The organism is Gloeocapsopsis crepidinum LEGE 06123 (assembly GCF_015207655.1).
In the GTDB taxonomy this organism is placed as follows: domain Bacteria; phylum Cyanobacteriota; class Cyanobacteriia; order Cyanobacteriales; family Chroococcidiopsidaceae; genus Gloeocapsopsis; species Gloeocapsopsis crepidinum.
The window spans coordinates 1-57,671 of the sequence record NZ_JADEWN010000023.1 but is presented as its reverse complement, the minus strand read 5'-3'; the positions used below and the strand labels follow the sequence as shown (position 1 = coordinate 57,671).

Here is a 57,671-nt window from a genome sequence, read left to right as displayed (position 1 = left end):
TATCAATATTCTTCTTTTTTTGTACTCCTCATTAACTTCTTGAATTCGTGAACCTCCAGTGGCAACAGAAATCATCAAAGCTTTTTGATTATCTATTTCCTGTATAAGTTCTTTTACTTCACACTGAGGAAGAATTTTTTTGCTGATATTATTTATTGGAGTTATTTCAAGATGATGTGCCAAGTCTAATAAGGATTGGTCATCAGCTCCTTGAATCATTTCGACAATATAGTTAGTTGTACTTCCAGACCAATTATCTCTCCAAGGAAGTCCAAATTGCCGAAGAGTAAGGTCTATCAACGACCAATCATCAGGTGCTAACCTATTTGCAATCTCTGAAATGATCTTTATTCTGTCTGAAGGCTTCATGGCAAATCACATTGTTGATAGTGCTTCTCAGCGCCCAATAGTTTAGCTCACGACGGCAAATGATCCTTCACATCATAATCAAAGGATCGCTCTTCTACTTCCTCAAGCGATCGCCAGCGTGAAGATAACGACTGATGCTTTGCGCGATCGCCTATACAGGAAAACCATCCACGATTAATGGAGCGATCGCCCTCTTACCCCCTAACCGCGATCGCGCCTTGCTAGAAATTTGCATTTACAAATGCACTGAGATCATGCCAGCCATTTTGGAATCAGAAAGCACTAATTGCTGGAGAAAGCCAGTATCAAGTACGAACAGCTTCTAGAATACGAGAAAAGTAAAAGCGAGTGCGTGTCATTGCTTGGCGTTGAATTGTCAACCCTTGGCTATTGAGAATTTTGACAACATCAGCTTCTTTGTGTAGATAAGCACGAGTAGCTTTACTAGGTCCTGGAAAGAAACTACCAATCTTTTTTAGTAAACTTAAAGCAGGAGTCTTAGGGGCAAAGCTGAGAATCAAGCGCGATTCGGCTAATGAACACAAATGCGAAATCATCTCTGCAGCTTGCTCTTGCGGATAGTGAATTAGCACATCTAAACAAACTACTGTATGGTATTTACCACTAAGGTGTTCCAGGTCTTGTACAGCAAAGGTAAGATTATCTGTGTTAGCTAATTCTGCCACAGCGCGTTTAGCTTCGCCTATCATCTTTTCTGAAATGTCACTTGCGTAAACTCTTGCACCAGCTTGCGCTAAGGGAATACTCAGACTTCCCACACCACAACCTGCATCACAAACTGACATTCCGGCTAAATCGTCGTCTTGTAGCCAGTTAAGAACTGTTTCGACGGTTTGTTGATGTCCGTTACGGATATCGAGTTGTACTTTATTGACTTCACCACCGCAATAGATTCGTCGCCAGCGATCAAACCCCGTAGAGTTAAAGTAATCCTTGACTATTGTTTTATCGTCTGCTGCGTTCATAAAACCAAATTTATCATGAGTTCCCAACGCTTTAACTTACCACGGGTTAGGGGAGAAGAGAGCAGGAAACCTAGGGGAGACTAGAAGTTATGAGTATTAAGCTTAAGAGAGTCGTGAAGTGTTGAGTGTTGAGTGTTAAGTTAAGAATGCCATCAAGGTCTTCTCATAACTCATAATTCAAAATTCAAAACTTAAAATAAATGCCTCCAGCACCTTTCTTTGCTTTCCAAAACTCAAAATTCAAAACTAGCCACTAGTCACTAATATACTTTCTAATCTGCGCCAAGTCAGTTCTCTTGTTGTACCATCAAATCGCCAGCGTAATAGTTGGGCTGCATTGCTATCAATGAATTCTGGCAAGTGAATTGCTTTACGGGGTGCTATTGTGGCAAGTGCGATCGCACTTCCGACATCACAAATACCCCAATGTACTAAATTTTGGACTCCTACGAGTAAAGGTAATGTTGTTCCTGCTAGTGTACCGTCAACTAATTTTGCTGTACCATTCTTGAGTGTAATTTGGCGCGTATCCCAGGGGTAAGTGCCATCAGGTAATCCTAGAGGTGCTAAGGCGTCGCTAACAAGAAAGATTTTTTGTTCGTAACCGCTTGCTTGCAGCAAAATTTTGAGCATTGTAGGACAAACGTGCTGTCCATCAGCAATTAAACCACACCAAACACCAGGATGGACGATCGCCGCACCTAACAATCCTGGTTCGCGATGATGAAGTCCTGGCATCGCGTTAAAGGCATGAGTGACCATTGTCGCACCCCTATCAAACGCACGTTGGGCTTCATCTGCAGTTGCTTGCGAGTGACTAAGACTGATTGTGATACCAAGTGAATGTAAATAAGCGATCGCTTCACCAGTGGTATCTAATTCGGGCGCTAAAGTGATAACTTTAACGATTGATGTATAGTCACCAATGACACGCTGGATGTTTTCGATAGTCAGCGGTAGTAAATATTCTGCTGAATGCGCACCGCGCTTATGGTAATTCAAAAATGGTCCTTCTAAATGCACTCCTAGAATTTTGGCTTGTTGTGGTTCATGCCTTTGCATAAATTCGGCAATCACAGCAAGCGATCGCTGAAAATTCTTGACAGAAGTTGTCACTAAAGTTGGTAAAAAACCATCAATTCCTTGTCGCCACAAGAACTCGCAGATTCCTTCTAATTTAGGAAAATCCCCTGCTTCAATTTCGGGAAAAGCAAGCCCCAACGCACCATTAATCTGTAAATCAACGCCTCCTAAAGAAATCCAATCTCCAGCAACGTCTAAAACCTGTGCTGGTGTCATTTCACTCATCGGTAAGATCTGAGTTATCCTACCGCGATCGATGCATATTTGTTGCAAGTCTGAATAACCTGGTAGCCGTGCATTGATAATATTCAAGGCGATCTTTTTTGTACCTGCCATTGATTCTTGCATCACCCTTGTTAGAAAATAACTAAACCTAAATGCAATCCCAGTTTACAGCTAGCTCCTAATCTCTAGCCCCTCCTATGACTCAACCGCTCATTGGTATTATTATGGGCAGCGATTCCGATTTGCCCACCATGAAAGAAGCGATCGCAGTTTGTACCGAATTTGACGTCGGTTGTGAAGTGGCGATCATCTCAGCTCATCGTACGCCTGAGCGCATGGTGGAATATGCCAAAACTGCCCATCAACGAGGCATTAAAGTCATCATTGCTGGCGCGGGTGGGGCGGCACATTTGCCAGGAATGGTTGCTGCTTTGACTCCTTTACCTGTAATCGGAGTTCCTGTACCTAGCCGTCATTTACAAGGAGTTGATTCGCTCTATTCGATTGTGCAGATGCCTGCAGGTATTCCTGTTGCTACAGTGGCGATCGGCAATGCAAAGAATGCTGGGTTACTAGCAGTGCAAATTCTTGCAACCTATAATTCTGAGTTACTTCAACAAGTGCAAGCATATCGTGCTGCTTTGAAAGCAACTGTAATGGAAAAACAAGCTCAGCTTGATGAATTAGGCTATCAAAAATACTTATCTAATTTGTAATAAAACGTATCAGTTAAAAACGATGCATTTTCTGCATAATTTTGACATAAAGAACACAAACAATTGTTTTTTCCTAGTTTCTTTATGCTTTTCTGCTGTTGGCGGGCATTTACTAACCTTTGGTTTTTGTTCCAAGCTAGCAAAAGTAAACTACGAGCAACTGTAATTAATTATACAGATTGCTAGCTTAAAAAAATACAAGATCATAGTCTCAAAACTATCAATAATTCTTCATGAGAACTCATCTCATGGCCTGATCGGTTTTGGAATTATTGGCTCTGTGTAAGTACTTCGGCTGCTAGTAGATGATACCTATTGTTGCAGTTTGTACGGCTAGCTCAGCATAAAGCATAAATAGCTATTTCATTAAAGCAATGACAATGTGTTTTCGCAGTTAAGGATCGGTTCAAGGAATGAAGCTAAAACTAAAGCACAAAAAGAAATGGAGAAATGATAGAAAGCGACCGTATGCAAGTCGGTACGCTAGTTCCTCTGAGAGGACAAGCACATTTTTTACGCAGTTGCAGAAGGCAATCAAGCGGCTGTCTCCTACTTGGCGAGCCTGCATTCCGCTGTCAATTTTTATTGTATTAGCCTGGGGTTATGCTGCTGTTGCCCAAGATGCTCCTACAGCTAGTCCCGATCGCACAACACAAGACTTACTAGATCTCAGAGTAGGCTTAGACACTTTATGGGTGTGTGTTGCTGCTTTTTTGGTGTTCTTTATGAACGCTGGTTTTGGAATGCTAGAAACTGGCTTCTGTCGTCAGAAAAACGCGGTCAATATTCTAGCCAAAAACTTGATTGTCTTTGCGTTATCTACAGTTGCTTTCTGGGCGATCGGCTTTGCCCTGATGTTCGGTGATGGCAACGCTTTCTTTGGCACCAATGGCTGGTTTTTGACAGGCGCAGATAATAGCCCATCAACAGGAGATGCCTATCAAGGTGTTTTTAGTGCTTTAAACTGGACAGGCGTTCCTTTGGGAGCAAAGTTTTTGTTTCAGTTGGTATTCGCTGGAACTGCTGCAACAATCGTTTCTGGAGCCGTTGCTGAGCGTATTAAGTTTATTGACTTTTTGATTTTTAGTCTTTTACTGGTAGGAATCGCTTATCCAATTACAGGTCACTGGATTTGGGGTGGCGGTTGGTTGGCTGATGCTGGCTTTTGGGACTTTGCAGGTTCAACCGTCGTTCACTCTGTCGGTGGTTGGGCAGCGTTAATGGGAGCAGCAATCTTAGGTCCTCGCTTGGGTAAATACCAAGATGGTGTTTCAGTTGCCATGCCAGGACACAACATGAGTATTGCAATGTTGGGTTGTCTTATTTTGTGGTTAGGTTGGTTTGGGTTTAATCCTGGCTCTACAATGGCAGTCAGTCCCAGCATTATTGCGCATATTGCTCTGACAACAAATATTGCTGCTTCAACAGGTGGTATTGCAGCGACACTCGTTGCTTGGACATACCTTGGCAAGCCTGACTTATCCATGATTATTAATGGTATTCTGGCAGGTTTAGTGGCAATTACTGCACCTTGTGCATTTGTGAGCTTGCCTTGGGCAGCCGTAATTGGGTTTATTGCTGGTGTTATTGTTGTCTTCTCCGTTACTTGGTTCGACAAAATCCACATTGACGATCCTGTGGGTGCTACCTCGGTTCACCTTGTTTGCGGTATTTGGGGAACTCTTGCAGTTGGTCTATTTGCCGAAGGTCCTGGCGGTGCTTTGAACATTTATGAAGAAGGTGCAGGTCCAATCCGTGGCTTGTTGCTTGGTGGCGGGTTTGGAGGATTATTGCCACAAATCATTGGTATTCTCTCGGTTGGTGGTTTTACTGTTTTAATTACAACTATCTTTTGGTACATCCTAAAAGCGACTTTAGGTATCCGAGTTACACCTCAAGAAGAAGTTGAAGGTCTGGATATTGCTGAACATGGCATGGAAGCCTATAGTGGATTCCTCAAAGAAGCAGACGCAAGTGGAATGGCTGACCCCAGTATTTACGGTGGAACGCGACGTCCAGGCGATGTTTCTAGTACTTACTAAGGCTTGTTAGCGTACTACTTGTAATTTCTCCATAAGTTGATAACCGTCGCACTGCGGCGGTTTTTTATTGAACAGGTAGATGGCTTACTCTAGTACTCAATAACCCAAAATCTAAAATCCAAAATCCAAAATGGTGTAAGCATTTGTATGATCGATCTGTGAGATGCTCCAGAAAACGAGAGGCAACACCTGCATGGATACAAAAGCTTTTAAGCGATCGCTCCAACATTCGGAAAATTACCACCGCAAAGGATTTGGACATCAAGTAGAAGTCGCCACGCAGCTACAATCTGAATATCAAAGCAATTTAGTGCAAAAAATTCGCGAGAATAACTATACACTGCAACAGGGTGATGTCACAATTTATTTAGCTAAAGCCTTTGGTTTTTGCTGGGGTGTAGAACGTGCTGTCGCTATGGCTTACGAAACTCGCCAGCACTTTCCGCAAGAAAGAATTTGGATTACCAACGAAATTATTCACAATCCTTCAGTCAATCAACGTTTGCGGGAAATGCAAGTTGGCTTTATTCCTGTAGAGGATGGCAAGAAAGACTTTTCGATTGTTGCATCAGGAGATGTTGTGATTCTCCCTGCTTTTGGTGCAAGTGTTCAAGAAATGCAATTGTTGAATGACAAAGGTTGCACAATTGTCGATACCACTTGCCCTTGGGTTTCCAAAGTTTGGAACACGGTAGAAAAGCACAAAAAAGGCGAACACACCTCAATTATTCACGGTAAATACAACCACGAAGAAACTCTGGCAACAAGTTCTTTTGCAGGTAAATATTTGATCGTGTTGAACTTGGCACAGGCTGAGTATGTTGCTGATTACATTCTCAATGGCGGTGATAAAAACGAATTTTTAGCAAAATTTAGTCGTGCTTGTTCTGCCGGATTTGACCCTGATCGCGACTTAGAACGAGTTGGAATTGCTAACCAAACGACCATGTTGAAAAGTGAAACTGAGCAAATTGGTAAACTTTTCGAGCATACAATGTTGAAAAAATACGGTCCTATCGAGTTAAACGACCATTTTCAAAGCTTCAACACGATTTGCGATGCAACTCAAGAACGTCAAGATGCCATGTTTGAGCTTGTAGAAGAGAAACTAGACTTGATGGTTGTGATTGGCGGTTTCAACTCTTCTAACACGACACACTTGCAAGAAATTGCCGTTGAACGCCAGATTCCTTCATATCACATTGATAGTGTCGATCGCATTGGTCCAGGAAATCGTGTAGAACACAGACAACTTAGCGGCGATCTAGCACTGACTGAAAATTGGCTGCCAGCAGGTGCGATCGCAATTGGCGTGACTTCTGGAGCCTCTACTCCTGATAAAGTTGTGGCAGATATTATTCAAAATATCTTTGATATTAAACGCAGTTGAGCTTGATTTTGTACTCTAGGTGACACGATCGCTAGATAATAGTGATGCAGCGTAGAGGAGCAAGTGGCAGCATATGATTAGGTCTTGGATGGTAATTGGGGCTGTAGCTTTTCTTGTTGCGCTTGCTGCTAATTTTTTTACGAAAGGCGATCGCCGATGGTTCAAACGATTGCGTCGTCCTGGATGGTTGACGTTTGAACCATTAATTCCCGTTATTTGGACTATTATTTTTATCTGTGGTGCTTGGTCAGCATATCTTGTTTGGGAAGCCAATCCTGGTGCTAATTTTACTTGGCTATTAATGGGGTTTTATTTAGTACTAGAAGTTGTGACTGTTGCTTACACTCCAGTCATGTTTAGAACGCGCAGCCTCAAAGTGGGAACTATTATCGGTGGTACTGGTGCAATGATCGGTCTTTTATTAGCACTCACTGTCTTACCAATTTCTGGTTGGGCAGCACTGTTACTTGTACCGTATCTACTGTGGAGTCCAATTGGTACATATACTACTTGGGCTATGATGCACCTCAATCCTGCTGATATTTAGTATTCTTCTACTGCATACACGTAATTAATTTAAGTGTTATTCTTCTTTGCTAAATCTTTAATTTAGCTTACAATTTCTCATTCTCTTTATATAAAATTTTTATTCTAAAAGTCCCTTATAACTTAAGCTCAAAGCAACAACTTTGAGGAATATATTTTTTTAAGTTAACGTCAACTATCTCTATTTTTCCACAAAAAGTAGAGAATTTTTTGATCAAAATTTAACCGTATTTCTACTAATATTTAGGTCAGAAAACTTATGGCAACCGTTAAAGGTACACCTAGTAACGATACACTTACTGGCACTCGATTTGCAGATTCAATTTTTGGATTTGCCGGTAACGATAGACTTTTGGGATTGGCTGGTAATGACTTTCTCGATGGCGGAGTTGGTAATGACTACTTAGAGGGAGGTCATGGTAATGATACTTTATTTGGTGGAGTAAATAACAACCCTGATGTTTTTTTACCAGGTGCTAACGACACCCTCGATGGAGGTATAGGTAATGATGTTTTGAGTGGAGGTGATGGCAATGATGTTTTATCCGGAGGTGCGGGAAATGATGGTTTAGGTGGAGATGATGGTAGCGATATTTTGTATGGCGGTGATGGCAATGACACTCTCAACGCTGGCACTGTCTATGTAGAAAACAACTATTACCTTGGTGATTCTGCTACAGATTTTCTTTATGGTGGTGATGGCGACGATACATATATCGTAGGCGATCAATTTGATGACGAAATTATTGAAGCAGCCAACGCAGGGATAGATACTGTTTTTGCGTATACTAACTACCAATTAAGTGCAAACGTAGAAAATTTAATTTTACAAGGGCGAGCAATAACAGGAATAGGAAATAACCTGAACAACTCAATTACAGGTAATTTCAGCAACAATACCCTGATCGGTGGTGCTGGCAACGATATTATCAATTTTGGCTCTGGTTTAATATACCTTGGAGATGATATTCTCTATGGCGGTGATGGTAACGATACTCTCTACGCACACAGTTACAGTCGATTGTTCAATGGTTACAACTACTCTCAAGATGAAGACATTTTGTATGGAGGTAGCGGTGATGATGTTTTGTACGCTGATGTGAATTGCGTTTTGTACGGAGGTAGTGGTAACGATACACTATACGGTTACTCGTATGGTTCTCTTCAAGGAGGTGTTGGTGACGACACTTATTTTGTTAGTCGAGAGATTGTTACAGCCTACGATCCTTTTAACGGATTTCCGTACGAGGTTGTCCTTACCGCAAGTGTCGGAGAAACAGCAAACGCGGGAACAGATACTATTTATGCTTCCTACGATTACACGCTGTTCAACAACTTTGAAAACCTAGTTTTGTTGAATGATGCAACAACAGGCAATGGTAATAGTTTAAATAATGCGATCGCTGGTAACAGTCTTAATAATATCCTTGATGGCAAAGCAGGTAACGACACGCTCCAGGGACTAACAGGTAATGATACTTTGATTGGTGGTGATGGTGATGATATTCTCATTGGCGAACAAGGTAATGATAGGTTGATCGGAGGTAGGGGTGTTGATGAGCTTTATGGTGGCGCAGGCAATGATACTCTTAGCTTTGGTGCTATTGATAAACGCCTAGATGGAGGCGCTGGGACAGATGCTTTAGCTGTAGACGTGAGTGGTATTTTTGTTGACTTGACGACTTTGCCCAACGACAGAATTAAAGGAATTGAAATTATCGATTTAACGGGTACGGGAAATAATAGCCTAAAGCTAACGCGGTTCGATTTGTTGGATTTATCAAATACGACAAATCAACTCATCGTTAAAGGGAATGCAGGTGATGCTGTCACTTCCACAGGACAAGGATGGCTTGTTGATACAAGTACAGTTAATGGTATTGCGTACAATCGCTACACATCCGGTAGTGCAACACTATTAGTCGATACAGATATCACACAGACTATTTCTTGAATTGTTATTAATTCTATAACTGATAGGGTGGAGCTTGCTATACAATTTAGCTCCATCCAAGATCTGCGAGTAGGTGCAATATTTGCCCCTTGCTCAAGGAAAGCTGCATGCAATCGACAATGGTTAAATTAATTATTCAAATTCCTTGTTATAACGAAGAACGCACGCTTGGAATAACGCTTGCAGCCCTGCCCCGCAAGTTACCTGGGATTGATTGTATTGAGTGGTTGGTGATCGATGATGGCAGTCGCGATCGCACTCTTGAAGTAGCTAAAACTAATGGCGTCGATCATATTGTTCATTTTCCAACAAATCAAGGATTAGCCAAAGCTTTCATGGCAGGTTTAGAAACTAGTCTCAAAGCTGGGGCAGATATTATTGTCAATACTGATGCAGATAATCAATACTGTGCTACAGATATTCCTAGACTAATTCAGCCAATTTTGTTACATCAAGCAGAAATTGTTGTTGGTGCTAGACCAATTTGGCAAACTAAACAGTTTTCTTTATCTAAAAAACTGTTGCAAAAATTAGGTAGTTGGGTAGTTCAAATTGCCAGTAACACTAAAGTTCCTGATGCACCGAGTGGTTTTCGCGCATTTAGCCGAGAAGCTGCTTTACAACTTAATGTATTTAATAACTATACCTATACATTAGAAACAATTATTCAAGCTGGGCAAAAAGGTATTGCGATCGCGTCAGTACCAATTCACACTAACCCAGTCATGCGCCCCTCACGGTTGGTTAAAAGTACGCCGAGGTATGTTGTGCGATCGCTTTTTACTATTCTGCGGATTTTCATGATTTATCAACCACTGCGCTTTTTCCTCATTTTGGGTAGCCTGCCATTTAGTGTTGGAGTTTTGTTAGGAATTCGTTGGTTACTATTCTTTTTCTTTGAAACTTCTACACGTACGCGAGTACCAAGTTTAATTCTTGCAGCTATCTTAATTTTGATTGGTTTTCAGCTGTGGATGTTTGGTTTAGTTGCAGACTTAATGGCAGCAAATCGCAGACTAGTAGAAGAAGTTCAGTTACGGATGCGGCGGATTGATGCAGAGAAGAGGGGTGAGGGGTGAGTGGAGAATTATGATTTGCTGCAACTTTTAATTGGTATAAGTACAAATCTTTTTTCTAGTACTATAAATTGCAACTAATTATGTCTCACCGTGATTTATTTGCCCGTAGTGCTTTGGCTAATATTCCTAAAATTTTGACATTACTTGATCGCAATCCACATAGCCCAACTTATGGCTGCTTCGATCGTAACTTTTGGCACTACAAAATTATTGACTTTCCTAGCGGCATGGCACAGGAATTTGTGTTACCGCTTGCCTTAGCTTACAGTACAAATACACTAGAAAATCCTTTCTACCATCAGCAAGTTATTCGCGATTGGGTAAAAGCAGGAATTATTTATGCTGCACAAAGCGCGCACCGTGACGGTTCTTGCGACGATTACTTTCCTTACGAACGTGCGAGTGGGGCTGCCGCTTTTTCATTACTAGCTTGCATTGAGAGTTACACGCAACTAGGGTTAGAGAATCCTACACTATTGCATTTTTTTTCGCGGCGGGCAGATTGGTTAGCAAATTATCAAGAAAGTGGGCAATTAAGCAATCATCAAGCGTTAATTACACTATGTTTATTGCGACTTTCTGAGTTATTCCAAACATCTCGGTGGCGTCAGGCGATCGCTCAACGTTTAGAACTCGTATTATCGTGGCAAAGTTCTGAAGGATGGTTTCAAGAATACGAAGGCTGCGATCCTGGCTACCATACCATGACAATTTCCTGCTTAGCAAGAATTTATCAACTCCAGCCTGAGGTGCGGTTAAAAGAAGCACTGATCAAAGCTGTAAACTTAGCAGCACAGTTTGTTCATCCTGATGGTTCTTATGGTGGAGAATACACGAGTCGCAATACTTATAATTTCTTTCCCCACGGTTTTGAGGTTATTGGGCACTGGATGCCAGAAGCTTTACAAGTCAGCGATCGCTTTTTAGAAGGACTTGCCAAAGGACTAGCACCTTGTTATGCCGACGATCATATTATTGGACATCATACGTGGAATTATTTATTAGCATGGCGTGATTTTGTCCCACAGCGCCCCGCACCAATGGTACACCCTCAAGGACGAGTCTGGCTCAAAGAAGCAAAAATTTTAATTGAACGCCGCGAAAATACAGAGTTATATTTAGCCCTAAACAAAGGAGGGGTATTTAAACTATTTCGCAACAATCAATTAGTTGTATCAGATACGCAGATTTCATTCCAAGTTGAAGTCAAAGGTAAACTCAAAAACTGTGTTGCTCATCTCATTGATACTTATAACATTAATATCAACGACGAAGAGATAACAATCGCTGGTGCTATGGGTTGGGCAAAGCAAAAGCAGATGACACCGTTAAACTTACTGATTTTACGTATTGTCATGCTCACTTTTGGACGCTTTTTTCCTAACTTAATTCGTAAGTTACTACAAAATATGCTAATCACAGGCAAACAAAATGCTCCTTTTTACTTCATGCGAAAATTACGCTGGAGTCAAGGAAAATGGTGCGTGACTGATGAAGTGCATACTCAAACATGGCATAACGTCATTCATGCTGGCATTAGTGGAGATCAAACTTCAATTTATGTTGTTATGAGTCGTACATTTCAACTAAATCAATTACAACCGTGGATAAATTTAACACCAAAAGTTAGAACACTGTCTGTTGGAGAAGCATTAAAGATAGAGCGTTATTTTTGATTTAGATAAGTATATTTATTTCAATTTACTTTAATGAAAAGATTTTTTTCTATCTGTGTTAGCCTTTTCATCCTTGGAATTATTTATTGGAAAATTGACTTTCCTCAATTATTGCAAGTTTTACAAAATAGCAATGTTTGGTGGCTGGTAATTAGTTTGAGCATGGTTGTTCCCTTAACTCTCCTTACTTCATGGCGACTGCAACAGCTCATGCCTATAGACAAACGATTAGGATTTGGTGAAGCAATTCGTTTAATTCTAGCAGCAAGTGTCTTAAATATGGTTTTACCATCAAAAATGGGAGATATTGCTAAAGCTTTTTTTATGAAAGAACGAGGGCAAATAAGTAGTTCACTATCCTTATCTTTGGTAGTTTTTGAAAAAGCTTGCGATCTGCTTTCACTACTTTTATGGTGTGTATTTGGCTTGCTATTTTACTCACAACAAAATTGGTTATTTTGGGTAATGACAGCTAGTGTTAGCTTAGGATTATTTTTTGGTGTAATGTTACTTGCTTCGCAACAATTTGCACAAGTTTTTTTTGATGTTGGTAAATTTATTCTACCTAAACTTAGCTCAAAGCTAGCAAAACTACAGTCCTCTTGGGGGCAAATGCATAATTACTTTTGGCGCGATCGCACTCACTTGTTGCTAATAGTTACAACTTCTATATTTATTTGGTTTTTACATTTATTACAAATCTGGTTTTTTATTTTTGCTATCAACGCTTGGACACCTTTTTTGGCTAATCTAGCATTATCCCCTTTAGCAATTTTGGCAGGGCTATTACCTTTAACTTTTGCCGGAGTGGGAACCCGTGATGCTGCCCTGATTGTATTCTACCAACCTTATTTTAATGCACCGACAGCCGCAGCTTTAGGACTACTGTGTACTTCACGATATATTATACCAGCGATCGCTGGTTTACCTTTTCTAGGACAATATTTGACAATGCTACAAACTATCCGAAATGGAAAGCAATCTATCCGTTATTAACTCGTGATTTTTAATTGAGTAAAATGGGCAAAGAATCTTACTTAACCTTTTACAAATCTTTGTTTTCACCCCAAAGATTACCCTGGGTTATTATTGCTTTTGGGACTTTTGTTCGCTTAGTGCAATATCTCTACAATCGCTCTTTATGGAACGATGAAGCTGCACTTGCCTTAAATATTGTCAATCGTTCCTATGCTGAATTACTCCAGCCTTTAGATTACGATCAAGCCGCACCGATTGGTTTTTTATATGTAGAAAAACTCATAACTCAAGTGTTAGGCAATTCTGAATACTCTTTAAGGCTATTTCCTTTCTTATCAGCAATTATTTCTTTATTTGTTTTTTATCAACTAGCTAAACGATGCTTACAACCTTTGGCAACTACTATTGCTTTGGCACTGTTTGCTAGCTTACATATTATTGTTTACTACGCTACGGAAGTTAAACAGTATTCGAGTGATGTTGCGATCGCAATACTTTTGTGTTTACTTTTAGTTAACTTGAATCGCACTAATTTGAATCTAAAACGGATTGTAAGTTATGCCCTTTTAGGTGCTACTACAATTTGGTTTTCCCATCCAGTTATTTTTGTTTTAACAGGGATTGGCATCGCCCATATTTTAATTACACTAATAAACCAGCAAGTCACTCAGACTTTAAAACTTATACTAGTGTATCTATTTTGGGCAATTAGCTTTATTATATCGTATTTTGTTTCACTACAAGCTTTAACTAACCAAACAACTCTAATAAATTCTTGGGAAAGCCGCGGAACATTTCCAACATCTTTTTTAGACTTTTCGTGGTTGTTAAGAACATTTTGGGAGTTTTTTCACAAACCTTTAGGTTTTCCAGATATTTTTTTGGGAATTGCTATTTTTGCTTTCTTTGTAGGTCTTTCTACATTAATTAAAACAAAACAAAAAACTTTAATGCTATTGCTATTGCCAATCGTTGTTACTTTATCAGTAGCTTACTTAAAACTTTATCCTTTTGATGGCAGATTAGTATTATTTTTAACACCATTTTTCATTTTAATCATTAGCGAGGGAATAGCAAGAATTAAACAAAAAACTCGTTCGACAAAGTTAGCAATAATAGGCACATTAGTTTTAATATTACTACTCGTTCCTCCAATAGGTACTAGCATATACCTAGTTATTCAACCATATGAAAAGCAGGAAATTAGACCAGTTATTGCTTATATTAAAGAACATCAACAATTGCACGACACTATATATGTGTATCAAAGAGCAGAATTTCAGTTTAAATACTATGCTCCTAAATTTGGTTATCAAGTAAACGACTACATTATGGGTATAGATGATTTAGATAAACAAGATGGACAAGGTATTTCAGACTTAGAATGGCAAAGATACATTCAGGATTTAAACCAATTAAAAAACTATTCAAGAGTTTGGATTGTCTTTTCTCATGTACGTAGTTGGGCACAAGAAAGTGAAAGAATAACATCTTACCTCAATACTTTTGGTAAGCAAACTGACGCTTTTCAAGAAAAAGGCTCATTTGTGTATTTATATACTTTTACTAAATCTTAAATGATTAATTTTTTCTTATTATATTAACTTTTAGGTACAAGATACATTACATTATTGTTGATAACCTACCCTTATCAAACTAGTAAATAACTAAATACTTTCTATATTTTATTCACTGCAAGAGTAATTAAAAGACAATATTTTTTGCTGGTAGTATTTTCAGCTTTAAAACAAAAGTATCTACTACATGCGCTAGCTATAAACATACCATTTCTTAACTTTATTTACGATGATTAGTTTACGTAGGTCTATTTTTTTTGCTGCTCCTAAAATTAAACTTAATGCCAAGTTTATTTGGTTAATTCTGAGCTTAACCTTTGCAATCTTTTATGGGGTATTAGGTTTAAAAATTGCTTTCAGCAGTGATTACGTTGTTCAAGACGATGCTCGTCAGCATATATTTTGGATGAGGCGTTTTTTAGATCCCCAACTATTTCCTAACGATTTATTAGCTGATTATTTTCAATCAGTTGCTCCATTAGGCTATACCACTTTATATCAAATCTTTGCAATGATAGGCATTGATCCTATGTTGCTTAATAAATTTCTACCTATACTTTTGTGTACGATAACAACAGGCTTTTGTTTTAGTATTTGCTTGCAAATGTTTCCTGTTCCGTTCGCGGGCTTTCTGGCAACTTTACTACTCAATCAGTATTTATGGTTGCGAGATGATTTAGTATCTGGTACGGCAGTAGCGTTTGTATATCCACTATTTACAGCATTTATATATTATTTATTACGCCATAATTTATTCTTAGTTTGCCTAGCGATCGCACTTTTAGGTATGTTTTATCCTCAGGGTGTATTCATCTGCGCCGGTATTCTAGTTTTGCAGTTAGTCTATTGGCAATTCGGCTGTATTACATTTACTTCAAATCGACGCGATTACTTATTTTGTGCAATAGGTTTAGGAGTAGCCTTTCTCGCTTTATCAGTTTATGCATTAAAGTCTTCAGATTATGGTCCAGTTATTACAGCAACTGAGGCTAGAACCTTACCAGAGTTTCAAACAACAGGTTTGAGCCAATTTTTTGTCAATATTCCTCAGCATTTTTGGTTTACTGGGCAGCGTAGTGGAATTATGCCTAAATATGGAACGATATTACCAATTTTGGCGACCCTGTTTCTGTTTCCTATGCTGCTTTTCTCTCAAGTATTTCCTTTAGTCAAACAGTTAAATTCAAAAGGATGGCTTCTGGTACAAATTACCATAGCATCTTTACTCATGTTTTTTGTTGCCCATGCACTGTTATTTACCTTACATCTACCAACAAGATATACCGAGCATAGCTTGAGAATTGTAACGGCGATCGCTGGAGGAATTGCTATTGCAATCCTATTAGATGCTTTATTCTACTGGGTTATCAATACTAAGCTCAATTCACAGAAATGTCAGTGGTATGCTTTAGGAACAGCTACTTTATTATTTACCTTAATTACTATATCGCCCTTTGTAGAAAAGTTTCCTAAAACTGACTATGTTATAGGGAAATTTCCACCCCTATATGAGTTTTTTGCCCAACAACCTAAAGATATTCTCATTGCTTCTTTAACAGAAGAGGTTGCTAATATTCCTTCTTTTTCTCAACGTTCTATTTTAGTAGGAGGAGTTGGCTTTCCTATTCCTTATCATAAAGGTTATTACGCACAAATTAGACAACGAATGAATGATTTAATTGCAGCACAATACAGCCCTGATTTGCAACAAGTACAAAGTTTTATTCAAAAATATCATATAGATTATTGGTTGGTAGAGAATTCAGCTTGGGATACTGCATACATATCTGGCAGCCGATGGATTAGGCAATATAATGCTGCTCATCAAGCTGTCAACTTATTACAGCAGGGTAAAATACCAGCTTTAGCTAAAGAAATAAACCAATGTTTAGTTTTTCAAACAGGTGATTTTGTTGTTTTGCAAGCTACTTGTATTATGCGTAACAAAAAGAGCTTCTAGAGCACTTAATTGTATTCTAAAATTTATATACTTGTACGATTGGCACGAACATGACGTAAGGTAATAATGATGAGAGTCAGCAAGGTAATCGGAATAATAAAGGCTTGAAATACTAAGCTAAATATAGGCAAACCATCGTGCTGAGTAGAGTACAAAATTAGATATGCTGTATAAGCAACATAATAGCCAAGAAAGAGAATTCCTTCCCAACGCGAGATGACATTACCTGTAAAGAAAATTGGCAAGCAGGCGATCGCAGCTGCAATCATGACAGGAATATCAAACCGTAGGGCTGAAGCAGAAACGGCAATACCATCTGGGGAGAAAATACTCGCTAAGCCTAACACTGCCAAGATATTAAAAATATTACTGCCAACAACATTTCCTACAGCAATATCGCGTTCACCGCGCATACTTGCGACAACAGAGGTTGCGACTTCAGGTAAAGATGTGCCTGCTGCAACTATTGTTAATCCAATAATCAACTGACTAACACCAATAGCTTGGGCGATCGCGATCGCACCATTAACTAACCATCGCGAACCAATGACAAGCAATACCAAACCGCCAATAATCAATCCTAAGTTAACCAACCAAGTAGTTCTACCGTAGTTACCATACTCTTTGGCGTATTCTTCTTGCACCGCAGCATCTTTTTCTCTACGGCTTTGGTAAACCAAGAAAAGAGTATAAATAACGCCGCTAAGGAACAGCAAAATTCCATCAAGTCTGCCAATCCTACCGTCAGAACCTAGCAAGTGAGTCAAAAACGATACACCAATCATGATAGGGACATCAAACTTGACTAATTGCTGAGATACGAGTAAGGGGGCAACTAAGGAAGATACGCCCAAAATAAATAAGACATTAAAGATATTACTACCAACAACATTACCCACAGCAATATCTGCTTGTCCAGCAAAAGCAGATTGTACGCTGACAGCAAGTTCTGGTGAACTTGTGCCATAGGCAACTATGGTTAAACCAATAACTAAGGGTGATATACCTACACTAGCAGCAAGCCGCGATGCTCCACGCACTAATATTTCCGCGCCCGCAACTAGCAGTACCAACCCGATAATCAATAAAAAGATTGTTGTAATATCCATAAACGTTATAACATCACTGGGTCCAGTTGCCACTTGCCTTGACGCATAGCTAACAATAAATGTTACGCGATCGCCATTCAACGTGCGGAAACTAGACCCAGTTAATTAAACAATGAAGAACTCAAACTCCAGTTTAGGCTTTAGCGCTTACTACCCGCAGCATTCCGTACTGGAACCATTTTCATATAGTCAATGTTGTAAGCAGAGACACCTTGAGCATAGTTTTGCTTCGGTGCGATCGCAGCTGCCATATCGCGATATTTGCGGGGGTCGCCTTCGCGTAGCTGACGCTGTTCGTACTTGCGGCTGTAAAATTGCTCTAAAGCAAAACGCCAATCGGTTGTGACAGTTCCAGCTGTTTCGCGGAAATCTTCACCATAGCGGGGAGTCACTAAGTTGAAGGGACGACCTTCCATCCGCTTACGCTGATAGGGTACGGTATAGTCACCGAAATTATCAATGTACTCTTCGCTATCAAGCAAGGCATCAACAAAGCCGTGGAAGCCTAGCGTACCAATTTTGATTGACCAAGCGATTTGTTCATCTTTGTTGAAAGATGACCGACCAAGGAAGCGCTTTAAGCAGATGTCAACGAGACGATAGTTATTGTTGACAGCAACAACCATTTCGTAAAATCGTTCTGACTTTGCCAGCCCGCGAATAAAATCTCGTACGGTGATAGCACGATTTTTCAGTTGCGATTCTAGCTGTGACTGACGGTTTGCTTTGAGGATTTCATGTTCGCTGAAAACCTGGCGATAAGCTGCCCAGATCAAGTCTTGAATCTCTGCTGGCGAGTTAGCATCCTCCACACGGTAAATGTATGGAGTTTCATCGTCAAGGTCTGCAACGCCAAAGCTGCTGACGCGGTGATTTTGTGTTGTAGGTTTGTACTGAAGCAACGGCAATGCCATGCTGGTATCTCCGTTTCAAATAAGTTTAATTGTCAAAAATTGGGGAAATTCAATTTATCCAGCGGTTACAACCGGACAGGGAAGCTAGCTGAAGGATTGACTGAAACTGGTACCCCTTGTTTATTATCCCGTGTCATGTCCGGAATTTGGATGTTAGCAGTACTAACCGAGGTAAATCGTACTTGTCGAGTGTTAATCGAACTTGCCATTTCCATGAAGTTATTGATATCGCCCCATTTGTAGCGCTCTTTTTCTTCCTTGTCGCGCCAGTAATCACCATAACGTGGTGTAACCAAATTAAAGGGACGATCTTTAAAGCGACGGCGCTGATACGGTACTGTGGTATCGCCAAAATTGGTTTGGTATTCTTCACTATCAAGCAAAGCATCTACAAAGCCACTCCAGCCCATAGTCGCAATTTTAATCGACCAAGCAATTTCTTCGTCTCGATTGTAGGGCGCGCGACCAAGGAGTCGTTTTAAACCAACTTCTACAAGTCGGTAGTTAGAATTTGTCTCGACAACCAAGCGACGAAAGCTTTCTGATTTAGCTAATCCACGAATGAAGTCGCGTACGGTAATCGCACGATTTTTCAGTTGTGATTCTAATTGTGCTTGGCGATAAAACTTCAGCGTTTCATGTTCGCTGAATACCTGACGGTAGGCTGCCCAAATTAGTTCTTGAATTTCGCCATCAGAAGCGCAGTCTTCTAGACGGTAAATCCAAGGAGTATCCTCGTTGGGTACTTCATAACCCGACACCCGCTGGTTTTGGGAACTTGGTTGATATTCAAGTAAAGGAATTGGCATAGTTTAAGAAAGTTATGAGTGTTGAGTTGTGAGTGTTGAGTTTAAGAAAATTTAATTCAAAACTCTTTATGATTCAAAACTTTTCATTACTCCACTGTTGGATTAGCAGAAGGAATGTAACGATAAGGTAAAGCGGTTTCTTTAGGTTTAACCGCACGTTGTACTGAATTTTCGCTGCGAGTCATATCAGGAATATCCAGGTTTTTGATCTGTGAGGTAACACTAGCAACTGTACGTTGATAATTGCGCTCATTAGGTAAAAGACCTCCTGCCATAGCGAAAAAGGTATCTGGAATTGCTTGACGTGCAGCTTCTTGTTTGGGCATATTTTGTGTTCGTCGTACCTGATAATAAGAACGTCCTGATATGGATTGTAAGCTCTGGCGATCGCGCCAGTACTCTCCATAACGCGGATTAACTAAATTAAATGGACGTTCGTTAAAGCGACGGCGTTGGTATGGAACTACATCATCGCCAAAATTCTGCCGATACTCTTCGCCATCAACAACCGCATCAATAAATCCATTCAAGCCACGAGTTGCAATGACAATTGACCAAGAAATCTGTTCGTCTTTACCGTAAGATGCTCGTCCTAAAAATCGCTTAAAGGTAATATCGACTAAGCGATAGTTGGAGTTTGTTTCTCCTACCAATTCACGATAAACTTCCGATTTACCTAAACCACGAACAAAATCTCGTACTGTAATTGCTCGATTGCGTAGTTGCGATTCAAGAAAAAGTTGACGATGCTTTTCTAAAATCAAGTGTTCGCTAAAGATTTGTCGGTAAGCTGCCCAAATTAGTTCGTTAACGTCTGTATCCGAAGTGACATCAGTCATCCGATAAGCTCTCGGATCGTCTTCGTCCGGAACTTCGTAGCCAGCAACTCGTTGATTTTGTGTTGTCGGGGTAATTTCGAGTAGTGGTATTGACATTTTGGCAACCTTATTATAAAAAAACAGAAATTTGTAAAATTTTAGTCTGAAGTTATACTGAATAATTGCGCTTGAGCAAATTGCACCCGCGATCGCACTGCAGCATCTTTTTCTGTTGCTAAAAGTTGCGCAAACTTGCCCTGAATTTGAGACGTTAGTTCCGACGTAGTTGCTAGCCTTTGCAAGCCCACAATCGCAGCATAACGAATCGACCAATCAGCATCTTGGAGAATCAACTCCAAAGTTTCTAGCGCTTTTACTTGGGCAGTACTGCGTTCATTTGTTGGTAGTTCACTCCAACGCAAAGCACCCAAACCTTTAGCAGCCGCGCGGCGAACACTAGGAGCAAAGTCTGTCGCAGCCGATGCGAGTAATATATCTAAAGCTCGTGGATCGGCGATCGCTGCTAATGCTCGAATGGCATATGCTCGTGCGCCGTAGTTGTAATCATCCAGTTGTTCGATTAATGGTTGTACTGCTGGACTACCAATCTGAATCAATCCTTGTACAGCTGCCACTGCTGCAGTGGGATTGTTATATCCTAAGACCGCAATCAAGGTTGATATCCCTGCTTCGACTTCAGCAGATGCCAAATCCTGAACTGCTGCGACTAAGCGCGGGGCAGAGTCTGCTTGTTCGACGGCGCGAATGAGAGCTTGAGCTTCGGTCATTGAGGAGTCAGGGTTTATAAAAGTGAGTCCATTAGGGTCATGACTTGGATGGTGTCTTGAGTTGGTGCTTCGTGTAGTTTAGCTTGATGTTCTAGCAATCCTTTGAGCGCCAGCAGTTTGAAACTATTTTCTACAGCACATCGAGCGATCGCCTCTCTTGCTGGTAAATAGCCAATTGCGCCTAAATCGCTTAACGCAGTGCGACGTAGTTGTAAGTCATTACCTTCTAAGGCTTTTACTAAGCTTTGACCGTAGCTATCTTCCTGCGTCAGCTGATACATTGCTCGCGTAGCCGCATACTGTACTTTAGCTTGGGGATGTTCTAAAAAAGGTTGAATCAGTGATATTGCCTGTTTTGCTTGTAGTGCCCCTAAAGCTTCAATTACCGAGTCATACGGTTGAGTCAAGTGCGGACGTCCTGGAACTGGTACAGCTTCCTCTACACCACCTGTTAATAATTCCATCAATGGGAGAATTGCCGCTGGCGCGTCTAACATTCCTAGGGATTGAGCAGCTGCTTCGCGTACGTAATAATCCTCACACGCTAAACAGCGGATCAACCCAGGTACAGCTTGCGTGTCACCGAGTTTTCCCAAAGCTCTCGCCGCGTTTCGTCGCAGCGGGTATCCGCCTAATTCTGTGCGATCTGCTTCATCTTCTAAAGCTACAATTAAAGCCTCTACTGCTGCTGGCATGTTGACGCGAAATTTGCCTAACCACCAAGCAGCGTAGTAACGCAAGCTCAAATCAGGCGATTGCAAGTTGGCGATCGCCTGTTCTACAGTAAGTCCTTCTGTTTCCGCGGCGGATTGTGACCAATTGGACTGCATTAGTCAGAACTTTTAGCATCAATGCTTAACGGTTGAATACTGACAATTTTGCCACCCAGGCGGGTAATCCGCTGCATTTCCTCATTCATGCGGTTGTAGGGGACTGTAACGAATACACTGCCACTACGACGAATATCGTAGTTATTTTTGTCAGCTTCTTGATTCTGACGCAAGCCTACAACTTCATAACGAAATACACGACTAGCATTAGAGGATATTCCTCCATTACCAACAGTTGTTTGACCAAACATTGCTGCTTTGTATCTCCTTTCAAAAGTTTTGAGTCGTGAAGTGTTGAGTTTTGAGTTAACCTCATAGATAAATCAAGGAAACTAAATTCAAGTTTTGAATTTTGAATTAGAAGAATTTTCTTAACTCATAACTCATAACTGAGAACTCGTAACTCCGCGAAGCGGTAATTAAGGTGAGATGTAATTCTAGCTGACTCGTGGGTTGCTATCTAGTCTTTATCTGCACCTGCAGCTTTATTTTTACCTTCAGCTTTTAAGTTTTGTGTCACTGCTGTTGCTTCACTTTTAGCTTGCCCATCGCCTTCAATTGTCAGCGGTTCAATGCTCACGATTGTGCCGCCCATGCGGTGAATTCGCTGCATTTCTTCGTTCATCCGATTGTAGGGAACGCTAACAAAGAAACTACCGCTACTCCGAATCGGATAGCTCAGTTGATCGTTTTCATATGTCTGACGCATTCCTCTGACTTCGTAGCGAAACATCCGATTTTCGGCGTTGCTGAGTCTGCCACTGCCAAGTCCAGTTTGACCAAACATTTTTATTTGTATTTCCTTGTAGTATTTAAACTTTGAATTGGGGTACGAGCAAGAAGCACGAAGCCTAAGAAATTTCTTTAGCCCCTAGCTCCTAGCCCCTAGCCCCTATCTCTTATGCTGGGGTGACGCTGACTATTCTGCCACCTTTTTTGGTGATTTCCTGATACTTTTGTGAAAGACGCTCGTAAGGCACTAAAAACGCAGTGCTACTCCGGCGTACTTTCGGATATCCAGGCTGGAGAATTCCAGTAACTTCAATGCGGTACATCCGTCCGCTTTCTTCAGGTGTTCCACCAAGTGCTTTTCTTGGTGCAGCATCATTGGGAATTGAAGCGTGTTTCCAGCTAGAACCACTACTACCCGCAGGTTGCACAATATTGGAAGCTTGATTGCGTCCAAGTTCGCGGGTTAATCGAGGAGATTTACCGCCTACAGTTCCGCGATCGCTTGTTGCATATCCGCGATACAGCCGGAACATCCTTGTAAAACCAGTGGTTTGCACGCCTGGTTCTACCATAAAGCCCCGATAATACGGAACCACATTATTGCCAAAGCTGTTTTCGTATTCAATGCTATCGATATGCGAATCAATCTCAGCGTCGTATCCCTGTTCCTCACACAACTGCGTGTGATAGGCTAGTTCCTCTTCACTATATGGTGCCCGACCTAAGAGATGCTTGAAATTGAGTTCAACAAAGCGTTGATTTGAATTCGGATAGAAAAACTTGTTTTTGTATAAATCTGATTTAGCAACGGCACGGACAAAATCTCGAACTGTAATATTTCCTTGCCGTAATAGCGATTCAGCAGAGGTTAGACGTTCTGCTTGCATCACATAATCGTTGCCCAATACCTGACGATAAACAGCACGAATAACTGTTTGAATGTCATCTTCTGTCCAATCAGGTCGCAGCTCAACTCTTGATGAAGCATCAAATGCCGAAAGACCGAGTCGCCCTGCTGCTGCTAAATTGTTCACCATTAAAGCACTCATCAACGGTTCTCCCAACGCAATAAATTGTGATTGTGCAAAATTGGAAAAACAATGCCCGGAAAAATTAGCAACTGCTAGCTTTTTGTGCCAACACTCGCTTACTCTTCCGGGCACCGCACCTGAATACTAGCTCAGGGCGTTGATGGCGTAATCAAGGTAGGTGTTGGCTTCGTTAGCTGCCTGACCTTGCAAGCCGTGGTTGGACTTGATATGCTTTAATGCTTCGACATACCAGCTAGGAGATAGGTCGAAGGAGCGGTTGATTTCATCCAAACCAGCAATTAAGTACTCATCCATAGGACCTGTACCACCAGAAACTAGGCAATAAGTTACCATCCGGAGGTAGTGACCGATATCACGAGCACACTTAGACTTACCACGCGAATCAGCAGCGTACTGAGGTCCCTGCATTTGGGTGGTGTATGGGAACTTTTGATAAACTGCTTGAGCAGCTCCATCGATCAATTGCTGCGACTTTTGAGTCAAAGCTCTTGCAGCTTCCATGCTAGCTGCTGCGCGGTCAAAGCGACCATTGATAGCTTGTAGTTCAGTGTTGCTTAAAAAACGACCTTGGGTATCTGCAGCACCAATTGCTTCTGTAATTGGGGTTTTCATTGTTGCAATATCTCCTTTTTGTTTTCTCGTAGTTTACTTAGCTATATGAGCTTTGAAAATATTAGGCAACAGCAGAAGCAGCGCGATCAAAATAGCTAGCTACTTCAGACATTAATTGGCTACAATCACCTTGGGTAATACCGTTGGGGTCGTTAGCGATCTTGATAGCAGCATCTTTCATTTTTTGTACGCCAGCAGCAACTGAACCACCAGGTACGCCCAAAGCTTGATAAGTTTCACGCAGACCGTTCAAGCAGCGATCGTCGAGTACGCTAGCATCTCCAGCCATGACAGCATAAGTTACGTAGCGTAGGATGATTTCCATGTCGCGCAAGCAAGCTGCCATACGACGGTTGGTGTAAGCATTTCCACCTGGTTGAATCAACTGGGGCTGCTCTTCAAACAAAGCACGAGCTGCATCAGTCACAATGCTTGAAGCGTTGCTAGTGATGCGGTTCACTGTATCCAAGCGCTTGTTGCCATCTTTCACCATATTGGTGAGTGCATCTAATTGCTCGTTACTTAAGAACTCACCTCTTGAGTCTGCTTGGGATACTACTTTGGCGAATGCATCTAACATCGACTTTATTCTCCTAATGAGCGAAAAGTAGAGTGCTGTTTTTAAAAAATCAGGAATGTTGTTGTATGCAGTTGGAATTGACTGCAACAGACCTTAGCTTCAACACTGTATTCAAGTTTCAATTTTTCTTGGTCGCCGTGAATCGGGGATCAGACGGTAACAAGAGAGAAATCTGAGAAATTGCGTGACTTTTATGAGAAAGTCATTAACTTGATTACGAGTGTTTTTTGTTGCTTTTGCCTGTTACTTAACCCCTCCAGGTACTCTTTATACAATGCCCTCGTGTCATTATTTTTTACAAGTTGTTAAGTTTTTCCTGTGTTTGCTAAATAAAACGTCAAACCCCTATGGCACAAGGATTACCCTGCTAAATCGCCTCATTTCTCTGCAACAAAACTTCACGTATTTATACTTACTGAAGCTAAATATTTTTTCTTTATTTTTTCTTTATTTTTCCCTTAATTACACAATATTAGGGTTTTGGCTGCATATAACATAATTGTATTAAGATAAATTTTATTAAAAAATGTAAAGGAGTTGTGTCTAAATATTTCCATTAGTTGTTGCAATTCTTTAGCTAATAGATATGTGGCAAATAGCTAAGCAGAACATCATGATAGCGATCGCTATCCGGCGACGTAACACTTGTAAAAGCGTGGTAAGGCTAGCTGGCAAAGGCGCGATCGCCTCAATTGCTTCTCTAGTAACAGGATGCTGTAACCTAAGTTTCCAAGCATGGAGTGCTTGTCCAGGAAGATTGACACCAACTGAATGACCAGAATTATAAACAGGATCTCCGACGATTGGATGACCCATAGCAGCACAATGAACGCGAATTTGATGCGTACGTCCTGTTTCTAGCTGAAAGTGCATCAAGGTATAGTTACCTAATCTTTCTTGAACCTGCCAGTGAGTAACAGCAGAACGTCCTCCCTTTTCTATAGAAACAACAGCCATTTTTTTACGGTCTACTGGATGACGACCGATAGGAAGGTCAACTGTACCGCTTTCAGTTTTAGGAACGCCATAGACAACGCCTAGATATTCCCTACGGGCAGTTTTCGCTTTGAGTTGTGCCTGGAGATGTTGTTGCGCAAAATCCGTTTTAGCGACCGCGATCGCACCTGTTGTGTCTTTATCCAGGCGATGCACAATTCCAGGACGCTGTACGCCGCCAATACCAGGTAAGTTAGGGCAGTGTGCGAGTAAGGCATTGACTAATGTACCTTTAGCATGACCTGGTGCTGGATGAACGACTAAACCTACTGGTTTGTTAATAATTAATAGCGAGGCATCTTCATAAAGAATATCTAGCGGGATATTTTCCGGTTGTAAATCTAGCGGTTGCACATCAGGAATTTTAATTGTGATGCGCTCACCTGGTTTTACAGTAACTTTTTTGGACGTACAAACTTGATCGTTAACTTGTATTTGTCCTTGTTCAATGAGGTGTTGGATACGCGATCGCGATAAATCAGGTAATTCTTGTGCCAAATAACGGTCAAGGCGATCGCTTTGTGCTTGTACTTGAATGTCGATTATCAATTCAGAATCAACTCAACAAAAGTCATCAATTTCTATTGTGACTAATATAAATTCTGTTTTGAAAATGAACTGCATTCGGCTGGCAACTTGCTACATATTTTTTGAGAGTCTTACACTATTAAAAATCAAATTTAGTGATACAGGAAGTATTTCTTTTACTGCTACGTTTTGCCGTTAGACCCCAAGACACAACATCAACACTTTAGATAACATTGACGACTTCTACGATTTCAAAAACTTTGTAGTACGTTTTTAATACACTGTACTTTTGTAGTATATATACTACAAAAGTACAGTTCTTATATACTCTGGTAACGTGCCTTTCACAAAAGTAGACATCAACATATCACTTGTAGAGCAGTTGGTCGCCGTACAGTTTCCCCAATGGGCAGACCTTCCTATCAAGCCAGTTGCATTCGGTGGAGTGGACAATAGAACCTTTCATTTAGGTGAGAATATGTCCGTGAGACTGCCAAGCGCCCAAAGGTACTCCGCTCAAGTAGAAAAAGAACACCAATGGTTGCCGAAACTTGCGCCACTTCTACCGCTTCCAATCCCTATCCCTCTAGCGATGGCTATCCCTGGCACTGGTCTATCTACCGTTGGCTTGAAGGAGAGAACGCTGCACCTGAGCGCATAGCTGATCTCTATCAATTTGCGATCGCGCTTGCTCAGTTCCTTGCTGCCTTGCAGCGGATTGATCCAGCAGATGGTCCGCCGCCTGGGTCGCATAACTTTTTTCGTGGTGGGTCGCTAACAACTTACGATGCGGATACTCGACAATCAGTGGCAACGTTAGACAATGAGATTGATACCAACGCAGCGATCGCGGTGTGGGAAGCAGCCCTTGAGGCAACATGGCACGGTTCACCCGTTTGGGTTCATGGAGATGTCAGTGCAGCGAACTTGCTAGTGAAAAAAGGACAATTGAGTGCTGTCATTGACTTTGGGTGTTCAGGAGTCGGCGATCCTGCCTGCGACTTGACCATTGCGTGGACACTATTGAGCGGGGAAAGTCGGCAAGCGTTTCGTGCGTCTGTTCCAGTAGATAGCGCAACCTGGGCGCGAGGTAGAGGTTGGGCACTATGGAAGGCGCTGATTACACTTGTCGAACATATCAAGACCAACCCCTTAGAAGCGGAAAAAGCCCGACACGTAATCGATGAAGTGCTTACTGATGCTCAGCAAACCGATGATATATGACTCATCAATATGCTCAAGAAAACTATTTCAGAGATGACACCACATAATACCAATGCCGCATTCGCCGATGCCCTCCAACTACTGATGTCACTTTACGTAGGGAAAACTATTTTGAGGAAGAATTTTACTTAAAGCTGTGCGACCTTTAATTTATGACCTCTGTTACATGAGCCATATCTATCTTTCCCAGTGGGCGACAGCTAGATAAAATCTCATGCATCTTTACAACCTTACCAATTACAGCGATCGCTGGTGCACTGAATTCTTTTGCTTCCATCTGTGCTGCAATTGTGGCTAATGTGCCTGTTAGTTCTTCTTGTTCAGGGCGCGTACCCCAGCGAACTAAAGCTATGGGGGTTTCTAAACTTAATCCGGCTGCGTGTAATTGTTCGATAATATGGGGCAGATTGTGGATTCCCATGTAGATCACAATTGTTTCGGAACCATGAGCGATCGCCTGCCAGTTAACAACTGGGCTATACTTTCCTGCTGCTTCATGTCCTGTTACAAAAGTGACTGAAGAACTGTAGCTACGATGCGTTAATGGAATTCCAGCATAAGCCGGTGCAGCTATACCTGAAGTAATCCCAGGAACAACTTCAACAGGAACTCCAGCTTTCACTAAGTCCGCCATTTCTTCACCGCCGCGACCAAAAACAAACGGATCGCCACCTTTTAGCCTGACGACAATTGTGTTATCTCTTGCCTTTTCAATGAGGAGTTGCGTAATTTCTTCCTGAATTAACGAATGACGTCCCCGACGCTTTCCCGCATGGATTTTTTCTGCCTGTGGGTTAATCATCATTAATATTGCAGAACTGACTAATGCATCGTAGATGACAACATCGGCACACTCTAGCAATCCCTTACCCTTCAGCGTCATTAATCCTGGATCTCCAGGTCCTGCACCCACCAAATAAACCTTACCCAATTCCTCTCTCTCTGTGTGCATTGTGGCTTATTTCTCAACCAAATCCCAGATTAAACTAGCTAACTCAGCACTCGCGCCGATTGGTTCTGTTAAATGTAAATTTATACTTGGGAATCGCATTTGTAATTGCGCTACTGATTGGGAGATCTCATCAGTAATCCCTCCTGCAAAGAGAAAGTAAGGTGCAATGCCAATTTGCTGATAACCTGCATTTACTAGCGCTTGTACGCGTGATTCTAAACTTGGTGCTATTGCCCAATATGCATCTACGGCATTCAGTTGCTTTGCTATTGCTTTGACTGGCTCTTTTGCACCAGGGCGGCGACTGCCGTGAGACAACAAAATCCAAGTTTCAATGTCCTTCGTAGCCATCTTGGCTAACAATTGCACTAAACCTGGATGCGTACCAAGATGTGGTTGTAAATCAAGTATGACTTTTTCTCCTAAAGTTTGTTGAGCGATCGCAACTTGAGCAGGAATATCTTCTTTAACGTGCGTTCCTGGTAAGAGAAATACTGGTACGATCTGAACTTTGTTATAGCCTTGAGTAAGGGCGCGATCGCTAAATTCTACGATTTGCTGTACTAATGACAATGGACTTAGCTCTAAACACGCTTTATCAACCAGTAGCTGCTTAGTTGGACTGATGTCTACAGTAGGCAAGCGATGAAAACGATTGTTTCCAGAACGTTGCTGATTACTTACACTAATTTGTGCTGGCGAGTAAGAGATTAACCTAACCAACTGCTCCATAGCAACTTCTGGTCGCGGGTCGCGACTTCCATGTGATACCAGCAAATAAGCAGATGGCATTAACCAAGTAATATCAATATCGTTATCTTTTAGCTATTATAATTAAAACCTTGTTCATAATTTGTTCTGTATCATTTTTATCCATTTTGTACGACTGTAGCTAAAGTTAAAATCTTGGAGAACTTTGATTGTAACGCTTAAAAATTTAGGTTTTGTAAAAACCTAAAAGGTCAGTAGGTAAAACTCCTACTGACCTTCTAAAATTTATTTTCTACAATCGCTGACTAAGTACTTTAGTGCTTATCAGCAACAGGATCGGCAATGTAGCGGAAGGTAGGCTCAGAATTCCAAGGACCGCGCTCATCTTGCTTACCATTTGTAGATAGATTGTAATAAATATCTACTGTCTCATCTGGCTGAATTTCACCAAAGAACGGATCAGTAAGCTTACCTAGAGAATCTAGTGCCTTCATGAACATTTGGGTGTGCGAGATTTCTCTGGTAAGTAGATGGACTAAAGTCTTTTTAGTACCTTCATCAGGGGCTAGCTTAATGAGATCTTCATAGGTTTGACGCGCACCTGCTTCAGCGGCAATATTAGCCCGTAGGTCACGAACTACGTTGCCACCTTCATTAAGATAGGTAGCTGACCAAGCGTTACCTTGGCTATCTAAAAAGTGAGGTCCCATACCGCGTACGGCAAACAATGTGCTTTTATAAGCTTCTGTTTGATCTACGTTTTTGGTGTGCCCTTCAATCAGTTTGCCCACCATTTCTAAGTGACCAAATTCTTCAATCGCAATATCCTGAAGCATATCTTTGATACCAGGATGCTCGACGTGGAATGACTGTACCCAGTATTGTAAAGCAGCAGAAAGTTCACCTGTTGCTCCCCCAAACTGCTCTAGAAGCAACTGTGCAAAACGGGGGTTTGCCTCGTTGATGTTTACTACGTGGATTGGTTCTTTCTTGTGAAAAAACACGGCGTTCCTCTCTTTTACGGCAGTGATTTAGATTTAATTAGACAACTTATGGTAAAATAGCTGCAATCAACTGACTGGAATTAAATTCCAACAAGTTTGTAATCTTTTTACAATATTAGTCTTGATAACTAACTCATACTTACTCCGCAAGAAAGATTTCATAACTCTAATATCTCTATCCAAAGTAAGCATCAAGCGGTGCTTTTCTAGCTTTTTTACGGTTAAGCTAAAAGATTAATATAGTGTAGATCTCGCAACATATTTAAAGTTAATTATTATACATTAAATAACCGTAGCGAATTGAGATTAACTGCAATGCGGTGAGGAAACAAAAATAATCTAAGAAGGTCAATTCAAAATATTAAAAAATATTAGTTGTAAGGAATAAAGACTCGTGCTGTTCTCTAAACGCCGCCAGCGGTTAGCAATTCTATTATTTAGCATTTGCCTTTGCGGGGTTTTACTACTTAATAGTAGTTGGGCTGTAACACAACCAGCACCTACACAAAACGCTGATGTATCAGCAATCAAGCCGCTTTCAGTTACAGACAATGTTCGCAAAACCATATTAGAAAATGGGCTAACAGTCCTCACAAAAGAAGTTCCGACTGCACCAGTTGTGAGTGTACAAGTATGGTATCAGATTGGTTCGCGGGACGAAGCACCAGGAGTAAATGGGATTGCCCACCAATTAGAGCATATGCTATTTAAAGGCACTACTGAGCGCCCAATTCAGTTTGGACGTTTGTTTAGTGCTTTAGGAAGTGACTCTAATGCATTTACTAGCTATGACCAAACGGCATATTTTGGCACAGTTGAGCGTAGTAAGCTGCAAACATTGCTAACGCTAGAAGCAGACCGCATGCAAAACGCTTTGATAGATCCTCAGGAACTGGAAAACGAAAAACGAGTTGTTATTTCAGAGTTACAAGGATACGAAAACGAGCCAGGTTATCGCCTTAGTCGTGCTGTCATGCAAGCAGTGTTTCCCAATAGCCCTTACGGATTACCTGTAGGTGGTACAAAAGCAGATGTGCAAAAATTTACAGTCGAGCAAGTGCGTGAATACTACCGCAATTACTATAGTCCAGACAATGCAACGTTAGTCGTTGTGGGAGATTTTGATACAAATACAGCATTGGCAGCGATTAAAGAAACTTTTGGTAAAGTAGCCAATCGCAAGGTAGCAACGCCAAGCAGAACACAACAACTCAGAGCAATCTTAATTCAAAGTCAAAAGCCAACAAGTAGCCAAGATCGCCAAAACAATCAACCACAAACACCTGAAAGCCCAATTGTCCTGCAAGAACCAGGTGCAGCAGCTTTATTACAAACAGTTTATCCTTTACCAGACGTCAATCACCCTGATGTACCAACACTTGATGTCATGGACTATATCATCAGTGAAGGCAGAAATTCACGGTTGTATCAAGCTTTAATTGAAACAGGTTTAGCGAGTGATGCGATGGGTTCAGTTGCTAGCATGAAGTCATCTGGTTGGTATAGGCTAGCGGCAACTGCTGTTCCAGGTCAGGCGTTGCCAAAAATTGACAGTGTTATACAACAGGCGATCGCTCAACTCCAAACGAAAGGAGTAACACAAGAAGAAGTCAACCGCGCTAAAGCCTTAGTCAGAGCCACAATCATTTTAAGTAATCGCGATATTACCTCGCAAGCTATGCAATTAGGCTTCGACCAATCTACGGCAGGCAATTATCGATACAGCGATCGCTATTTGGCAGCAATTGAGCAAGTCACAGCAGCAGATGTCCAGCGCGTTGCTAAAACTTACCTTCAACCACAAAAGCGCACAGTCGGCTTTTTTGAACCAACCACACTTCAAGAAGGATCTGCTGGTACTGAGGAGGCAGTTCAAACACACGAAAGTCTCGCCGCAGGACCACCCGCTGACCCCGCAGAGGTGGCAAAGTACCTCCCACAAATTGAATCGGCAACACCAACAGTACGTCAGTTACCTGAGCAATTTAAACTAACCAACGGATTAGAAGTCTTACTCTTAGCTGATAAAAGTACGCCAACAGTGACACTAAGCGGCTACATCAAAGCAGGTTCAGAATATGATGCCAACGCGACAGCAGGACTTGCTACCCTGACAGCAGATAACTTGATGAATGGTACTAAAACTAAAAATGCCCAGATATTAGCAGCAGCATTAGAAAATCAGGGGGCTAGCTTGGAATTCGCCGCTTTTCGTGAAGGAGTTGATGTTACTGGCTACAGCTTAGCTACCGATTTACCAGTTTTAGTTCAGACATTTGCAGATGTTATGCAAAATGCGAACTTTCCTGCCAATGAATTGGAACTTGCCCGACAACGTGCTTTGACGAATTTAAAGCTAGAGTTGGATTCACCTGCACAAGTAGCGCGGCGTCAATTTCAACAAACTATTTATCCGCCAAACCATCCATACCATAGTTTTCCCACCGCAGAAAGCTTACAACAAATTAGCCGTGAAGATGTCATGCGGTTTTATCAGCAGCATTATCGTCCCGATCGAGTTATCTTGACTTTTGTGGGAGATTTTGAGCCACAACAAGTGCGATCGCTTCTCGAACAGCAACTCAAGGGCTGGCGTTTCCAAGGTGAAGCGCCTACTGTCAATTATCCGCACGTGTCACCACCAAAATCAGTGGTACAGCAAAATCCTGTTCTTCCTGGTAAAACCCAAGCAGTGACTTTTATGGGTTACAAGGGTATTGAACGACGAGATCCACGCTACTACAGTGCCTTAGTGTTAAATCAAATTTTGGGCGGGGATACGCTATCAAGTCGTCTGGGAACTGAAATTCGCGATCGCCTTGGTTTAACTTACGGCATCTATAGCTATTTTCAAGCAGGCAGACATGCAGGTCCATTTTTAATTCAAATGCAAACGTCACCTGAAGATGCAACACGGGCGATCGCCAGCACAATTCAATTGTTGCAGCAAGTTCATACTCAAGGAGTAAACCAAGATGAATTAGATACTGCAAAGCGATCGCTTACAAGCGGTTACACTGTTTCCTTGGCAAACCCAGATCATATTGCCAATCAAATTTTAATCAATGCTGTTAATGAACTGAGTGCTGAAGAACTACGGGCATTTTCGCAAAAACTACAGGCAGTAACTCTTAACCAAGTGAATCAAGCAGCAAAAGAGTTGCTCCAACCAAATAATATTGTGGTAGTGACTGCAGGACCAGGAATAAGTACCACTAACAGATAAAAATTGCGATCGCCTGCAGCGAGCAGTACGCTCAGGTAAAGATAAATTACTTTAAGATAGGAAGTAATACTTTATTAAAATGCTTTAACAGGCGATTCGCATATTGATATACCTTCTGTAGTCTATCTATCTAAAAACTGCTGTCATCGTCATTCCTAATCTATATATCCTCAGTCATCCCATCGGTATCTCATGAACATTCTTAGCAATTTACTATCTCAACCGACTCCAGCCCCGCGTCAAAAAAAGCAACGCAGAGGTATTGAAATTAAATCAGCACGCGAAATAGATATTATGCGGCAATCAGCAAAGATTGTTGCCACTGTGCTCAAAGAAATTTCTGAGATGGTACAACCAGGAATGACGACAGCTGATTTAGATGCTTATGCCGAAAAACGCATCCGTGAGATGGACGCAACTCCTAGCTTCAAAGGCTATCACGGCTTTCCTGGTTCAATTTGTGCAAGTATTAACAACGAAGTCGTGCACGGTATTCCCAATTCAAAGAAAGTTATTCGGACTGGGGATGTTTTAAAAGTAGATACAGGCGCTTATCATCAGGGCTTTCATGGTGACTCGTGTATTACTATTGCTGTTGGCGAAGTTACACCTGAAGCTGCAAAATTAATTCAGGTAGCTGAAGAGGCGTTATACAAAGGTATCGCACAAGTCAAGGCTGGAAACTACCTTATGGATATTGCCGGCGCAATTCAAGACCATGTAGAAACCAACGGTTTTGTTATTGTAGAAGACTTTACAGGTCATGGTGTCGGTCGCAATCTCCACGAAGAACCTTCAGTGTTTAACTTCCGTACGCGAGAAATGCCGAATGTCAAGTTAAGAGCAGGGATGACACTCGCAATCGAGCCAATCTTGAATGCTGGTTCTAAGTTAACTCGGACATTAAGCGATCGCTGGACAGCTGTAACTATAGATAACTCTCTTTCTGCTCAGTTTGAGCATACTGTGTTAGTAACTGATAGTGGGTATGAAATTCTGACAGATCGAACAAAACTTTAGATTATCCCTACAACTAAACTTGAGGCTTCGCATGAGTAAGTCCACAGAGGTGGACTTATTTATCTAGCGGTAAATGTAATTCGCCCTTCTTAAAATGCGATCGCTCAACTGCCTATTATTACGATCAACTAAATGAGTCTTCTGGCATTTCTAATCCAGTTGCCGCAGCTGCATCTTGAGCTATTGATTCTGGCTCGTCAGGGAAGTGTTCTTTGAGCCATTGAGAAAATTCCTGCGTAATTATCTTCCTATAACTTGCTTCATGACTTTCTAGCCAAGCTGCTACTTCTTCATGACCCGTAGCTTTCAGCTCATCAACTACACAAGAAAACTCTAGCATACCGCACTTACCACTATCGCGAATTTCTAATAGTGTTGGCATTAAACTATGAGGACGCTCGTTTTTAACTGATGTCATCTTATTTTCCCTATTAGCTAGGTTGCTCTATCTTCAATAATGCAGCATAAGTTTTCTCAATCAAAACCATTAAAATGCATAGCGAATATGGCAATAGGGCAAGTGTTTTGAACATAACTCGCAGAACTCCTGAACTAACGTCTTCTTCAAGCTCAGCTTATAGCGCACGTTCAACCCGCCAGTCTGAGAGTATTACGGTAAATCAATACTGGCAAATGCAGGATAAAAATATCATCAGTATAAGCAACAATTATAAAGCCCTAGCATAAAACCAGGGCTTGGGCTACAAATATGGGGTTCAGTATATAGAGTAGATTAGGCAAATTGCTCCGCCTATATATTTATCGGTCTGATAGCAGAGAATTATGCAGTTAGCGATCTCTAACTCAGACACTTTTTAGAAAAAATTGACAAGAGTGCGATGCTGTCGTTTCTTTTTACGTAAGATACCACCGCTGTGTAAGAATAATTTACAAATTTGTAGCATTGATTTAGGACATTCACTTATAGTTACTGCATTTAAAGCAGTTTAACCTCGATCGACGTAGGGTAAGAGATTTTTGAGAAAGTCCACAGAAGTGAAAAAACGATGTCTAGGTTATTATCATCTCCATCGACTTGGAATACCCAAGTGTTTTGCTTACGATGCAGTCACTTCAAATAATGCTATTGCCGTACTGCTAGCCAAATAATTAAATCTGCCAATTATTACTCATTGGCTTAATCAGTTTGTAGAATTTTGTACTTCTTATAGGGCAAAGCTAGGTTGTTTAAACCAGTATTAAGACTATATTGTGATAAACATCTATTACTCGTTTAATTGTTAATCAATCCTCACAACTCAAAAGTGAACTGACACGATCGCTTACCGTTACTCTTTTAAAATCCTAAATCTTAGCTGCTGTAACTAAAAACAAGCATCGATATAGCACTCACCAGTTGCATAGTAGCTGATCGCTTCTACTAAGAAACAGTGACGGTGGTACAAATGAGCTTTTTTACTTATGGAAGAAGTAATTCTAGGCTGAGCCTTCTTTTGGTAATCACAGTTGATTTAACAATACTGATGCAAATAGCTTACTAAGTAGGCAGAAGTAAGTCTCGGCAATCTGTTCGTAGGTCTAATTTTACCAAGCTTCCACTCTAGCACTTGTTCAAAATTCGTTACTTTTGTTACATCAAATACTGCAGTTAATTTGTAACCGAGATTTTCAGAGGTAGTAAGACCTCACTAATTTTTTAGAAATCTTGGTGTTTTGGCGTTTTTAATTTGTAGTAATATCACACTTCTCAACAACGAAACAGAGATCTATAGAGATTAACTCAGGTTTTTTCGAGCATTTAATAGGTGAGATGCAGAGATTTTCTGTAACGACAAATACAAATTTTCAAATTAGTTTTGTAAATGAAAGTTGGTCATGTACCAAAAGGTACAGACAAACTCCAAGCTTTCTTGAAGCACAACTGGAAATATAAAAAATAGGTAATTATGAACCCTACACAACTCTTAACACAGTCAAGAGTTCTCTTTGTACTCGCCATAACCTTAATGTCTACAGCAGGAATTTCTACTGCCGCCTTGGCTGGAGATGCTAAAGTCTACGTAGGTAGCATGTGCGATCCTGCACAGGGTACTGATGTTTCTAACGTCAACAGAAACGGTGGGATTTTCAACAACTCCAATAACCCAGTGCTCGTGCGCTGTCCTATCGTCCGAGATATTACTGGCAGCAGCGACAACAGTTTTAATGGTCCTTTTGCTACGATTCAATTGCAACGCTTCGGTACCCCTCCGAGTGCCACGACTCAGTGCCAGATGCGCACCTACCAGGCGAACGGAAATGTTTTCTCTGAGAGAATATCCTGCGTTACTACTAGTGCTGGAGATTTTACGATCAACATAGCTGCCGTGCCCCAATCCCCTGGAGGAGCTTACGAAATCTCTTGTTCTCTACCACCGCTTACTGGACTTGAGCGATACATCGTAACTGAGTGAGGAGTGAGTAGGAGTAGTAGGGGGATATAGAATATATATTCTTTGAATTTTCTCACCCCCTTCTATTTTTACCTATGCTATTTGCAGGTGGGACGAGTGAGTATTATGTACAGAGATTTTGTATTAGTGTAGCTGTGTTTCTTTGAGATTTAGATTAAATAAATTCTAGAGATTTTCTGTTAAGAAAAATATAAATTATTTTGCTTTAGTGTATTAAGTGAAATGAGCAAAGTTACGAAAGCTTGTTTCAAGTCTTATTACATTGATAAACTTACAGTATCCATTATGATAGAACTCGCTTATCGAAGTATAAATTACAACAAAGCCTCTCAAAAATTCTGAGGAAGAAGAAAAGGAAAAACGTTTATTCATGGTACTAGTGAAGCGGAATTGACTTAACTGTGTAAGTCCAGTGTCTATTAAATTTTGGTTTTCTATTCAATCATCTTGTTTTTTATATCTAAAAAAATTATCTGTTACAGCTGTTGCACTTGAAAGTCTGGTTACTACTGTTATAGGTGAAACTGTTTATAAATATACGACTATAACCACAGCGTGGACAAGAAATAATATTTTCTAGCATGGTTACTATTTAGAGATATCTACTCTATATCCTTAACTATTTAAATCTACTTAGATATTGTGATTATCTTTGTAGTCGTTTTGTTGTCAGTTGATATCCATACTTTAGAAAACTCACAGCTAAAACTCAGGGAGTTCTCAGATGAGCTGAGTATAATTTGAGTTGCTAAGGTTGAAATACTCTAGCATTTTCTAACACTGTCTAGAGAGACTAGTACAGCGTTGGTACTCTAACACAAACCAGAAAAGAAACTAATAAAGGAGAACCATTTCTATGAACTCGATTTTGAAAAACTCTGCTCTTGTGACCATTTTCTACCTAGCTATGGCAACCACTGTACAAGCTGCACAACTAGATAGCAACGTCGTCGCTAATGTCAAAACTGTCAAGTCTCAGAACCTTATTGCACAAATGCATCCACGTAGTCGCTTTGATGCCACTAGAACAAGACCATTCATTGATGAGATGATTTTGCTACATATGCAGATGGTTGATGCAGCTCAAAGAGCAATGCAATCTTCAGACACTGAAATTAAGAAGATGGCAGAGGAAACGATGAAATCTAGTAACGCTCGAATTAACAGCTTGATGGAGATGCGGAGAAGGTTTTTAGAAAATCCAGATAAGGGTTAATTTTGTAGTTTTTGTTGAGGCAATAGCTATGTAGTAGTAGTGTTGCAAATGTGTGGAAGCCTATTCCTAAATAGATAAACTCAACTCGATTGGCAAACAAGCCCAGTACGATATTGTGCATCTGAATGGCTGTGGAAAAACAGATTGCTAATCGTTATATTCGACACTGATTTTGTGCTAACAAAGAATTTGCTCACTGGTTCTGTTGGCTTTTCTCAAATCTCTGAGGTTGCATTGGTCTAGACCCCTCAGAAATTCTTCAGTCTTGGCTTAGAGAATATACCTATCGAGTTGGCAATACAGTCATTGACAAATTGCTTCAAAGTTGCAACAAATACAAGAATGAGACTCCTTGCTTGTAAATTAAGTTGGCAGGCAATAGCACGATCGCAGTATGTATTATCAAATCAACTTCACAATAATTGCAAATTCTTAGTATTTCTGTAAGCGCGATCGCTCATCAACCATTCTAACTGAGAAGCTTGTAAGTACCGCCTTGCTTTAGAGCACGTTGGTATGCTGGACGTGCATGAATACGATCTAGAAAGCTAATCAACTTTGGATGAGTTGCGTCTAAGCCTGCTCGTGCGGCTGCCACTTCGATAGGAAAGCTCATCTGAATATCAGCTGCAGTAAATTCCTCACCCGCAAACCACAAGCTTTTTCCAAGTTCTGCTTCTAGATAATTAAGATGTTGCGTAATTTGAGGTTCAATAAAAGAACTTTTAGTTCGACTCGCAATTAGTCGTGCGATCGGACGGATAAAAAAAGGCAGTGGCTGCTGTTCAATGCGATCAAACACTAACTTTAATAATAGTGGCGGCATTGCAGAGCCTTCAGCATAATGTAACCAATAGGTATACTGTAATCTTTCTGGTGTGCATGGTGGAGGTGCAAACTGTTCCTTACCATATTGCTTAATTAGGTACTCGATAATAGCCCCAGATTCTGCCAGCGTTAGCGCGTCATCGGTAATAATTGGAGACTTACCCAAAGGATGCACTTCGCGCAGTGACTCTGGCGCAAGCATTGTTTTTGGGTCGCGTTCGTAGCACTTGATTTCATAATTTAGTCCGAGTTCCTCTAGCAACCACAGTATACGTTGCGAGCGGGAGTTGTTGAGGTGGTGAATGACAAGCATAAGGTTATTTTTCAGTTATCTATTCTGCACAACATAACGAAAAATTGATAAGTCTTACATCATCAAACGGTATTAGAATGCAGATTCAGACTAGTTTTTTTTATTTATTGGCTCATGTTGTTTTTTAGTGCTGCTACACGATTTGTAGCTGTTATAAAAACTTTCTACAGGTAATTTTGTCAACATCATTTTGTTGTTTTAAACGATGTTAGTAAGCTTTCAGCTTTCAGTGGAGGTGTAAAGAGAATAGAGGCATTGGCTCAAAATATATGCTGATCGTCGCATTGTTCACAACTCAAGTTATACACTTGTTATAAAGGAGTTATGATAGAAGCATTAAAAGAAATACGTTCAGAATCAAACCAATATTCATTGGCAAACGGATTCTTACTATACTAGCTAAAGACCGAACATATTTATCTTTAATGGTTGCGATGACAGCATAATAGTAATTCTCGACAAGTCTTTCTTCTGTAAACAGTTTTTCACTTCCAATGGTACTACTTCCACAACGCCTACTTCAATTTACTAATTGGTTTTCACCAAAGCAAAACGTTATCTTATTCGACACACCAACTGCGGCTAATGAAATTGCTTTTATGTTGGGCGGCGAGTGGGATGGATGCAACGGTATCGTCATGAATAAATGTGATGAGGTTGCTGTCAATACTGCTGCTAGCTTAATTCAAGCACAATGGTGCTATTCTGGGGCAGAAGTAACTTATCTCACTCGATTGACTGCTAACGAGTTGCTACGACGCTATCAAGCCGGTGAAAAAAACTTTACTAATGCGAACTTAAGGGGTGTAACCATCACTTCTAACAAATTGGTTGCAATCAATCTAAGTTGGGCAAAGTTGAGTGGTTCTAATCTTTGGGAAACCAACCTGAGCTATGCTGATTTAACTGCAGCAGATTTCACAAATACTGATTTAAGTTTGACAAACTTGAGTAAAACAACTTTGTCAATGTGCAACTTAACAAGAGCAAACCTATCGCAAGCAAATCTCAAAGAGTCTAATTTATATCGTGCTTGCCTGAAAGATGCTGACCTCACACAAGCAGATCTTACAGGCGCAAATTTAACCTTAGCAGATCTTACAGGTGCAAACTTGAGTCAAGCTAAGCTAACTTTTGCAAATTTGGAAGGTGCTAAGGTTGTTGAAACTGAACTAGCAAAAGCTGAATTGTTGTGATGAGTTAGTTGTAAAGTCAACTAGTGAACACCAGCAAGTACTTTTCCTGTAGCAAAGTCTATACCTAGGACAGCACACGGAAAATTAGAACCAAGTTGCTGAACGATTAAATGATTTGCTGAGTTGCAACCTAAAAACAGCAAAGATGCATTTTCTGACTCTACAACTGCTTTGAGTTCTGAAGCAACGTTACCAAACCGCAGATGAGCAACAAGAGAACCCCGCCATTCTGCTGCAAGGCTCTTGGCTTGCCATAAAATTAAGTCAGCTTGTTCAAACAAATCTGGTGATGTGATGCGTGGCTGTAATAGCAGCATTTCTGAATGTTGCGTCGCATTCGACCGAGAACCTCTGTTGGCTACGTGAGCTAATTCTCGCGAAATACTCTCACTATATAACCTGCTTAGATCAAAAGTAGGAGAAATTGGGCAATGGCGATGCTGAGTGTGTTCTTCTAGAACATAGACTACGTGAACAGTAACTTGCTTTTGAGTTGCTAGGCGAGTTTGATGAGCAATCCACAAGGTTAGATCCAGTGCTGTTTGACTGTTTGGAGAACTGTTATAACCCACAACCAAGTCAACCGACTTAGTGGTTTCCTGAATTTGCGATGCAGCTGGTGCTAGCAGCATCATTCTTTCTATGACATTCGTTTCTGTTGCGCTTTGTAGGCGCGCTAACATTGGCTTGATGTTCATTCGCTAGATACCTTATGTCGAAAGCAGGTACAAAAAAAACGAGCAGTACGAGCCTCAGACACTGAACGAGATACAAGTCATTGTAGAAATGCTTACTCTTCAGTCTCCTCTCGATGCCTACGAAGTTAGCTGACGGGCTAGGACTGAGAGATGTCCTTCTGCTTTAATCTTTGGTTTTATCAAAATGATTAAAGCTCAATTTTAGATACGCCCCAGATTTTGGTTCCTCCGTTCTAGCCTTCTCTTAGTTAATTTAAAATACAACTTTAAGAAGATTCTAGATTAGGCTGACTTACTCAAATTCATTAAATTCTACCATTGATTGTTGCACCAAGCAACGTCTTGATTTTGTTTTCTAAATTAAGAAAAACTTATGTATTCAAAGGCTTTTTTAATTAATATTATTTATTCTTTAATTATCAAATCTAATTTGAAGAATCGATAAATCATCCTCAAAGCTGTCTTGAGAATTTATCTGGCTTAACTGAGATAAAATGTTATCTAAATCACAATTACCTGCGGCATGATCGGCACTGAGTAAATCAATAAAATGATCGAGCTGCCAAATTGAACCGTCAGCCAAATGCAGCTCATATACTCCATCGCTAAAAATATAAAGCGTACTCGACTCAGGGATCTGAAAAAACTTATCTTTGTAGTTGGTATCAGGAAACATACCAATAGGAATACTTGGAGTATCGAGTTTCGTTATTTGCAACGCAGGTGTTTCTGAGAATAAAACAGCAGGTGGATGTCCAGCATTAGCATAAATAAGTTGACGATTCACTCGGTTGTAAACTCCATACCAAATTGTAAAGTATTTGGAGTTTTGAGTAGTCATTTGAAAAGTATTGTTTAAGGCTCTTAGTACATCAGTTGGTTGATAGTAATTAATGCCATCGAGAGCGCGAGAACGTAACATATTGAGTACTGAAATGGAGGGAAGTGTAGCTCCGAGTCCGTGTCCAGCAGTATCAAGTAGATAAATAGCTAAATAGTCAGGATCTAGCCAGTAGTAATCGAAACAATCTCCACCTAGTCTTCGGGAAGGAATAAATCGAGAACTAATAGTCAGTGGTTCTGTGAGTTGTGGGGGAAGTAGCGATCGCACATAATCTGCGGCTTCACCTAATTCTGCTTCTAGCAATTGCTTTTGTTTTTGTAAATCCCGACTCATTTGGTGCAAGCGTAATCCAGCGCGTACCCGCGCGGTAAGTTCATTTTGGTCAATTGGCTTGGTAATAAAATCATCTGCACCAGCATTAAGTGCTTGAACGCAATCAGCTACAGAATCTAAATCTGTCAGAAAAATAAAAAATACTAGCGATATCGGTTCAGCTTTAATTTGGCGACAAACATCTAGCCCACAGCTGTGCTGAATCATCCAATCGCAAATAACTAACCCAGGATACAACTGGCGTGCTAATGCAACTCCATCTTCACCATTATTAGTGACAACAACTTGATGACCTTGATTTTCTAGTGCCCTTGAGAGCACGATCTGTACTGTCGGGTCATCATCGATTACTAAGATTAGAGACATGGGAAAAAGGATTGAGCCACAACACAATAGTGCGTTTTAGTTGATTTAAATCGCGATAGATTTCCTGCTTAAACCACTGTCCCATCGCATCAAATGGTGTAAAGTTTGTTCCAGTTTGCCACCTCACATCTTGACCTAAAGGTGTTGTATGACTTCCTGGCAATGTTTGTAAAGTAACCATATTAGGAAAGCGCTGTTGTAACAGCTGATTTAAAGCATTCGATTGGTCAATCGTGTCATTAGTAAACTGAATCAGCAAATTGCGACGAACACGATAGCGATCGCGAACTAAGTTAGTCGTCTCCATAGGAGAAGGTGTAAATTCTACCGCAAAGGTAGGTGTAAATTGTTGTACTAAGGGAATTGCATCGCGTGCAGCATAGTTGTTAAAAGACATAAAAATATTCCCTGCACGTTCTACATCGAATAAACTACCAATGAGTAAATGTAGCTTACACCCCATGCTGTGTCCTACGCCATAGGTAGGGAGGTAACGCCGACGTAGCAGCGCGCGATCGTGTAATTCTGCGATCGCGTTCTCAAAGTTGGTCAAAACAGTCTCGGCGATCGCGACGTGATCTAAAGTATTAACAAACGGAGTAGCAATGATGGCATATTCTTGCCCTAGTTGTTCTAACAACCAACGGTACGTTAATTGTGGTGCTGTCGCAACAAAAGCTCCTCCGAGAAAATGTATGATTCCCACAGGATGGCGGGGAACTAAAACCCAGTTACCAGCGATTTCCTTCCATTCCATGCAATCAATTATGCTCAATTAGTTATTTCGTCTCAAATCACAGGCAAGTTTAAAATAGCCTGCCTCAACTAATGAACCTCCTCATCTATTGTGACAATTTACATTGAGATATGAGCTATATCTTTTGACTTACACTTGCTCAAATTCAGCTACCGACACACTGCTCATAACCATTCGCTAAGCTCAACTCACTTTCGCTCTGGGTGAGCTTCTGTAGGTGAAGGGGTACCCATCTGATTAATAGTTGCAATCATTTGGTAGAGACGTCCTAAATCCCGCTGATTAAAATACAAGACAAGGCGCGGTAGTTCAGCTGTTTCGTCTTGAGCTTCTTGAGGTAAAGCTTGGCTTTTTTCAATTTTTCCCTTAACGAGGATATCGTGAAAGTTATCATTGAGTAGATCGACATCTGCATTAGTAATGTCTGTCTTCAACCGAATCACAAGTTTGTCACCCACGTAGCGGCTAGAGTGATAAACCTGATAAAAACGAGTAATCGCATTGCAGGCTACTTCAAGGTTATCAGTAATTGTGTAAAGGCTATCGTCTTCTGGGCTAATTAATCCTTGTTGCCGTAGATGACGATCAATATATTCACTCCAAGCCCGCCAGTAATCTCCTCCAGGACGATCTATCAAAACAACTGGTACAGGACCAAACTTACCTGTTTGACTGAGTGTCATGCACTCAAAAGCTTCGTCTTGCGTACCAAACCCACCAGGAAACAAAGCGATCGCATCACTTTCACGCAAGAGAAACAGTTTACGCGTGAAGAAATATTTGAAATGAATCAGTTTAGGATCGCCTTCGATAATGGGGTTTGCCTCTTGCTCAAATGGTAATTGAATATTTAACCCAAACGAATTTTCCTGTCCAGCACCTTCATTGCCTGCCTGCATAATTCCCCCACCGCCTCCGGTCATTACCATAAAGCCAAGCTGAGTGACACATCGCGCAAAGTCAGATGCCATGCGGTATTCTGGAGTTTCTGGAGATGTACGTGCTGAGCCAAAAATGGTGACTTTGCGTACGTGTCGATACGGATAAAAGACCTTGAAGCCTTGTTCCATATCAGCTAATGATGCTGACAAGATCTTCCAATCTAGGCGCTCGATATCACTATTTGCCAGATTGACTATGGTAGCAAGTGCATATTGAATGAGTTGCCGATGTTTCAAGTTCGGCAGTTTTTCAATTAAATCAGTTAGGTCTGATTGGAGAGAATCTAATGATGGAAAATGAGAAGATGAGGTCATGAGTGCTTCCGCACAAGTGGCACTCTATTTTATCGATATTTTAGGGGTAGTTTGTCAAGCTACAGATTAATATTTTTTTAATACTGCTTGATAACAAACAGCATTTTGTGCTTTTTACTATTTGAATTAAAGACTGAAGGATCAATAGATACTCCATTGAGCAACTGAATACTTGTAATCAAGTACGACTTGCGATCGCTTCTCTATAGATATTAAGTTCGCTCAAATAATGCTCAACATTGCTTTTCAGCATGGTATTTGAGCGAAGTGTTCTTCAATTTGCTCAAACTGTTTAACTCTGACGAGATACAGCTACAGAGCAAAATTAGATTCAGTACAACTTACAAATACTTTTCCAAGGTATTAGACAAAGTACTTTTAGGAACGGCACCAACAACCATATCAACTCGTTGCCCGCCTTTAAAAATCATTAATGTTGGAATACTACGAATACCGTACTGACTTGCAACGTTGGGGTTCTCGTCTGTGTTAAGTTTTACAACTTTCACCTGACCATCATATTGCTGCGCAATTTCGTCCACAACAGGAGCTACCATCCGGCATGGGCCACACCAAGGTGCCCAGAAGTCCACTAGAACAGGAACTTCACTCTCGAGTACTTCTTCTTTAAACGTTGAGTCTGTAACTTGTGCGGCTACTGACATGCCTAGAAATCCTTACGCTATATCTCTTACTTTGCTGAAATTCTACCATAGTCGAAAGCCGCGTTCTGTTCTATCAACCGTCTATATTTAGACAGATCTTAAGTTCTTATACCCATAGGAGTAGACCATGGAGGAGAGGAGTTGTGAGTGTTGAGTTATTAAGAGTCTTTTAATTCAAAACTCAAAACTGATCGCTAATCATAAATGCCTCCGGCACCTTTGTTCGCTTTCCAAAACTCGCGCATTCAAAACTCTTTCACTAATCACTAGCCACTATCTTCTAGATCCTCGCTCCTAGTTTCTACCAATAAGGAACCGCCCGAACAATAGTCCGGGCGGAGTGTGGTGTGAGGAGTGAACGGAAACATGCGTCTCCGCTTTTTCTATTGTAGGCGACACCTTAAATATTTTCCGAATTTCCTCAAGGATTCCTTAAAATTTTGTCAGGAAAACTACCTAAGTATAATTACTTACCCATACCTAATTGCTGTGCTTTTTGATAAACCTTACCTTCAGTTAGCAAAGAAGGAGCAATGACAACTTCTACCTGCTGCATTTCTTTGAGATCTTTAGCTCCCAGCGTGCCCATACTGGTTTTCAAAGCTCCCAAGAAGTTATGAGTACCATCATCAAGTTGTGCTGGTCCGCGGAGAATTTGTTCTAACGAACCAGTTGTACCAACGCGAATGCGAGTGCCACGAGGTAATACAGGGCTAGGTGTTGCCATACCCCAATGAAAGCCGCGTCCTGGAGCTTCTGCAGAGCGAGCAAAAGGAGAACCAATCATGACACCATCAGCACCACAGGCAATACACTTACAAATATCTCCACCAGTAATCAAACCGCCATCAGCAATAACTGGAACATAATTACCAGTTTCTTGATAATAGTCATCGCGGGCAGCAGCACAGTCAGCGATCGCAGTTGCTTGGGGTATCCCTACACCAAGTACGCCCCGTGAGGTACAAGCAGCACCAGGTCCAATACCAACCAAAACTCCGGCAGCACCAGCTTTCATGAGATTTAGAGTAACTTCATAAGTTACACAATTTCCCAATACGACTGGCATAGGCATTTTACGGCAAAATTCAGCTAAATCTAAATTAGCCATTGATTCAGGTGATAAATGAGCCGTAGAAACTACTGTTGCTTGAACAAAAAATAAATCAGCTCCAGCTTTAGCAACAGTTTCACCATACTTACTAGCACCTGCTGGAGTCGCACTAACAGCAGCAATACCCCCTTGTTGTTTGATTTCTTGAATGCGTTGCTTAATGAGTTCCGGTTTAACAGGCTCAGCATAGAGTTCTTGCATCAATGGGACAAATTCATGCGCACCCACTGCAGCGATTTTGTCTAAAATAGGATTTGGATCAGCATAACGAGTTTGGATGCCCTCCAAATTCAACACACCCAACGCGCCCAATTCTGATAAAAGCACTGCCATACGGACATCAACAACTCCATCCATAGCGCTGGCAATAATCGGAATCTCGCGCTTAATACTGCCGATTTGCCAATGCGTATCTGCTAAACTTGGGTCTAGCGTGCGCTGTCCAGGAACGAGCGCAATTTCATCAATTCCGTAGGCTCGGCGAGCCATTTTCCCACGCCCAATCTGAATATCCACGCCTGTTACTTCTTAACTTCCACTACTGTTTTTGTTAGCGTACCAAATTGCAGAGCTAATCGGGGTAGAGTTCAGGCATTCTCATTGCTTAGGATTTTGATGGTTTAAAAAGTTCTCATTTACTCAGATGAAATTATGGTTCATAAGATTACTTATTTGGTTCAAATAGCTAGTTTATAATGAAAAAAACTCAGATAGCTAAAAGCTTAAAGTATTTATCGTAGCTATTGCCTATGGCTTTGTGCAAAAAATTTCTGAAAAACCTTTAAAACCAAACTAAAAGCTCCAAAGACAATAAATACGTCAAGAAAAAACACTAACCAAAGAATCTGCGTCGGATTCTCCCAGACAGATCGAAGACCAGTTTGCCAAGGAAATGGTGGATAATAGTTTTGATTTTGGACGATAAATGGCAGAGGTAAGCCTAACTTGACTTCGGATAAATTAGCTTGACTGTAGACCGTCACAGGAATGTAGGCAGAAGCAAGAACAGTAACAACACTAAGTAGTAATACTGCAAGTGTAGCAGAGCGCTTCACAATTTTTTTCGCTATCGTACTAAATAGTAGGACAATCTATTTTGCTCCTAGATACACCAAATCATCATGACTGCAAAAGAATTTTTACGAATTCGCTACAATAGAAATAGCTATAGCTAAATCATAGCAAGCTATTCACAATACTTATAGCACCTGCATTTTGACGGTTAAGCTTTGATTCAATCAGAGACTCTAGAACTACTCGAATGGTCGCGCCTGTGTCAACACTTGTCCACCTTTGCGGCAACGAAATTAGGGGCAACAGCAGCGCGTAATTTACAAATTCCCCTATCTCAAGAACACAGTGAAGAACTGCTAGCGCAAACTAAGGAAGCATATCAGCTAGAAAATAGCCTCACCGGAGGTTTATCTTTTGAAGGTATTCAAGATATTGGTGATGCTTTAGAGCGCGTTCAACGTCAAGGAATTTTAACCGGAGAAGAACTTTTAGCGATCGCAACAACTCTTGCGGGAACTCGCCAACTCCGCCGAACTATTGATAATCAACCAGATGTACCTGTTCTCAGTGCATTAGTCGCTGATATCCGCACTTATCCGGAAATTGAGCAAGAAATTCATCGTTGTATAGATGAACGCGGACAAGTCAGCGATCGCGCCAGTACAAAGCTTGCTGATATTCGTCATTCACTACGGCAAATTCGCAGTCAAATTACCCAAAAACTGCAAAATATATTGCAACGGCAAGCCAACGCCGTCCAAGAACTCCTGATTACTAAACGTGGCGATCGCTTTGTGATTCCGGTAAAAGCACCACAAAAAGACGCTGTTCCTGGAATTGTGCATGATACTTCGACAAGTGGCGCGACACTTTACATTGAACCAAATTCTGTCGTTCCTTTAGGAAATCAACTCCGGCAATTAATTGTCAAAGAGCAAGCCGAAGAAACAGCCATTCGTCGGGCTTTATCCGAGCAAATCGCTGCTGTCACCTCTGATTTAGAGCATTTACTCAGTGTTGCCACAATTATTGACCTTGCTTGCGCTCGGGCACGCTACAGCTATTGGTTAAAAGCAAATCCGCCAAGGTTTATTGAACGTGGTACAGGTGAAATAATTACTTTACGGCAACTCCATCATCCCTTACTTGTGTGGCAGTTTGCTCACGAACAAGGTGCAGCCGTGATTCCGGTCGATTTAGTCATCAAGCCTCAAATTCGGGTAGTCACAATTACAGGACCAAATACTGGGGGCAAAACTGTCACGCTGAAAACTCTCGGTTTAGCAGCTTTGATGGCAAAAGTAGGACTATTTGTACCTGCACGCGAACCTGTAGAAATTCCCTGGTTCGATCAAGTCTTAGCTGATATTGGCGACGAACAATCACTTCAACAGAGTTTATCGACCTTCTCTGGTCATATTCGCCGTATTAGTCGAATTATCAATGCGTTATCAAATAACGATCAGAACTTATCACCATCAGATCCTCGCCCCTCCCTAGTTTTACTCGACGAAGTCGGTGCAGGAACTGATCCGGTAGAAGGTAGTGCCTTGGCGATCGCCCTTTTGCAATACTTAGCAGATCATGCCCAACTGAGTATTGCCACAACACATTTTGGCGAACTGAAAGCATTGAAATACCAAGATGAACGTTTTGAGAATGCTTCGGTTGAATTTGATGAGGAAACCCTCTCGCCAACCTATCGCCTGTTGTGGGGAATTCCTGGACGTTCTAATGCTTTAACAATTGCCCGCCGTTTGGGATTAAATGCAGAAGTCGTGGAGCAAGCTAAAACTAAACTTGGCGGTGCAACCGAAGACGTAAACCAAGTCATTGCTGGGTTAGAAGCACAACGGCGGCTGCAAGAAACCAAAGCAACCGAGGCAGAAAAGTTACTACAACAAGTGCAACGACTATACACTGAAGTATCACAAAAAGCCTCACAATTACAAGAGCGGGAAGCTCAACTACGACAGCAACAAGAGCAATCAATTCAACAAGCACTCGTTCAAGCTAAAGGTGAAATTGCACAAGTTATTCGTCGCCTCCAGCAAGGTACGACAACAGCCCAAGATGCACAACAAGCAACAGATGCTCTTTCTCAAATTGCCCAGAAGCATCTTCCACCACCACCCAAACCCAAACCAGGATTTAAACCACAAGTAGGCGATCGCGTCCGCATACCGCGTCTAGGGCAGACTGCTGAAGTATTAAGTGCACCTGACGAAGATGGCGACTTAAGTGTTCGCTTCGGGTTAATGAAAATGAGCGTTAAGCTCGCAGATATTGAATCGTTAGATGGACAAAAAGCTGAAGTAGTTACTACTAAGAAGCAAGTCAAAGAAGCACAACGTAGCAGTACTAAGCAAGACTCACCTGTGACACCATCATCCTCACTGACAATTCGCACATCACAAAACACAATTGATTTGCGAGGAAACCGAGTTGCAGATGCAGAAATGATCTTAGAACGAGCGATCGCACCTGCTCAAGGACCAGTTTGGATCATTCACGGGCATGGCACTGGCAAACTCAGACAAGGAGTTCACGCATTCTTGCAGCAGCATCCCCGCATTAGTCATTTTGAGCCAGCAGCCCCAGAAGATGGAGGCACAGGTGTTACAGTGGCTTACGTTGAATAAACGAGTGAAAAGTGGCGCTTTGGCTAGTGCGCGAGTTTTGGAGCGACTGCATTAACTTTACTAGCTAGACAAACATTGATCAAACTCTTACTTTGTTTGAGTAGCGCCGACTTCAGTCAAAGGGCATCTGTGATTTATATAAGACTATGTACAACGAACTGCGATCGCCTACTAGTCTACGCAAGCAGTTAGGATAAAACAGCTATTATGCTTAGCTTGGTGACGTCAGATCATGCCGCTTGAACCCGATTCTCCTCCACCCAATCCTACTTCAGGTGTTGAGTCACAGCCAGAGGTGTTGTCCAATCGCACTCAAAACACTGAACTTGCTCCGAAAGGATCGCTATCGCAACAGGCTTTAGCTGCCCTCGCTTCGATGCAATCACCGCAGCACCAAGCTACTATAGACCGTCTGACGAAAGCACAACAGGGAAATCACATTCCCGACTTGCAGGCAACTGGAATGACTCTGATTGCGATCGCCATCATTATTTTTGGCTTAGCGTTGGGTAATGAGTTACTGGCTTGGTTTGGAGTTGTGCTGACACTTCTCCTATCAATCGCAATGCTACTCCCGTGGTTGAAAGCTGTCATCCAAGAATTGTTTTCTGCCCAAGAGCGATCGCTCTTTGTAGCTATAGTAGGGGTTGTTGTTGCTTTGATCGGTATTGTAGAACTTACAGGTATCAATCGCCGCCTGCTATTTTGGGGTAGTCAGCTTAACTGGGAAGCTTTCGGTACGCTTGCTGAGTGGATTGGTGCTTTAGGGCAAATCTTAATTGCCGTGCTTGCAGTTTTTGTTGCTTGGCGACAGTACGTTATTTCTAAAGACCTAACAATTCAACAAAATTTGCTGACAGTGCAGCAAAACTTAATTACGCAGCAGCAAACAATTGATAGCTACTTTCAAGGAATTTCTGAGCTTGTGTTGGATGACGAAGGATTGCTAGAAGATTGGCCTCAAGAACGAGCATTAGCTGAAGGACGGACAGCAGCAATTTTGGGTAGTGTTGATCGCGGTGGTAAGGCTAAAATTTTGCGGTTTCTATCCAGTTCTAGATTACTAACACCGCTCAAGCGCGACTCTCGCCTGGGAAGAGCGATTTTAAATGGCGATGGTGGTTATGCAGAAGACCGTGTTTTTGGAGTGCGCGTCATCGACTTAGGAGTTATGCTGGCAGGCGCGGATCTATCGGGTACTGATTTACGTTGGACAGACTTGAGCGAAGCAAATCTAATTCGCGTCAACCTTAGTAGCTGTGACTTAGTACGAGCCAATTTCGCCCGCACGATTTTAGCAGAAGCCAAGTTCGTTAGTGCAGATTTAAAGGGAACGCTCTTATTCTATGGCTCAGTCGAAACTGCTAGTCCTCGCAGCCGTACTGAACCACCAAACTATAGAACAGGAGAATATACTGGCGCTGTGATTGAAAACGCTGACTTCACAAACGTGCAGCGGATGTCTGAATCAACACGTTACTATTGCTGTGCTTGGGGTGGTGAAAAAACAAGAGCAACTATTCCTGGGGGTTGTAACGGAATTCCTAATAAGTTAGAGAAATAGTTCTTGTTTTAATACTTTTATTAATGGTATTCTTTAGTAAGACTAGACTTTATAATTGAACATAAAAACTTATAAAAAAAATGTATAGATTTCCATTATAAGATAAATTATATCAGAAAAATGTAGTGATTTTTGTGAGAAACTTTCAATATTCAACGCGCAAGAATGTAGATTGCCTAAGTATTCATTAGTCGTTCCTATTTTCAATGAAGAAAAAACGATTCCGGCGCTGTATCAACGCCTGTGTATTGTGATGGAACGGCTAGATGGAGAAGTAGAATTAATTTTAGTGAATGACGGTAGTCGCGATCGCTCATTACAACTGCTGCGCGAACTACACAATAAAGACTCCCGCGTTTGTTACCTGAGTCTCGCGCGTAACTTTGGTCATCAAATTGCTGTTACAGCAGGCTTAAACTTTGTGCGGGGTCAAGTTGCGATCGTACTAGATGGAGATTTACAAGATCCGCCAGAACTGATTCCTGATCTGATTGAAAAGTGGCGACAAGGATATCAAGTCGTTTATGCCCAGCGCACGCAACGCCGTCAAGAGAGTTGGTTTAAGCGGTTTACAGCTTATTTCTTTTATCGTCTCCTGAAGCGCTTAGCCGATGTAGATATTCCCACAGATACAGGTGATTTTTGTTTGATGGATCGCCAGGTAGTGGATGTACTCAACGCAATGCCAGAACGAAATCGCTACATTCGCGGACTGCGATCGTGGGTAGGTTTTCCTCAAACTGCAATTCGCTTTGAACGCGATCCACGTTTTGCAGGAGAAGTTAAATATACCTTTGCTAAATCTTTAGCATTAGCTGTCAACGGCTTAGTATCTTTTTCTAAAGTACCACTGCGATTGTCTACTTATGTAGGATTACTGGCTGCGATCGTTGCAATTTTGATGGCGCTTTTGGTACTCTATTGGCGAATTTTTGTGCCGAGTTCGCGTTTAGAAGGCTTTGCCATTATTCTAGTTGCAATCTTTTTTATCGGTGCTGTCCAACTTGTCAGTATCGGAATTTTAGGCGAGTACGTCGGACGTATTTATGAAGAAGTTAAAGGAAGACCACTCTACACTTTGGCAGAAGTCGGCGGATTAAACAACAAAGAAATCGCAACTTCCTACAATCACGTCCAACCCCAATCACGCACGACTAAAATTTCAAACTTGGCATCAGAGGAAAGAAGAACATCTAAAGATTTATAGTGACTTTGGCACCAAGATCTAAAACTCTGCATAGCTTTTAGGAAAACATCATTAGGAACGTACCAGCAAGAAGCATGAGGTTTTGTTTGATAAATATCGAGTAACTCACCGACAGTTTGCGCAATTTGCCACTGTGCAGCAATTACATATTCAATTTTGGCACCTTGTTGTAGCAGTAGTTGTGTTACTTCCTGTTGTGAAGCATTGTAAGTTTCTGGCTGAAATCCTGGTTGATTTTGGAGTATCTCCAACCACTGATTTTCAAATTCTGTTTGATGTTCAGTTCTTTTACTTTGACAATGGAGATAAACGCCATTTGGCTTGAGCACTCAGCGAATTTCACTTAGGGCTTGTTGCCAATTAGGAATGAGATGTAATATATGCCGTGTCAGCACGACATCAAAGAAATCATTTTCAAAAGGAAGCAAAGCAACATCCGTTTGAATCAATGCGAGATTATCTGGAATACCCTGCAACTTGTGGCGAATTTCCTCCATCATTTCTTTAGAGGTATCAACGCCTGTATAGGAATATCCTCTTTTAATAATTGGTATGGCATTCAAACCTGTACCAATCCCTGGTTCCAAAAATTTTGTCTCTGGTGTTGCGTTGACTATGCGCAGAATATAATCTATGACTTGTTCAGATATCAACGGCGGTAATGCTCTAGTAACGTCATAAATCTGAGCTATCTGGTTGTAGTAATTGCTCAAAGCTTTATTCCTGAGGCCAATTGCCTAAATATCTTTCATTATATTTACTGGCGTAAAGTCAGATATAGCATTGAGAATACCCACTTTATTTTGCTGCGGATTTAGAGTATATTATTTAATAATCGGAGTATAATCTCTTTTTTTAGTTTTGGTTATATTCCTATTATTAAGTATTTATATTATAGGCAATAATTTGGTAGAAGAAACAACCCTAACTCAATTTTTCTGCTATCAAGCTAGGGTATTTTATATTTCAAGCTTTAGTTGTAGGCATAACGACTTTCTTCGCTAAACCGGTAGCTTGTAAGAGTTTAATTGCCCACCAAGTCATATCAATTTCCCACCAACGCTGTCCTGCTTTTGCCACATTGGGGTAAGCATGATGATTATTGTGCCAGCCTTCGCCATATGTTAAAATTGCTGCCCACCAAAGATTTCGGGAATTGTCACTGACTTGAAAGTTCCGATAGCCGCGCAAGTGAGTTGCAGAATTAATTAACCAAGTTGTGTGCCAAAGCAATACTGATCTAACAAAAATACCGTAGATAACAAAAGACCATCCTCCCAAAACGTACAATAAAATGCCTAGAGGGATTTGTAGAAGCAAAAAATTATGATTTAGCCAACGATAGTAAGCGTCACGGGCTAAATCGGGAGCAAATCTTTTATAATTTTCGTGGTCAAAAAACTCTGGACGCGGGTAGAAGATCCATAGCATATGACTCCACCAAAAACCGCGCTGTGAAGAGTACGGATCTTTGTCTCTGTCTTCGGTATGTGCGTGATGCAGTCGATGACTTGCTACCCAAAAAATTGGTCCTCCTTGAATCGCTAACGCGCCTAAAGTTGCGATCGCATACTCCACCCACTTAGGAGATACCTGCAAGCTGCGGTGACTTAAAAGCCTGTGGTAGCCTAAACAAATACCAATACTGCCAAACAACCAGTGGAGGAATAACGTCACTCCCAATGCAGACCAAGAAAAATTCCAAAATGCGGCGATCGCTACCGCATGAACTGTACCAAAAAATGCTACGTTGACCCAACTAAGAGCAAGCGGCTGCTTACCCTCAGCGTTGACAGCTGATGTCGTCATGAGTGTTACCTTTAGATTTCTGTTAGTCCAGTGCAGACAACACTGGTTATCGTTTGTAACGAGAGATCGCTCGTTACTCTAGGAGATGCAAGTGTTACTTACATTGCTACCTTAGCAACAATGCTGTAAAAATGCAAGTGTTACTTGCACAGTTATAACTAATGCAGTACTCCCGCTGATTGAAACTAGCCTGTATGCCCACTCAAAATACTTCGACTCGACAACGATTGATCAACGCAGCGATTGAGCTATTTGCGACTCAGGGAGTTATCGACACGACAACAAAAGCCGTTGCTGAGTTAGCCCAAGTTAATGAGGTGACGCTATTTCGCCATTTTGGCAATAAGCATGGTTTACTGCTTGCGGTTATTTCGGAGTCAGCCGTGTTTCAAGAGTTGGGTGAAACTTTGCGCCAGCAAGCAAATCAAACTCATAGTGTTTCAGAAGCGATTAAATGGTATGCAGGCGATCGCCTAGCAGCGATCGCGCAATTTCCTGAATTGGTGCTGTCTATTTTAGGAGAAGCACGGCAATACCCAGCAGAAAATCGCCGGATTATTGGAAAATATATCGATCAAATCAGTCACGATGTTGCCAAATATCTAGCAACCGTGATGCAACGAGAACAGTTACGCAGTCAATTACCCGTTGAAAAACTTGCAAGTTTACTTAATTATATTTTGTTAGGCTACGCGATTATTGAATTAGCGACTGAAGTTAACGAATCGAGTGACCGAGAAGAGTTTTTGAATGATTTGGTCAAACTATTTTTAGGGGAAAATATAGTTTCTCAAACTTCAATAGAGGCAACTTTAACAGAAAACGTAGCAGATCTGCCAGCAAATTTAGTTCATACAATTCTCCAAAAAGCTAAAAAATCAGGCTTACGCGATTATGCGCTTGTTTATGTTTTATTCGCAGCGGGTTTGTCTCCCGTAGATATTCCTCGTTTAGAGCGAAGTCATCAAATTAGCAACCCTCATCAACACTTATTACAAATTACACAAGATGCAGTCAGACAAGTACCAGTTAATCAGTGGATTATGGGCAAGCGCTACGGTTCCTATACTCGTAATCCTTTAACACAATGGCTCAAAAGCCGTAAAGACGATCGCTCTGCCTTGTTTCTTAATGACAGCGAAATGCCGATATCAGAGCAAGAAATCAAAGAGCGTTGGCGAGTCTTAACTGAAGAATTATTAACACCAGAAGCAAAAATTCCAGCAATTGAGCAAGCGCAGCAAACTTGGTGTGTTGAGATGTTAGTGAAGGGAATCAGTATTGAGGATTTGAGTATTTTAACAGGGTGGAGTTTAACTAATTTACAACCTTATGTATATAGAGCAAAAGAGAAATTAGCCTTAGAGCAAGCCCTGCGTCTCGATCAAAAATCTCAGTAAATCTGGAACAGAAAGTTGTAATTTTTCGTTCTAAACTTAAGAAAATTTAGAGGAAATCAAGCTCTAAATGAGAAATTTTCAAGAAATTGTTCTGAATTTCAGTATGACAATCGCGATAAGAATTTTCCCTCTTACTCAAAGCAGAGTGTTACTAGCATGACAATCACATCTGATGGAATCTATGAATTATCTATCTTTTCAACTCCCCGCGGTTAGTAGTTTTTATCAAATCGGTATAACTTAATCCTGAAAGCAGTAACTACAATAAATTTGCTGACTTTGGTTTAACATTCCCTTTATTTTCAACCTCCTCTACTCAGAAACCTCCAAATAAACACTATTTCTATCGAAACTTGTCGAGGCGCGAAGGTTATCGATAGACTACACGTTGTCTTTCTTCAATCAGTATCTAAAAAATCAAGATGAACTTTTACTCAAAGGTGCTTCCCTTGATTATCCAAAAGTCAAGCTTGAATGTCGCAATCAAGCGTCTAACGACTTAATTCACTTGCCATCAAATTAGTTTGATCGCGCCAATGACTTTAAAAATATAGTTTCTCCTGTTTGTGCCGATCGCCTTGCTGCATCTGCAACTTTCAAGGTGTATAAACTCGCCGTTGGCGTGACGTACAGATCAGTACCGGTGAGCAAGTGATTTAATACCATCTCAGTATCTTTTGCAAATAAACCACGGCGCGAACCAACTTCAATTGGTATTGTTTCTTCACGGCAAACTAACTTACCAGCATCACCATCAAAAACTAATCCGCCCTTCTCACCGTGAACTTCAAACTTGCGTTCATCTTGCCACAAAGTTTCACCTTTACCATAGGTAACATCGGCAATGACACCGCTACTAAACTTGAGTTGAGCAGTACACAAACAGGATTGATAGAAATTGCCCTCACCCCAATACCTATTTTGACAACTTACTGAGGCGACTTTTCCAAATAAATCAGTGAGACGGTGTAGGCGTGAAAGTGCTGCCATCAGGGGAAAGCCAAACAATTCTTTGTGGTATGTCCATTTTTGTGGTGCGGGGCGTTGGGGAGTCACTGTAGCGTAGCGGGCGTAAAACACATTCCCAACAGCTGGTAAGTTTTGTTTGAGTGCTTGATGTAAACCGCCGAGTAATTCGATATGCTCGACGTGAAGCATTTTGTTTTGTTTTTGGGCAAGGGTAAGGATATTCTCTGCTTCTGTAACATCGAGTGCAAGGGGATATTCTACAACTACGTGTTTGTTTTGTAATGCTGCTGTTGCGATCGCCCCATGCTCTTTATTTATATTTGATATCACAACTAAATCAATATCAGAGCGAGATACTAGTTCCTGCCAAGACATTATCGCTTCTGCTTGATAGGTTTGGGCAAATTCCTGAGTTTTTTCTAGTGTATGACCAACAATTGCGACAACTTGCGATCGCTCATCTTGGTGAAATGTTTGTGCCCTCAACTTTGCCGCATACCCAGTCCCCACAATACCCACCCTTACTAAATGCTGCTGATAATTGCCAAAATTCCCCATATTGATTTTTACCTCTCACTCT

The 57,671-nt window shown here is 41.2% G+C and carries 51 protein-coding genes, 1 pseudogene and 1 riboswitch (1 of these 53 running past the window's edge); of the genes and pseudogenes, 21 read left to right on the top strand and 31 right to left on the bottom strand.

Going from position 1 to position 57,671, the window contains the following annotated elements:
* A protein-coding gene (locus IQ230_RS11240) for a hypothetical protein (protein ID WP_193932084.1) crosses the window boundary here: on the bottom strand, window positions 1-369 show its 5' portion. The gene continues 66 nt to the left of window position 1, outside the view; the window shows 369 of its 435 coding nt (coding positions 1-369); the start codon lies at window positions 367-369; its stop codon lies beyond the left edge, outside the window.
* 134 nt (window positions 370-503) lie between these two features.
* Between IQ230_RS11240 and IQ230_RS11235 the strand changes: the two genes are divergently transcribed.
* Window positions 504-695, top strand: coding sequence for a hypothetical protein (locus tag IQ230_RS11235; protein WP_193932083.1), 192 nt, complete (start codon window positions 504-506; stop codon window positions 693-695).
* Here the strand turns inward: IQ230_RS11235 and bchM are convergent.
* Both bchM and nagA read right to left on the bottom strand, forming a co-directional pair.
* The gene (gene bchM / locus IQ230_RS11230; protein ID WP_193932082.1) at window positions 675-1,355 is read right to left on the bottom strand and encodes a magnesium protoporphyrin IX methyltransferase; all 681 of its coding nucleotides are present in this window, start codon (window positions 1,353-1,355) and stop codon (window positions 675-677) included. The two genes, IQ230_RS11235 and bchM, sit on opposite strands and share 21 nt — an antisense overlap.
* 246 nt (window positions 1,356-1,601) lie before the next feature.
* Window positions 1,602-2,774 (bottom strand): N-acetylglucosamine-6-phosphate deacetylase, encoded by a 1,173-nt coding sequence (gene nagA, locus IQ230_RS11225; RefSeq protein WP_193932081.1) that lies wholly within the window; start codon window positions 2,772-2,774, stop codon window positions 1,602-1,604.
* 86 nt (window positions 2,775-2,860) lie between these two features.
* Between nagA and purE the strand changes: the two genes are divergently transcribed.
* From purE to IQ230_RS11175, 10 genes are all read left to right on the top strand, one after another.
* Complete coding sequence (gene purE / locus IQ230_RS11220; protein WP_193932080.1) at window positions 2,861-3,379, top strand: 5-(carboxyamino)imidazole ribonucleotide mutase; 519 nt, start codon at window positions 2,861-2,863, stop codon at window positions 3,377-3,379.
* Between the two features lie 413 nt (window positions 3,380-3,792).
* A complete protein-coding gene (locus IQ230_RS11215; protein WP_193932079.1) occupies window positions 3,793-5,421 on the top strand; it encodes an ammonium transporter in 1,629 nt (542 codons plus the stop codon).
* A 193-nt stretch (window positions 5,422-5,614) separates the two neighbouring features.
* A complete protein-coding gene (locus IQ230_RS11210) occupies window positions 5,615-6,811 on the top strand; it encodes a 4-hydroxy-3-methylbut-2-enyl diphosphate reductase (RefSeq protein ID WP_193932078.1) in 1,197 nt (398 codons plus the stop codon).
* A 73-nt stretch (window positions 6,812-6,884) separates the two neighbouring features.
* Window positions 6,885-7,358, top strand: coding sequence for a TspO/MBR family protein (locus IQ230_RS11205; protein WP_193932077.1), 474 nt, complete (start codon window positions 6,885-6,887; stop codon window positions 7,356-7,358).
* A 258-nt stretch (window positions 7,359-7,616) separates the two neighbouring features.
* Window positions 7,617-9,311, top strand: a complete 1,695-nt coding sequence (locus tag IQ230_RS11200; protein ID WP_193932076.1) for a calcium-binding protein — start codon at window positions 7,617-7,619, stop codon at window positions 9,309-9,311.
* A gap of 107 nt (window positions 9,312-9,418) precedes the next feature.
* Window positions 9,419-10,390 (top strand): glycosyltransferase family 2 protein, encoded by a 972-nt coding sequence (locus IQ230_RS11195; RefSeq protein ID WP_228054768.1) that lies wholly within the window; start codon window positions 9,419-9,421, stop codon window positions 10,388-10,390.
* Window positions 10,391-10,470: 80 nt separating this feature from the next.
* Window positions 10,471-12,066 carry a hypothetical protein gene (locus IQ230_RS11190; protein ID WP_193932075.1) on the top strand — a complete coding sequence of 532 codons (1,596 nt, stop codon included), beginning with the start codon at window positions 10,471-10,473 and terminating at the stop codon, window positions 12,064-12,066.
* 33 nt (window positions 12,067-12,099) lie between these two features.
* Entirely contained in the window at window positions 12,100-13,062 is a 963-nt protein-coding gene (locus IQ230_RS11185; protein ID WP_193932074.1) for a lysylphosphatidylglycerol synthase transmembrane domain-containing protein, read from the top strand.
* Window positions 13,063-13,085: 23 nt separating this feature from the next.
* Complete coding sequence (locus IQ230_RS11180; protein WP_193932073.1) at window positions 13,086-14,621, top strand: glycosyltransferase family 39 protein; 1,536 nt, start codon at window positions 13,086-13,088, stop codon at window positions 14,619-14,621.
* 229 nt (window positions 14,622-14,850) lie between these two features.
* A complete protein-coding gene (locus IQ230_RS11175) occupies window positions 14,851-16,581 on the top strand; it encodes a hypothetical protein (RefSeq protein WP_193932072.1) in 1,731 nt (576 codons plus the stop codon).
* Between the two features lie 23 nt (window positions 16,582-16,604).
* On the opposite strand, the gene IQ230_RS11170 is transcribed toward IQ230_RS11175, so the two are convergent.
* The 12 genes from IQ230_RS11170 to IQ230_RS11115 form a co-directional block, all read right to left on the bottom strand.
* A complete protein-coding gene (locus IQ230_RS11170) occupies window positions 16,605-17,690 on the bottom strand; it encodes a calcium/sodium antiporter (protein ID WP_193932097.1) in 1,086 nt (361 codons plus the stop codon).
* A 140-nt stretch (window positions 17,691-17,830) separates the two neighbouring features.
* Window positions 17,831-18,604, bottom strand: a complete 774-nt coding sequence (locus tag IQ230_RS11165; RefSeq protein ID WP_193932071.1) for a phycobilisome rod-core linker polypeptide — start codon at window positions 18,602-18,604, stop codon at window positions 17,831-17,833.
* 65 nt (window positions 18,605-18,669) lie between these two features.
* A complete protein-coding gene (locus IQ230_RS11160) occupies window positions 18,670-19,413 on the bottom strand; it encodes a phycobilisome rod-core linker polypeptide (RefSeq protein ID WP_193932070.1) in 744 nt (247 codons plus the stop codon).
* A gap of 86 nt (window positions 19,414-19,499) precedes the next feature.
* Window positions 19,500-20,348, bottom strand: coding sequence for a phycobilisome rod-core linker polypeptide (locus tag IQ230_RS11155; RefSeq protein ID WP_193932069.1), 849 nt, complete (start codon window positions 20,346-20,348; stop codon window positions 19,500-19,502).
* Between the two features lie 41 nt (window positions 20,349-20,389).
* A complete protein-coding gene (locus tag IQ230_RS11150) occupies window positions 20,390-21,019 on the bottom strand; it encodes a HEAT repeat domain-containing protein (RefSeq protein ID WP_193932068.1) in 630 nt (209 codons plus the stop codon).
* Between the two features lie 14 nt (window positions 21,020-21,033).
* Window positions 21,034-21,849, bottom strand: coding sequence for a HEAT repeat domain-containing protein (locus IQ230_RS11145; RefSeq protein ID WP_193932067.1), 816 nt, complete (start codon window positions 21,847-21,849; stop codon window positions 21,034-21,036).
* Complete coding sequence (locus tag IQ230_RS11140; protein WP_099699376.1) at window positions 21,849-22,100, bottom strand: phycobilisome linker polypeptide; 252 nt, start codon at window positions 22,098-22,100, stop codon at window positions 21,849-21,851. Before IQ230_RS11140 ends, IQ230_RS11145 begins: the two co-directional genes overlap by 1 nt.
* A gap of 209 nt (window positions 22,101-22,309) precedes the next feature.
* The gene (locus IQ230_RS11135; RefSeq protein ID WP_193932066.1) at window positions 22,310-22,636 is read right to left on the bottom strand and encodes a phycobilisome linker polypeptide; all 327 of its coding nucleotides are present in this window, start codon (window positions 22,634-22,636) and stop codon (window positions 22,310-22,312) included.
* Window positions 22,637-22,748: 112 nt separating this feature from the next.
* Window positions 22,749-23,630 (bottom strand): phycobilisome linker polypeptide, encoded by an 882-nt coding sequence (locus IQ230_RS11130; RefSeq protein WP_193932065.1) that lies wholly within the window; start codon window positions 23,628-23,630, stop codon window positions 22,749-22,751.
* A gap of 126 nt (window positions 23,631-23,756) precedes the next feature.
* On the bottom strand, window positions 23,757-24,245 hold the full coding sequence (cpcA, locus tag IQ230_RS11125) for a phycocyanin subunit alpha (protein ID WP_193932064.1): 489 nt from the start codon (window positions 24,243-24,245) through the stop codon (window positions 23,757-23,759).
* 61 nt (window positions 24,246-24,306) lie between these two features.
* Entirely contained in the window at window positions 24,307-24,825 is a 519-nt protein-coding gene (locus IQ230_RS11120) for a phycocyanin subunit beta (RefSeq protein ID WP_099699379.1), read from the bottom strand.
* A 573-nt stretch (window positions 24,826-25,398) separates the two neighbouring features.
* The gene (locus tag IQ230_RS11115) at window positions 25,399-26,370 is read right to left on the bottom strand and encodes an RluA family pseudouridine synthase (protein WP_193932063.1); all 972 of its coding nucleotides are present in this window, start codon (window positions 26,368-26,370) and stop codon (window positions 25,399-25,401) included.
* A gap of 457 nt (window positions 26,371-26,827) precedes the next feature.
* Between IQ230_RS11115 and IQ230_RS11110 the strand changes: the two are divergent.
* Window positions 26,828-27,573 (top strand): annotated as a pseudogene (locus tag IQ230_RS11110) (aminoglycoside phosphotransferase family protein).
* 145 nt (window positions 27,574-27,718) lie between these two features.
* Here the strand turns inward: IQ230_RS11110 and cobA are convergent.
* The 3 genes from cobA to IQ230_RS11095 form a co-directional block, all read right to left on the bottom strand.
* A complete protein-coding gene (gene cobA / locus IQ230_RS11105; protein WP_193932062.1) occupies window positions 27,719-28,525 on the bottom strand; it encodes a uroporphyrinogen-III C-methyltransferase in 807 nt (268 codons plus the stop codon).
* Window positions 28,526-28,531: 6 nt separating this feature from the next.
* A complete protein-coding gene (locus tag IQ230_RS11100) occupies window positions 28,532-29,317 on the bottom strand; it encodes a sirohydrochlorin chelatase (RefSeq protein ID WP_193932061.1) in 786 nt (261 codons plus the stop codon).
* 233 nt (window positions 29,318-29,550) lie between these two features.
* Complete coding sequence (locus IQ230_RS11095) at window positions 29,551-30,240, bottom strand: manganese catalase family protein (RefSeq protein WP_193932060.1); 690 nt, start codon at window positions 30,238-30,240, stop codon at window positions 29,551-29,553.
* Between the two features lie 394 nt (window positions 30,241-30,634).
* Here IQ230_RS11095 and IQ230_RS11090 point away from each other — a divergent pair, with 394 nt between their 5' ends.
* Window positions 30,635-33,466 carry a M16 family metallopeptidase gene (locus tag IQ230_RS11090; RefSeq protein WP_193932059.1) on the top strand — a complete coding sequence of 944 codons (2,832 nt, stop codon included), beginning with the start codon at window positions 30,635-30,637 and terminating at the stop codon, window positions 33,464-33,466.
* Window positions 33,467-33,658: 192 nt separating this feature from the next.
* On the top strand, window positions 33,659-34,486 hold the full coding sequence (gene map, locus IQ230_RS11085; protein ID WP_193932058.1) for a type I methionyl aminopeptidase: 828 nt from the start codon (window positions 33,659-33,661) through the stop codon (window positions 34,484-34,486).
* A gap of 124 nt (window positions 34,487-34,610) precedes the next feature.
* On the opposite strand, the gene IQ230_RS11080 is transcribed toward map, so the two are convergent.
* Entirely contained in the window at window positions 34,611-34,904 is a 294-nt protein-coding gene (locus IQ230_RS11080; RefSeq protein ID WP_193932057.1) for a hypothetical protein, read from the bottom strand.
* Between the two features lie 1,489 nt (window positions 34,905-36,393).
* On the opposite strand from IQ230_RS11080, the gene IQ230_RS11075 reads away from it, so the two are divergent.
* Window positions 36,394-36,900: a hypothetical protein gene (locus IQ230_RS11075; RefSeq protein ID WP_193932056.1), complete on the top strand. Its 507-nt coding sequence runs from the start codon at window positions 36,394-36,396 to the stop codon at window positions 36,898-36,900.
* 907 nt (window positions 36,901-37,807) lie between these two features.
* Entirely contained in the window at window positions 37,808-38,116 is a 309-nt protein-coding gene (locus IQ230_RS11070) for a hypothetical protein (RefSeq protein WP_193932055.1), read from the top strand.
* 469 nt (window positions 38,117-38,585) lie between these two features.
* Here IQ230_RS11070 and IQ230_RS11065 read toward each other — a convergent pair whose 3' ends face one another.
* Window positions 38,586-39,257: a glutathione S-transferase gene (locus tag IQ230_RS11065; protein ID WP_193932054.1), complete on the bottom strand. Its 672-nt coding sequence runs from the start codon at window positions 39,255-39,257 to the stop codon at window positions 38,586-38,588.
* 494 nt (window positions 39,258-39,751) lie between these two features.
* On the opposite strand from IQ230_RS11065, the gene IQ230_RS11060 reads away from it, so the two are divergent.
* Window positions 39,752-40,453 (top strand): pentapeptide repeat-containing protein, encoded by a 702-nt coding sequence (locus IQ230_RS11060; RefSeq protein ID WP_193932053.1) that lies wholly within the window; start codon window positions 39,752-39,754, stop codon window positions 40,451-40,453.
* A 20-nt stretch (window positions 40,454-40,473) separates the two neighbouring features.
* On the opposite strand, the gene IQ230_RS11055 is transcribed toward IQ230_RS11060, so the two are convergent.
* The 7 genes from IQ230_RS11055 to IQ230_RS11025 all read right to left on the bottom strand — a co-directional run bounded on the left by IQ230_RS11055 (window position 40,474) and on the right by IQ230_RS11025 (window position 47,541).
* The gene (locus IQ230_RS11055; protein ID WP_228054766.1) at window positions 40,474-41,136 is read right to left on the bottom strand and encodes a universal stress protein; all 663 of its coding nucleotides are present in this window, start codon (window positions 41,134-41,136) and stop codon (window positions 40,474-40,476) included.
* Window positions 41,137-41,250: 114 nt separating this feature from the next.
* Window positions 41,251-41,411: riboswitch (cyclic di-AMP (ydaO/yuaA leader) on the bottom strand.
* Window positions 41,412-41,563: 152 nt separating this feature from the next.
* The gene (locus tag IQ230_RS11050; protein WP_193932051.1) at window positions 41,564-42,694 is read right to left on the bottom strand and encodes a SpoIIE family protein phosphatase; all 1,131 of its coding nucleotides are present in this window, start codon (window positions 42,692-42,694) and stop codon (window positions 41,564-41,566) included.
* Window positions 42,669-43,451, bottom strand: coding sequence for a DUF1350 family protein (locus tag IQ230_RS11045; RefSeq protein ID WP_193932050.1), 783 nt, complete (start codon window positions 43,449-43,451; stop codon window positions 42,669-42,671). Before IQ230_RS11045 ends, IQ230_RS11050 begins: the two co-directional genes overlap by 26 nt.
* A gap of 188 nt (window positions 43,452-43,639) precedes the next feature.
* Window positions 43,640-44,707: an LOG family protein gene (locus IQ230_RS11040; RefSeq protein ID WP_193932049.1), complete on the bottom strand. Its 1,068-nt coding sequence runs from the start codon at window positions 44,705-44,707 to the stop codon at window positions 43,640-43,642.
* A gap of 341 nt (window positions 44,708-45,048) precedes the next feature.
* Complete coding sequence (gene trxA, locus IQ230_RS11035) at window positions 45,049-45,372, bottom strand: thioredoxin (RefSeq protein WP_099699397.1); 324 nt, start codon at window positions 45,370-45,372, stop codon at window positions 45,049-45,051.
* Between the two features lie 466 nt (window positions 45,373-45,838).
* A complete protein-coding gene (locus IQ230_RS11030) occupies window positions 45,839-47,002 on the bottom strand; it encodes a GuaB3 family IMP dehydrogenase-related protein (RefSeq protein WP_193932048.1) in 1,164 nt (387 codons plus the stop codon).
* 224 nt (window positions 47,003-47,226) lie between these two features.
* Window positions 47,227-47,541, bottom strand: a complete 315-nt coding sequence (locus tag IQ230_RS11025; protein ID WP_193932047.1) for a hypothetical protein — start codon at window positions 47,539-47,541, stop codon at window positions 47,227-47,229.
* A gap of 174 nt (window positions 47,542-47,715) precedes the next feature.
* On the opposite strand from IQ230_RS11025, the gene IQ230_RS11020 reads away from it, so the two are divergent.
* From IQ230_RS11020 to IQ230_RS11010, 3 genes are all read left to right on the top strand, one after another.
* Window positions 47,716-50,142, top strand: coding sequence for an endonuclease MutS2 (locus tag IQ230_RS11020; RefSeq protein ID WP_193932046.1), 2,427 nt, complete (start codon window positions 47,716-47,718; stop codon window positions 50,140-50,142).
* Between the two features lie 232 nt (window positions 50,143-50,374).
* Window positions 50,375-51,706: a pentapeptide repeat-containing protein gene (locus tag IQ230_RS11015; RefSeq protein WP_193932045.1), complete on the top strand. Its 1,332-nt coding sequence runs from the start codon at window positions 50,375-50,377 to the stop codon at window positions 51,704-51,706.
* A gap of 172 nt (window positions 51,707-51,878) precedes the next feature.
* Window positions 51,879-52,913 (top strand): glycosyltransferase family 2 protein, encoded by a 1,035-nt coding sequence (locus IQ230_RS11010; RefSeq protein ID WP_193932044.1) that lies wholly within the window; start codon window positions 51,879-51,881, stop codon window positions 52,911-52,913.
* Here the strand turns inward: IQ230_RS11010 and IQ230_RS11005 are convergent.
* The 3 genes from IQ230_RS11005 to IQ230_RS10995 form a co-directional block, all read right to left on the bottom strand.
* Window positions 52,835-53,242, bottom strand: coding sequence for a hypothetical protein (locus IQ230_RS11005; protein ID WP_193932043.1), 408 nt, complete (start codon window positions 53,240-53,242; stop codon window positions 52,835-52,837). The two genes, IQ230_RS11010 and IQ230_RS11005, sit on opposite strands and share 79 nt — an antisense overlap.
* Window positions 53,243-53,626 (bottom strand): class I SAM-dependent methyltransferase, encoded by a 384-nt coding sequence (locus IQ230_RS11000; protein WP_193932042.1) that lies wholly within the window; start codon window positions 53,624-53,626, stop codon window positions 53,243-53,245.
* Between the two features lie 253 nt (window positions 53,627-53,879).
* Window positions 53,880-54,722: an acyl-CoA desaturase gene (locus IQ230_RS10995; RefSeq protein WP_193932041.1), complete on the bottom strand. Its 843-nt coding sequence runs from the start codon at window positions 54,720-54,722 to the stop codon at window positions 53,880-53,882.
* Window positions 54,723-54,916: 194 nt separating this feature from the next.
* On the opposite strand from IQ230_RS10995, the gene IQ230_RS10990 reads away from it, so the two are divergent.
* Window positions 54,917-56,122: a TetR/AcrR family transcriptional regulator gene (locus IQ230_RS10990; protein ID WP_193932040.1), complete on the top strand. Its 1,206-nt coding sequence runs from the start codon at window positions 54,917-54,919 to the stop codon at window positions 56,120-56,122.
* A 519-nt stretch (window positions 56,123-56,641) separates the two neighbouring features.
* Here the strand turns inward: IQ230_RS10990 and IQ230_RS10985 are convergent.
* Window positions 56,642-57,649: a Gfo/Idh/MocA family protein gene (locus tag IQ230_RS10985; protein WP_193932039.1), complete on the bottom strand. Its 1,008-nt coding sequence runs from the start codon at window positions 57,647-57,649 to the stop codon at window positions 56,642-56,644.
* Between the last annotated feature and the right edge of the window lie 22 nt (window positions 57,650-57,671).

Coding starts and splice junctions, on each gene's coding strand:
- IQ230_RS11050 (WP_193932051.1), bottom strand. CDS start 42,694: ATGTCTCTAATCTTAGTAATCGATGATGACCCGACAGTACAGATCGTG.
- cobA (WP_193932062.1), bottom strand. CDS start 28,525: ATGCACACAGAGAGAGAGGAATTGGGTAAGGTTTATTTGGTGGGTGCA.
- IQ230_RS11195 (WP_228054768.1), top strand. CDS start 9,419: ATGCAATCGACAATGGTTAAATTAATTATTCAAATTCCTTGTTATAAC.
- IQ230_RS11120 (WP_099699379.1), bottom strand. CDS start 24,825: ATGTTAGATGCATTCGCCAAAGTAGTATCCCAAGCAGACTCAAGAGGT.
- IQ230_RS11130 (WP_193932065.1), bottom strand. CDS start 23,630: ATGAGTGCTTTAATGGTGAACAATTTAGCAGCAGCAGGGCGACTCGGT.
- IQ230_RS11040 (WP_193932049.1), bottom strand. CDS start 44,707: ATGACCTCATCTTCTCATTTTCCATCATTAGATTCTCTCCAATCAGAC.
- IQ230_RS10985 (WP_193932039.1), bottom strand. CDS start 57,649: ATGGGGAATTTTGGCAATTATCAGCAGCATTTAGTAAGGGTGGGTATT.
- IQ230_RS11175 (WP_193932072.1), top strand. CDS start 14,851: ATGATTAGTTTACGTAGGTCTATTTTTTTTGCTGCTCCTAAAATTAAA.
- IQ230_RS11075 (WP_193932056.1), top strand. CDS start 36,394: ATGAACCCTACACAACTCTTAACACAGTCAAGAGTTCTCTTTGTACTC.
- IQ230_RS11190 (WP_193932075.1), top strand. CDS start 10,471: ATGTCTCACCGTGATTTATTTGCCCGTAGTGCTTTGGCTAATATTCCT.
- IQ230_RS11015 (WP_193932045.1), top strand. CDS start 50,375: ATGCCGCTTGAACCCGATTCTCCTCCACCCAATCCTACTTCAGGTGTT.
- nagA (WP_193932081.1), bottom strand. CDS start 2,774: ATGGCAGGTACAAAAAAGATCGCCTTGAATATTATCAATGCACGGCTA.
- map (WP_193932058.1), top strand. CDS start 33,659: ATGAACATTCTTAGCAATTTACTATCTCAACCGACTCCAGCCCCGCGT.
- bchM (WP_193932082.1), bottom strand. CDS start 1,355: ATGAACGCAGCAGACGATAAAACAATAGTCAAGGATTACTTTAACTCT.
- IQ230_RS11155 (WP_193932069.1), bottom strand. CDS start 20,348: ATGTCAATACCACTACTCGAAATTACCCCGACAACACAAAATCAACGA.
- IQ230_RS11150 (WP_193932068.1), bottom strand. CDS start 21,019: ATGACCGAAGCTCAAGCTCTCATTCGCGCCGTCGAACAAGCAGACTCT.
- IQ230_RS11160 (WP_193932070.1), bottom strand. CDS start 19,413: ATGCCAATTCCTTTACTTGAATATCAACCAAGTTCCCAAAACCAGCGG.
- IQ230_RS11065 (WP_193932054.1), bottom strand. CDS start 39,257: ATGCTTGTCATTCACCACCTCAACAACTCCCGCTCGCAACGTATACTG.
- IQ230_RS11200 (WP_193932076.1), top strand. CDS start 7,617: ATGGCAACCGTTAAAGGTACACCTAGTAACGATACACTTACTGGCACT.
- IQ230_RS11165 (WP_193932071.1), bottom strand. CDS start 18,604: ATGGCATTGCCGTTGCTTCAGTACAAACCTACAACACAAAATCACCGC.
- IQ230_RS11235 (WP_193932083.1), top strand. CDS start 504: ATGCTTTGCGCGATCGCCTATACAGGAAAACCATCCACGATTAATGGA.
- IQ230_RS11135 (WP_193932066.1), bottom strand. CDS start 22,636: ATGTTTGGTCAAACTGGACTTGGCAGTGGCAGACTCAGCAACGCCGAA.
- IQ230_RS11060 (WP_193932053.1), top strand. CDS start 39,752: ATGGTACTACTTCCACAACGCCTACTTCAATTTACTAATTGGTTTTCA.
- IQ230_RS11045 (WP_193932050.1), bottom strand. CDS start 43,451: ATGGAATGGAAGGAAATCGCTGGTAACTGGGTTTTAGTTCCCCGCCAT.
- IQ230_RS11210 (WP_193932078.1), top strand. CDS start 5,615: ATGGATACAAAAGCTTTTAAGCGATCGCTCCAACATTCGGAAAATTAC.
- IQ230_RS11170 (WP_193932097.1), bottom strand. CDS start 17,690: ATGGATATTACAACAATCTTTTTATTGATTATCGGGTTGGTACTGCTA.
- IQ230_RS11055 (WP_228054766.1), bottom strand. CDS start 41,136: ATGTTAGCGCGCCTACAAAGCGCAACAGAAACGAATGTCATAGAAAGA.
- IQ230_RS11215 (WP_193932079.1), top strand. CDS start 3,793: ATGAAGCTAAAACTAAAGCACAAAAAGAAATGGAGAAATGATAGAAAG.
- IQ230_RS11145 (WP_193932067.1), bottom strand. CDS start 21,849: ATGCAGTCCAATTGGTCACAATCCGCCGCGGAAACAGAAGGACTTACT.
- IQ230_RS11185 (WP_193932074.1), top strand. CDS start 12,100: ATGAAAAGATTTTTTTCTATCTGTGTTAGCCTTTTCATCCTTGGAATT.
- IQ230_RS10995 (WP_193932041.1), bottom strand. CDS start 54,722: ATGACGACATCAGCTGTCAACGCTGAGGGTAAGCAGCCGCTTGCTCTT.
- trxA (WP_099699397.1), bottom strand. CDS start 45,372: ATGTCAGTAGCCGCACAAGTTACAGACTCAACGTTTAAAGAAGAAGTA.
- purE (WP_193932080.1), top strand. CDS start 2,861: ATGACTCAACCGCTCATTGGTATTATTATGGGCAGCGATTCCGATTTG.
- cpcA (WP_193932064.1), bottom strand. CDS start 24,245: ATGAAAACCCCAATTACAGAAGCAATTGGTGCTGCAGATACCCAAGGT.
- IQ230_RS11070 (WP_193932055.1), top strand. CDS start 37,808: ATGGCAACCACTGTACAAGCTGCACAACTAGATAGCAACGTCGTCGCT.
- IQ230_RS11180 (WP_193932073.1), top strand. CDS start 13,086: ATGGGCAAAGAATCTTACTTAACCTTTTACAAATCTTTGTTTTCACCC.
- IQ230_RS10990 (WP_193932040.1), top strand. CDS start 54,917: ATGCCCACTCAAAATACTTCGACTCGACAACGATTGATCAACGCAGCG.
- IQ230_RS11100 (WP_193932061.1), bottom strand. CDS start 29,317: ATGCCATCTGCTTATTTGCTGGTATCACATGGAAGTCGCGACCCGCGA.
- IQ230_RS11140 (WP_099699376.1), bottom strand. CDS start 22,100: ATGTTTGGTCAAACAACTGTTGGTAATGGAGGAATATCCTCTAATGCT.
- IQ230_RS11080 (WP_193932057.1), bottom strand. CDS start 34,904: ATGACATCAGTTAAAAACGAGCGTCCTCATAGTTTAATGCCAACACTA.
- IQ230_RS11205 (WP_193932077.1), top strand. CDS start 6,885: ATGATTAGGTCTTGGATGGTAATTGGGGCTGTAGCTTTTCTTGTTGCG.